The sequence below is a fragment of the Streptococcus suis genome, from assembly GCF_019794555.1.
In the GTDB taxonomy this organism is placed as follows: domain Bacteria; phylum Bacillota; class Bacilli; order Lactobacillales; family Streptococcaceae; genus Streptococcus; species Streptococcus suis_AB.
The window spans coordinates 1-49,122 of record NZ_JAIMEP010000016.1; the positions used below are offsets into that span (position 1 = coordinate 1).

The following is a 49,122-nucleotide window of genomic DNA, read 5'->3' on the forward strand; positions in this document are numbered from 1 at the left end:
TGTTACAATAGTCATAGGTTCTATATCCTTCTAGGTTATTTACGCATTTCCTAGGATATAGGACTTTTTTTGTTTTGAAAACCTGTAAACGTTTTTCCGAGAATTATTTTACACTAACATGGAGTTTGGCATAAGACATTATAGGTTTTCTGCTACTCTGTTCAAGAGGGTTTGGATTGCAGAGGCATCGCTACCTCCTGCCATGGCCATGTCTGGCTTACCACCACCGCGACCTGCTACGATTGGAGCAAGGACTTTGATGAGGTTTCCTGCATGAACATCGTTTGACTTGCTTGCCACAAGGACATTGACCTTGTCACCGATAGCCGCAACAAGTACCAAGACATCAGAGTAGTCTTTCTGCTTCCAGTTGTCAGCGAAGGTACGGAGGGCACCTGCGTCTGATACTTGGACTTGGCTAGCAATAAAGCGCACTCCGTTAGCTTCTTTCACATCTTTGAATACATCACCAGCTGCAGCTGCGGCTGCTTTTTCTTTCAGAGAAGCATTTTCTTTTTGCAATTCACGAACTTGTTCTTGAAGACTTGCAACCTTGTTTGGTACTTCCTTGATTTGTGGGGATTTGATAGTCACCGCTACTTCTTTCAAAGCATCTTCTTGGTCACGATAGGCAAAGAAGGCTTCACGGCCAGTAACTGCGATGATACGGCGAGTACCTGATCCAATACCCTCTTCTTTTAAAATCTTGAAGATACCGATTTCAGACGTATTGCTAACATGTGTACCACCACAAAGTTCGATAGAATAATCACCAATTGTAACAACTCGAACTTCTTTACCATATTTTTCCCCAAAGAGTGCCATAGCTCCCATTTCTTTAGCAGTAACTATATCAGTCTCTACTGTCACAACAGGAATAGCATTCCAGATTTGTTCATTGACTTCTTCTTCAATGCGACGAAGTTCTTCTGCCGTAACTGCTTCAAAGTGAGTGAAGTCAAAGCGTAGGAAGTCTTGCTCATTCAAGGAACCAGCCTGTGTTGCGTGTTCACCAATGATGTTGTGAAGAGCTGCGTGGAGCAAGTGAGTTGCAGTATGGTTCTTCTCTACACCATTGCGACGATTTGTATCAAGCTCAAGTGTATACACCTGACCAAGTGAAATGCTAGCATGAAGCTCAACCTTATGCAATGGTTGCCCGTTTGGTGCTTTTTGAACATCAAGCACAGTCGCAACAATATCGCCAGTGGCATTTTTAACAACACCATGATCGGCTACCTGCCCACCCATCTCTGCATAAAATGGCGTTTGATTGAATACTAATAATGCTTGACCTTCTGAAACTGCTTCTGTACGCTCATTTTCTGCAATGATCACAGATAATGTCGCGTCAAGCTTGGTTTGCCCGTATACAAAAGTTGAAGATTCTGTAATTCCAGCCAATGTTTCATTTTGCATTCCCATTGAACCACCTTTGACAACTGCTGCACGCGCACGATCTTGTTGCTCTTTCATCGCAGCTTTAAAACCTTCGTGGTCAATTTTATATCCTGCATCTTCGGCCAATTCTTCAGTTAACTCCACTGGGAAACCATATGTATCATACAGTTTAAAGATATCCTTACCTTCAAGTGTATCCTTCCCTGCCTCTTTTAACTGAGCCAATAATTGATCTAAGTGACCACTACCAGCATCAATGGTACGGGCAAAAGTCTCTTCCTCGCGTTTCACAATCTTTTCAATAAAGTCACGTTTTTCAAGTACTTCAGGATAGTAGCTCTCCATAATGTGACCCACAATTTCTACCAACTTATATAAAAATGGTCCAGAAATCCCCAAACGTTGACCATGCATTGAAGCACGACGGAGAAGACGACGGAGAACGTAGCCACGTCCCTCATTACCAGGGAGAGCCCCATCTCCAATGGCAAATGAAAGAGCACGAATATGGTCCGCAATTACTTTGAAACTCATGTTATCACCATCTGGATCGTATGTTTTACCAGATAGTTTTTCAACTTCACGAATAATAGGCAAGAAGAGGTCCGTCTCAAAGTTTGTTTTAGCTCCTTGGAAAATAGCTGCTAAACGTTCTAAACCTGCACCCGTATCAATATTTTTATTAGGTAATTCTTTATATTCTGAACGAGGAACTGCTGGATCAGCATTAAATTGTGAAAGTACAATATTCCAAATCTCGATGTAACGGTCGTTTTCAATATCTTCTTCCAAAAGACGAACACCGATATTCTCAGGGTCAAATTCAGTACCACGGTCAAAGAAGATTTCTGTATCTGGACCAGAAGGGCCAGCACCAATTTCCCAGAAATTGTCTTCCAGTGGAATCAAGTGACTTGGTTCCACACCAAGTGCAATCCAACGATTATATGAATCTTTATCGTCTGGATAATATGTCATGTACAATTTTTCTTTAGGGAAACCAAACCATTCTGGGCTAGTTAGCAATTCAAAACCCCATTCAATTGCTTCATCACGGAAATAATCTCCAATAGAGAAATTCCCAAGCATTTCAAACATAGTATGGTGACGAGCAGTTTTACCAACATTTTCGATATCGTTGGTACGAATTGATTTTTGAGCGTTAGTGATACGTGGGTTATCGGGAATCACAGAACCATCAAAATACTTTTTAAGAGTTGCCACACCAGAGTTAATCCAAAGCAAAGTCGGATCATTCACCGGAACAAGATTTGCAGAAGGCTCAACCGCGTGCCCCTTAGATTTCCAGAAATCCAACCACATTTGACGGATTTGAGCAGAAGATAATTGATGCATAATTAAGATACCAAGAGCGTTAAGAAAGCGAGAAGAAAATAGGAGACAAACGCTGTGCTGCAGCGCACTAAGCTGTCTATGATTTCTCGACGCTTTTAGCTCGCGTTCAATTCAGAAAATTATCTAAATTGAACTTTTCCTTTCATTTGTTTTTAGCTTGGCTTTTATTCGAAAATAACCTAACCAAACCATCCCTTTGTTAAAAATTTCAATTTGTTTTCAAAACACATATGGTTCCAGGGAACAGGAACCGACACCAATAGATTGCTTGTTTTTAGAAAAACTTTCAGTGATAAACTATTAAGAACTAGATGCAGCTTCCATCATTTCCACATAGTCAATGGCAACTACTAAAGAAATAACTAAATCAGCATAATCATTATCTACAACCGTTACAGAATAATGGGAAGTTAAATGAAAAAGTTCTTTGGAAATTTCAGCAACTAGTTGACCATCCGGAGTCCTCAAACGAAAATCAAGGTCCCAAATATTGCCTTCTAAAAGCAAACCCAGGTTTTCTACCGTATATTGATCTCTGAAAAATGTCAATTTCTTTTGTAAATAGAAAGAATGACCATCAGCCATGTCAATAGTAAATTGAGGCAGGAAAGAAAATACTTTTTTCGTAATCTGACAAATTTCAATACCTTGGTCATTGGTGACAGTAAATCGTTTCGGAATTTCTAAAAAACTTCCTTTAACTTGATAGGCCAATTGTCCAAAATTATCTTGGATATCAAATTTTTCACCGCCAAATGTAAACCGTTGTTTCACTAGAAATTGTTTCATAATCACCTCAAAAAAATAACAAGAAACCAAACGAAGGGCGAAGAACCGCGGTACCACCTTCATTCAATGACTTGTCATTCTCATTTAAGAACCAGTATTCAGTAGTAAAGCATTTCTTATGAAAGAAAGATTTTCTAAACTGTGAACCCAGGTTCCACTATTCAATTGTAGTATTAAGTAGCAAAATACTTGGCTTAGATGGCTCGCAACAACCGCCAATTTTCTGAACTAAGGTGTCAAGTATTTATTCTTAATCGGTAAGACGTCAATTACTGACCTGATGAACTTGATTCGGTCGTTGATGATGACGATTCAGTTGAAGATTCGGTCGTTGATGATGAAGAATCAGTAGAAGATTCTGATGTTGATGATGAGCTTGAAGACTCTGTAGATGAACTACTTGCATCAGTTGAAATGTATTGTGACAACAAGTTTTGGAACGCTGAATCTTTAACTTTTACATTGGCATTTTGAAGTTCAGTTTTAATGACTCCAGAAATAAATGTCGAATCTGCTTGTTTTTCAGCAAGAATGATTTCTTTCAACTTATCTTTATAATCTTCCCAGTTAGAAGATTTTTCTGTCTTAGATTCTAATTTTACAACGTAATAGCTAGTTGTATAAGTTGTCATGTCAACTACAGATACAACTGAAGCACCAACTTGACCAGCATCTAAGGCAAAGATTGCTGTTTGAACTTCAGTTGGAACAGTGGTTGAAGACGAGTCAAACTTAATTTCACCATCATTATCCTTTGTATCAGTATCAGTAGAATTGTCTTTCGCTAATTGAGCAAAATCTGCGCCCTCTGCTTGTGCAGATGCTAAAACTTCTTTTGCTTTTGCTTCATCATCTAATTTGATGATTCGTGCAGTCACTTCCGGTGTATAGGACTCATAAGCAGTCTTATAGGCATCGTCCGTTAATTCTTTTTCAGCCACTTGTTTCACAGCATATTCCACTAATTTGTTTGTCCGGATTTGTTTTTTATAAGTTTCTTCTGTCAAACCAGCTGATGCTAGAGCAGTCGCAAATGAATCCCCATATTGTTCAGCCATCTTATTATAGGCATCGTCTACTTCTTGGGCAGAAACCTTATCGCCATAAGCTTTTTCAAACACATCACTGATAATCATTGAAAGCAATACCTGCTGTGCTTGAGAATTGTTTTTCACCTCATCATAGAATTCTGAAACAGAGATTGTATTACCTTTCATAGTAATAATGTCTTTGTCAGCACTTGATGAACATGCTGCTAATGTTGCAGCAGCAAATAAAGTTACTGCTCCTGCAAGAAATTTTTTAGTTTTCTTCATTGAAAAACTGTCTCCTTTTATTCAATAACCTCTATATTATAACACAAAAGCTTTAAAATTTCTTAAATTTCTTCTATTTCAAGAGTAATATTAGCACTATTCTTACGAATCATCAGTAATCCATCGCTCATTGAAACCAAACTAGCAGTCAAATCTGGATGATTTAAGGTTGCTTGAAACAAGCGTTGTAGACCCCTGTAGATGGTTCGTTGTCCTCTACGCACTTCTTTAATGTCCTTTGCGATATCACCACCCTGAAAAATATCATCAAGTACAATCAAACCACCAACTTTTACCTTTTTCAATACTTCCGGTAAAAAGACAATGTATTTAGACTTAGCAGAGTCCATGAAGACAAAGTCATAGATATCATCAGGGAGAGTTGGTAACAAATCCATTGCTTCCCCTTCAAGTAAATCAATCTGCTGACGGTGGTCGTATTTTGCAAAGTTCTCCTTAGCAAAACCAATCATTTCTTCATTTCGATCGATGGTTGTAACGTGTGATTTAGGACTGTTCTCAGCCATTAATAGTGCTGAAAAACCAATAGCTGTCCCAATTTCTAATATTTCTTGAGGCTGCAAGGTTTGCATCAAAATCCGAAAGAAAGCAACTGTTTCATGTGGAATAATTGGAATATTTTCTTTTCGTGCAAAATCTTCCAATTCCTTTAAAAACCCAGTGTTTTGCGCCTGGCGTGTTCGCATAAATTCCACAATTTCTTCCTTAACAACAGGACGGCGCATATTGTGGTTTGCGTTTTTTGAGTAAGATTCAACCATAAAGTCAATTATATCATAGACTAGGTCAATTTTGTTCACAAATCAATCAAAAAGCAGGTTTCCCTGCTTTTATGACAATTGTTTCGCTAAGCTAATTTTGTATCCCACATTGTGAGCTAATTCTTGAATGCGTTCAAATTGTGCTCTTTGATTGAAGAATAAATAATAGGAATCCGAATTCATATCCACAGCGCCAAGACAATAACCTTCATTTCCATATTTGCGATCAATCACTGCTGCCCATTCTGGAATAGTTGCCGTTGGTACTAGCCCATCAGAATCTAAAGCTAGGGATATACCTGCTGATCGAACATGTTGAAGCCGGTCAAAATAATGAATAAAATCAGTCAGCTGATCCTTATGATTTCGTACACAAATATACTCTCCATTTTCCAACAAGGTCATCAAAATTAACCAAAGATTTTCTTTTTCCGACTCACCGACCTTAGCAATAAATTGATCAAAGGTTACCGGATCCAAAATGCGTTCCATATCATCGAGGATTTTATTTGGATCAGTCGCAAAAACAACTTCCCTTAATGTAATAAACAGTTCTCGATCTCCATTTGACATCAAATCTGCTAGCTCAAAAATGTCCTGCAACTGTTCTTCTGTTAACATAGTACCTCCACTTTATGAATTTGAAAAGTCCCATTTTATATGCGGCGCCACTTGCTCTACAAAATGGTATATATCATTAAAATCTGCACCATCAAGCTTATTCAAATTGACGACTGCAAGTAGTGCTCCCTTATTTCCTACAATTCGCAAACGTTTCGACTGATAGCCACGATAGACAGGAGAAACCATGTATCGAATCTCCGCAATCTCTTCTAACGAATGGCACTTGCGTTCACTCCAAAAGTGTTCTTGAAATTCTAGGTACTGATTTGTCAAGATAAAAACAGCTTTTTGCTTTCTCAATATATATAAATAAACCAGCAAAGGTTGTAAGAATATCAAATAGACGACACTTCCCATAGATGGCTCAGGTCTGGTCAAACCACCAAGACCCAGCAAGATTAGAACAAGGCTAATCACACTGGGAATGACAATCGAACGTTTATAGGAAATCATTTTAGAGATGTACCCCTTTTTCAACAAGCTCCTCTAACTCAGTTAGGCGTGCTTCAAAAACTTTGAAAGCATCATTAAGATAGTCTTCCTTAGTCATATCTACACCAGCTTTTGCAATGACGTTGAGGGAATAATCTGAGCTACCAGCCTTCAAGTAGTTGAGGTAGTTTTCTTTGTCTTCTGGACTACCATTAACAATCTTGTTTGCGAGAGCTGATGCTGCTGCGAAACCTGTCGCATACTGATAGACATAGAAATTGTAATAGAAGTGTGGAATACGAGCCCACTCAAATTGGATTTCTGGATTTTCTTCAGCAGAAAGTCCGTAGTATTTCTCGTTTGTCTGACCGTATAATTCATTGAGGAAATCAGCCGTCAAGACCTGACCTTCCTGGTCTGCCTTATAGATAGCTTGTTCAAACTCGGCAAATTGGGTCTGGCGGAAGACTGTGCCACGGAAACCATCTAGGTAATGGTTAAGAATCGCAAAGCGTTCCTTGTCATCTTCTACTTCTGCCAAGAGTTTTTCAGTCAGAAGGTTTTCGTTGGTAGTTGACGCAATTTCAGCCAAGAAAAGTGAATAATGGCCATAGACATAGGGTTGAGTCTTACGAGTCAACATAGAGTGAAGAGAATGCCCTGTTTCATGGATAAGGGTGTACATATTATCCAAATTATCCTGCCAGTTGAGAAGCATGAAGGCGTTTGTGTCGTAGGCACCTCCTGAGTATGCTCCTGAGCGTTTTCCTTCATTAACATGGACATCAATCCAGCGATTTTCGAAGGCTTCCTTCACAATAGCCGAATAATCCTCGCCAAAGATTTCCAAGGTTTCTTGGCATTTCTTGAGTGCCTCTTCATAAGAAATCTTAGTACTAAAATCTGACAATGGTGTGTACATATCGTACATTTTCAAATCATCAATACCCAAGAGTTTCTTACGCAAATTAATGTAACGGTGCAAGAGCGGGAGGTGCTTGTTGACTGCCACCACTAATGTATCGTAAACAGATTCTGGAATAAAATTGGCTGCAAGTGATGCGTGACGGGCTGAGTCGTACTTCCGCAAACGTGCTTTCAGGTTATTGACCTTAACATTAGACTGCAGAGTCTTAGCGTAGGTATGCTGGAACTGCTCGTAGGTACCGTACATGGCCTCATATGCTTCTTGACGGACGTCGCGGTTTTTAGACTCCATAAAGTGGATGTAGTTACCGTGAGAAAGTGGTACCAAATGTCCCTCTTCATCCGCAATTTCAGGGAATAGGATACTAGCATTATCCAAAACAGAGAAGGTTTCAGCTGGAGATTCGAAAATCTCACTCGTAGCTGCCAATACTTCTTCAATTTCTTGTGACAAAACGTGGTCCTTAGCTGCTAAGAGTTTTTCAAATTGATGGCTGTACTGCACCAAGGTTGGCTCTTCATCCATGAATGCTTTCAACTGTTCCTCAGTAATAGCCATAAATTCAGGTTCATAGAAGGCAAAAGCTTGTGAAAAGGCCGCATACAAGCCCATGGCTTTAGCTTGAAATTCCTGGTATTTACCTTCACGAGTATCTTGGTCGTTCTTCATAGACGCATAGACATAGAGTTTTTCAATGCGACGCATGAGACCGAGTTGTTTTTCACTAATATCTAAGAGACTTTCAGCCGAATCAAGCAAGTGGCCAGCAAAATCCTTTGCCGTTTCTGTTTCTGCTTGTAATGAAGCTAATTCTTCTTCCCAAGCTTCATCGGTTGGAAAAATAGTGGTCAAATCCCACTGGTATTTTTCTTCAATTTCATGACGTTGTTTAGACATAATAAATCCTCCGTATTCCATATTTTAACATAAAAATGCCCTACTTTCCAACGGGAAGTGAGAACGATTGCATTATTTTTTAAGGTAAAAAACCGGTGGATAAAGGACTTGATTTCTCTTGTCTTTAACCCTAATATAATAGCTATCAAAGTCCTGGTAAACCGAGTTCAAATTTACCTGTATCTGGGCAAAGCCAATGGCAGAGCGGGGCAGTCGGATGTGGGGAAACCAGTCTAATGCTGTCTTGGTCAGTAGATTTTCTCCACGTCCATAAGCCTCTGCTTGCAGGGCGAGCCATTTGGGAGATTTGTAATAAAGCTGCTGAGCAATGTAGCGAGGCAAATCTTCATCCATTGGACAAGTCATGCTAGATAGAATTTGCTTGGCAAAGGGCAGACGCAAGATTTCCAATAATTTTCCCTCGCAAAATGGAAAAACCTTTGTCAGACAGTGGACCTTACCTCGTAAGTCTTCATGAATAAGGTACCGGAGCCGCAATTCTTTTTTCTCGTCATCCAATTCCCAGAGGTGAAACCCCATATTCATACTAAAAGAGAGAAATTGCTTGTGCAAATTGGTCAGTCGTTCCTTGAGCCACAAATCCTTGCCGAGCAACCAAAGAACCTGATAACCAGCCTCACGATAGGCTTGCGTCCTCAGCTGCAAACGAGAAATCGGCAGACTAGAACATTGCACTTCCAAGACTAAACGATCATTGACAAATAAGTCCGCTATCTGACCTAACTCTGGCAGGCATTTTTCAAGTTCAACTCGTTCAGTATTGACTAACCACCTGTACAGACAAGACTTGAGGGACAGGTGCTGGGCAGACTCATTCTCGGAAAAGTAATGGCAGTCCCGCAGGGTGACGTGGGCAAAGTGCGAACGCAGAACTTTTCCGGATTTGTATCGGACTAGGCCTCCACAACCTGGACAAGAATAGCGACCTTGGGGCGCAGGATTTTCCAAGACATTAAAAACTTGCCCTTCTTCATCAATTGCAACTAACATAAAACCTCCTTTCTTTATTAGTTCGCAAAAAAACACCCAGCTACGCTGAGTGTTGTGAATTTACCCAATCTGACTGCCGTTTGGCACAGATGGATCGACTGTTAAGAGTGTTAAATTGTCACCATGTTCGGCTGAGAGGATCATGCCCTGGCTGAGCAAGCCCATCATCTTGCGTGGCTTGAGGTTGGCAACGATTTGGACTTTCTTACCGACCAACTCCTGCTCATTTGGATAGTACTTGGCAATACCAGACAAGATTTGGCGGTCTTGTCCGTCACCTGCGTCCAGACGGAATTGGAGCAACTTGTCAGAACCCTCTACTTTTGCTACTTCCTTGACTTCGGCCACACGGATTTCTACCTTGTCGAAGTCCTCGAACTTGATCGCAGCTTTTTTGTTTTTGAGTTCCACGTCAGCTGGGTTCCACTCTTTTTCTTCCTCTTGGGAAATAGCAGAGCTACCACCCATTTGGGCTTGGATATAGGCGATTTCTTCTTCCATATCCAGACGTGGGAAGATAGGTGTACCTTTTTCTACCACTGTCAAACCAGCTGGAAGACCTGCAAAGTCAAGATTTTCAAGGTCAAATTCTGTTCCCAAACCAAGCTGTTCCATAATAGCATTTGAAGTGGTCATCATAAATGGCTGAATGAGGTGAGCCACCACACGAAGACCAGCTGTCAAGTGAGCCATAACCGCTGCCAACTTGTCTCGGTCCGCTTCGTCCTTAGCCAAGACCCAAGGTGCAGTTTCATCAATGTACTTGTTGGTACGGGAGATGATATTCCAAACAGCTTCCAAAGCGCGTGGATAGTCAACTGCTTCCATATACTTGTGGTAGCTTGCCAAGTTTTCAACTACGACTGCCGCCAAGTCCGCATCAAAGTCCGTCACATTAGCCACAAAAGTTGGTACCTGACCGCCGAAATACTTGTTAATCATAGCAACCGTACGGTTGAGTAAGTTTCCAAGGTCGTTGGCCAATTCGTAGTTGATACGACCAACATAGTCTTCTGGCGTGAAAGTTCCGTCAGAACCGACTGGTAGACTACGCATGAGGTAGTAACGCAGTGGATCCAGGCCGTAACGCTCGACTAACATTTCTGGGTAAACAACATTTCCCTTAGACTTGGACATCTTGCCATCTTTCATAACAAACCAGCCGTGAGCAACCAAGCGATCTGGCAGCTTCATATCCAACATCATAAGCATGATTGGCCAGTAAATGGAGTGGAAGCGAAGAATGTCTTTTCCAACCATGTGGTAAACAGTTCCATTCCAGAACTTGTCATAGTTGGCTGTTTCTTCCTGACCATAGCCCAAGGCTGTCGCATAGTTAAGCAGAGCATCTATCCATACGTAAACAACGTGTTTTGGATTAGACGGAACAGGTACTCCCCATGTAAAGGATGTTCGGGATACTGCCAAATCTTCCAAGCCTGGCTCGATGAAGTTTTTCATGATTTCATTCATTCGACCGTCAGGTTGGATAAAGTCTGGGTGAGCATTGAAGAACTCGACCAATTTATCCTGATACTTGCTGAGGCGGAGGAAGTAGGATTCTTCTGATACCCAAGCAACCTCATGTCCACTTGGAGCAATCCCGCCTGTTACCTTACCATTTTCATCACGGAATACCTCTGCCAATTGGCTTTCAGTGAAGAATTCTTCGTCTGATACAGAGTACCAACCGGAATATTCACCCAAGTAAATATCATCTTGCGCTAGCAATTTTTCAAAAACATCTGCCACCACTTGTTCATGGTAATCGTCTGTTGTGCGAATAAACTTATCATATGAAATATCAAGAAGTTTCCAAAGTTCTTTCACTCCGACCGCCATGCCATCTACATAAGCTTGTGGAGTTAATCCAGCCTCTTTTGCCTTCTCCTCAATCTTTTGACCGTGCTCATCAAGACCTGTTAAATAATAGACATCATGCCCCATAAGGCGTTTGTAACGAGCCAATACATCACAGGCAATGGTCGTGTAAGCTGAACCGATATGAAGTTTTCCAGACGGATAATAAATCGGTGTGGTGATATAAAACGGTGTTCTTGTCATGCTTTTTTTCCTTTCAAATTCAGAGCAAATGAAACCCTGTTATTGACAACATCCTATTTTATCATATTTTCAGCTAAATCTCAAAATGGTTCTCATTGTTATTCTTCTTCCATCTATGCTATACTATACTGTAATCCGAATAGAAAGAGGTATGCTATGTTTACTAAGAAAAATTGTCTTATCCATCTTTTCTTCCTTATTATTGCTGCTGGACTCTATCGCTACGGTATCAAGGCACCTGATTTGACTTGGAATATGTTTTTGGCCTTGGTTTCACTAGATTTTGCTATTCTGACCCATTTTTCTAAAAATGGACTCATTAAATTCATCACCGCTGTCCTTTGGCTTTTCTTTTATCCAAACACATTTTACATGGTGACAGATATTGTTCATATGCACTTTGCCAACACAGTTCTATGGCAACGAGAAAGTATGATTCTATTTATGCTTTATGTCCCAAGTATTTTCTTTGGGGTCATGAGCGGTGTGGAGAGTTTAAGACTTATCTTCTCCGCTTTTGCCATCAAGTCTTATTGGCTTCGCCTAGTCCTAATTGGTGGCTTGTCCTTTCTCTCTAGTTTTGCAATCCATATTGGTCGCTATGCTCGACTAAATTCCTGGGACATTTTTACACGACCAACTGTCGTTGTCAATGAAATGATCAATGTTATTTCATGGGCAGCTCTGCCATTTATTTTAGGATTTACATTTATCCAAATTATGGTTCTGGTCTTTGCGATTGATGAATAAAGAAAAAACGGAAACAGTTTTGAACAGCTGCTTCCGTTTTACTTTATTCGATATGAAGTTGTGGAAAAATATCTTCCAAATCAGAAATTATTTCTTGATGAAAATCTAAATAATAGGTTTTCTGTTCAGAGTCTGGCAGTTTTTCAATATCTGCTAAAATGTCCTGATAGTGTCGTAGAAGGTTCTTACCAGCCACTTTATCTATCTCATCCATTTCACCGATACCTGCTGCTATGTCATCTAAGCTATCATATTTTGCAATTATTCCCTCGGTCCAATCCCGCTTGTCCTTGTTGAGATTGACAATCTTTTCTGTCAGCCATTCTTCATAACTTTCCTCTTCTGTCAAAGACTGGCTATTAGCGGCGGTCTTAGTCACTCGGTCGGATTTACTAGAACGAAGGTAATTCCGATAAAACCAGAAGGCAAAAAGAATAGCTAGAATGATATTGACTGGAAAAACAAAGCTAAGGGTGAACAGTACGGTCAGCCACAAGATCAACTTGAAATTTCTTGCCGCTTTCTCTGCATGTCTGTTCTTCTCCTCCCACTCGTCCAATATAGCCTGGGCTTGTGCAGTATAGGTTTCAACCAATTTTGCCAGTCGTACCTTTTTCTCTGGGTCGTCTTCCAGTTCCATTGCCAGATAGGCTTGGTTCATGCGGGCCTTGGCCGCCTCATAAGTCTGGACAGTCGCTAAGTATTCCGCATTGCTATTCATCTGATTCAGCAAGCGATCCGTCTGTCCATGAATGAAAGACCGATCACTTGATTTTAATTTACGGTAAGGCATTACACTCTCCCTGTATATCTGAAATATACTACCATTTTACGATAGGTTACATTCTTTTGCAATGCTTCAATATCATTATTTCCTTCTGCCAAACAATAGGCTTAAAATGACATAACCACCTGCCAAGGCAACAATAATCACTGGTGAAGCCCAGAGTAAAATCAAAAACCAAATAACAAGTTTGTCCATCTGTCCGTCCTTCTACTTCCTACGAAAAAATGTAAAAGCTATCGCTATTGCGATAATGCCCACCAAATAACAAATCGCAAATGTAAAAAATAGAAATGCACCCATATATTTCTCCCCTGGTTTAGCTGATAATCTGTCATAAATTTAGTTGCTTAAAAAGCTCATTTATTTTTTGTTCAATCTGTTCTAATTCTACCACAAACCACTCAGTAACAGAAACTTTTTTACCGGTTGGAGAAATAGTCTCCAGTTGGACGCGCTTGTCGCTAAAAGCGTCGTGTAAATATTTTTCTAACTTGTTAGCAGAAACATTCTGGATCTCATAACTGGCTACCAGATAGACTGGAGCATATAGGTAAGTCGCTTCGTTTTGACTATTGGAAAGCCTTTTTTTGATATCTGTAGCTACCCCTATCTTGTAGAGGTTATCCAATTCTAAAAATCGAGTATCTGTTCCAGCATATTTGATAACATAAATGTAGCCTGTTGTGTGATATTGGGCGGTTTCTTCTCCTAGCATAGAAATAATATCTAAGGGTTCAGTTACCAATCTGCCCGAACGCTTTTTATCGTACAATGAAGAAATTAAACTCAAGAGCCAAACATGATTCTCCGTTCCATTTTCATATACAATATGCACCTTGTACTTACGATCTGTTGACTGGTTGACTTCCACACCTGTCTTAGGATCATAAATTTTGGCAACATACAGCATGACACCATTATCAACATAAAAATTCCCCTGTTTAATGGGATTTTTTCGACTGATACGGTTTCCTTGACTGGTTTCCTCGATGGATTTTATCTGACGTTTACCACAAGCAATATCAGCATGAACCTGTGTAAACAATTTCCGATAGGTGTCAAAGCCAGTTTGAACACGTGTACGACTACTAGATTTACTCCTAGCTCTAACTGTTCCCTGATAGCGTTTAGTGCTAAATAAGGTCCTATCTGTTTCGAAATTTTCAAACAAGGAATCATCATTTAAAATATCATCTAAGTCATCTATCATGTCTATCTCCTAACAAATCCAGTTCATCATAGGCGCTAACTAGAGCTCTTCTCCCCTCATCCGCACGAATCGCCTTCAAGCGACTGAATAATTGTCGTTCTTTGATTTGAGTACTTCTTTGTGGCTCTCGTCCATGTTTCTTAACCCATTGACAGATTTCCATAAATTTCTCTATTTCTGGGTGTAATCTTTCAACTTTGACAACACGAATCCCAGCAACCAAGCTTTCAAAGGCTTCATCCGCAAAAATATCTTCTAAGGTTGCAAAATTTTCTATCATTGATTATCCCTTTCACGACGGAGTTCATCAAGCTTAGCTAAGGCAAAGTAAAGTCGGTCTTCCTCTAAATCTGAGGAATTTCGTCTTGGTGAACGTCCATGTTCACCCTGAAAAGCCTTAATCTGTGGATAAAGCATGCGCAATTCGTCAGTTGTAAACTCTACTTTTTTAGCATCAAACACTCGTGCAATTAGGCTCAAGGTACGACTATCCACATCTCTAGACAATACCTCATAAGCACTTTGGAATGGGTTGACACTATCAATCAAATCTATACTTAAGTCGTCAATATTGATAAATTTATCCGCCATTTTTAAAAGCTTATTATTTTCGCTGTCTTTTTTAGCATTGGATAAGGTCAAATCAGCGACTAAATGCTGACGAACCTCTTCAACTTCTGTCTGTGTCAAATCTGGATAACGTGTGGCAATCACTCTTGGAATCAACTGTTTTGTGATGACCTTGCTCTCTGCACCTGCAGAAATAGCTGCCTGTACCACATCATCTTGCAAGACAGAGGCTTTTAAGTCTGTAATATCCTGCTCAATGATTTTTTGGGTACGTTCCGTTGATGGCTTGGCTAGACCCTTGATAAAAATCTCAGCTCCGTTAGCTTTCTGGCTGTCATTTTCCTTACGCTTAAACTTGAATGAAGGTGATAAAACATTTTCCATCAGCAAGCTGGCAGTAATGGCTTTCATGATGTTATTTACAGAGAATTGGACCTCCTCATCTTCGGCATCTGGTTCTGCGATTAGATTGGTGAATTGAGCTCTGGTCTTGTTTGAGCTATCCCTTGTGACCCGTCCGATAATCTGGACAATCTCTGTCAGCGAAGAACGGTAGCCGATAGTCAGGGCATATTCTGCAAATGGCCAGTCAAAACCTTCCTTGGCCATCCCAAGCGCAATAATCATGTCTAGCTCATCTTCACTGTCCATTTTCGCTAAATAGGTACTGACTAGGTCACGACCATCTTCTGTTACCAAGTCTGCAATCTTCAAGATCTTACCTGTCTTAGAACGCAGATGAATAATCCCATGTTCATCTTTATGCAGATAGTCCCCTAGACAATCTAAAATCTCATCCACTTCTCCATATTTATCCTTCGAAGACTCGCCAGAATTGACGTTTGGAATGTGAATGATGGTCTTCTTGTCAATAAACTCTGGCAATAAATCTGGAAAGGCATCCGTGTAGCGACCACGGTAAAACTTGTAGTTCATGACAAAGGATTTGAGGTATTTGTATCCCTCCAACTGCTCGTAATAAGTATAGGTTACACGCTCAAAACGCGCCTCATCTGCCGGATCCAAGATAGGCACACTATCTCCACGGAAATAGGAACCTGTCATGGCAAAGACATGGGCAGTTGATTTCTGCAAGACTTCCCGCAGGGCATTACCCAAGACAGAATTATCATCCTGGGAGACATGATGAAATTCATCAATAGCAAGCAAACAACCATCAAAATCGCTGGCATCCAGTTGCTCAGAAGCAAAGCGGAGCGTGGCATGGGTTGCGATCAAGACATCATCCGATTCATCTGTAGACTTGATGAAGTTGATGAATTTTTCTACCTTACTTTTGGCGGTACCTGATGTGGTTAAGTTGTTCTCATCTTTGACGATCCAATCCCAGTAATAGCCAAAGTCCGAAAGTTTGGTCGAACGAAATGACTTGCCGATGGACTTTTCTGGTACGGCTATGATAGCTTTTTTCAAGCCTTGGCGTTTCAACTTATCCAAGGCTACAAACATCAGTGCCCTTGACTTACCGGATGCTGGCGGGGCCTTGACCAAGAGGTAGGGGCTGTTTCTCTTTTCATAGACACGCGCCTGCATCTCACGCATGCCCAATTCATTGGTATTGACGCTGGTTTTCTTCTGACCATAGGTCACTTCAAAAAGCTGGCTCATGATTGCTCCTTCATTTCTTTATAGCGTTTTAAAAGGTGGCTGAGGCGTTCTTCATCGCTGGTAAATGGTGTTTCCTTGTAGGCACGCTCCACAATGCCATCTAGTACCCGATGGGCTTCTCGGAGTGCTTGTGGCATGGTATCACGATGATAAAGCTCTGCTAAAGTACCACCCAATTCCTCTCGTAAGTCCAGGATTTCAAAGACTTGTTCTTCGATTTGATTCTTTCGCTTGGTTGATAATTCTGGCACGGGGAAGGTGTTGTAAACCAATCCAGCAGAATAACGATAATCTGTTTTTAACTTCCCACCGATGGCTCGTAGCCAGGTCATGTGGAGTCGTGACATGAGAAGACCAAGAAGGTAGACAGGGGAGTTGTAAATAGTGATTACTGCATCAGAAACTATTGTATCCCCTCCACTAATAAAATCCATTGGGACGTACTTCCGTGCTTCAGAAGACACTCTAGGTATTAAAATAGCTTGTTCAGAAAAGTCCTTGATTTCACCGAATCTCCATGGTATTTCAGCCAATTTATTTGTTGCTTCAGATTTTGCTGATAATCTAAAATTTTTGACTTGGTTTAATCTTTGGGAAATAATAGGATTTTTTTGCAACTTAAAATAATCATCTTGATTCAGCCATAGAGCATATCTATATGTTCCCTTAATAAACTCTTCTCCACTTTTGAATTTCTTGAAGATTGAAGCCAAGTCTGGATAGTTTTTTAAAAATTCTTGATACTCAGATATAGAAAACAACAGACCACCGCCATCATATGGACCGTTTCCTCTTGACATCTTAGGTAAACCATTTAGCGCTTTGCTACTTGTAGAAACAATAATATCGTCGCCTTCAGTCAAATAAGGAGTAATGTGTTTTGCTGTTTGTCTAATTAAGTTCTCATCATAAATATGACGTTCCTCATTTACATTACTTCGATTCGATATTCCTACAATAGCCACCGTTACACCTGCATTATTGGATGCGCTGTTCCCCCATTTAAAAGAGGTATACGCAAACTCAACTTCCATTCTATCTAACAATGTTGGCCAAATGATTGCTACCTGTTCCCCTTGAAAAATAGAGTTTGTCGTTACAAAAGCTAATTTAGCATCTGCTGTATTGATGAAAGAAACTCCCTTATAAAACCAACCAGCCACATAATCCATTTTTGAAGCCTTACGATTCCCAAGGCTAACAGCTTTTATATCTTCCTTCTGTTCTTTGGATTGTAAACTACTACCAATATATGGCGGATTTCCTATCAGGTAGATTTCATCGGTCGGTGTGTGTGGTACAACCCTATCCCAGTCAAGTCTCAGGGCATTCCCTTGAGTGATATTTCCTGCATCGCGAAGAGGGAGGAAGGCTTGTTTTATTGAGATTTCTTTTTCCGTTTCCACATTCATTTGGTGCTCAGCTATCCAGAGGGAAAGACGAGCCACCTCATGAGCAAAGTCATCTAGCTCGATGCCATAGAATTGATTGAGGCTGATGTTAGAAAAAAGAGCAAATGAGTCATTTTGACTTAATTCACGAAGTGATTTTAGTATTTTAATCTCTAAACGTCGGATTTCTTTATAAGTGATGATAAGAAAGTTTCCTGAACCACAAGCTGGATCAAGGAATTTGATATGAGAGATTCTATTCAAAAGGCTTTCAAGTTCCCGAATGAACGTATTACGATTTTCACGTCTCGTTTTTTCAGTAACATCCTTGTCTTCATTTTCATTGATTTTATCCACGATAGTCTGATAATTGGCTGTCAGTTCATCAAGAAAGAGCGGTTTGATAACTTTCATGATGTTTTCAACAGAAGTATAGTGCATACCTGAGCTTGAACGGTGTTCACTACTAGCAACCGTCTGAATCATAGCCCCTAAAATATCTGGATTGATGTCAGTCCAGTTGAGGAGCTCGCCAGCTTCCAAGATTAACTTTCTCGTTTTTTTGTCAAATACTAAATTTGTCGAAGCATCAGTAAAGAGTTTTCCATTAACATAAGGAAATTCCTGTAACCAGCTTTCTTGGCTGAAACGATTGGCAATATCCAGACTAGCAAATATCTGATTGAAAAGAGCATTCAAATCACTGCCATCTTCTCGCGAGCGTGTTTTGATGGCATTGGTAAAGATACCCTTTTTCATGATTTCTGTATCTTCGGCAAATAAAAGAAAAAGCAAGCGAATCAAAAACAGGTTAAACTCTTTTTCCTCTTGACTACGGTCATCAAAGTGATTGATTTTCTTTAATTCATCATACAAACGTGTGAAGCGTTCCGCAGCCTTAATATCCGCAGGATTTTCCTTTGCATAATCCACCTTCTCTACACCATTCCAAGCCAAGAAAAAATCGGCATAAGTTGGCAAGTCCTTAAAAGGAATCTGTAAGGTATCGAAAGTCTTAGTATCCTTGGCCGCAAAGTCCACAAAATTGGTCACAATGATGTAGCGGGGTTGTGACTTTTTATCTTTGATTGCCTCTTCAATCTCAGCAACACTTGCCACGACCGACTTCTCCGTGGGAACAGTCTTGAAATAGAGCTTATTCTTTATTTCACCACTTTGGTCTTTACGAATGCGCGTGATTGTCGCCTTGGGAATATCATAAAAAGACAAGAATTCATAGATAAAAGAAGCTTGGTCAAAACCATCCTCCAGTAACTGCTGAATCTTGTCTTCAATTGTAATAATATCAAACTTTGCCATAAGATCTCCTGTTTTTCCTAACACATTTGTATTAGTACAAAAGGAGCGTTCGTTGAAAAAATAACCCACGTTATTATACTAAACACACCATTCAGTTTCCTAATCTGATTTTGTGATAGGACTGTTGTTGTTAGGGTTTGACTGAAAGTCAAACCCATGGTATACGTAGTATATCATGGGCATATTTATATTAGTTATCACATTATTTCTGCCATTATCATATTATTAATAATTTAACACCTCATTGGAAGTTCTAGCTCGTTACAAAACCAGAAACTATACTGTAACAAAAAAATTGTCAAACAATTTTAGTTTGTGATATAATAGTTTTGAAAAAGGGATTGAGCGCCAACCCAATCCCAGTAGAACCGTTTTAAAGACGGGACGAATGAAGATTACAGTCAACCTGCTAGTTCACTCTGTCAAAGTTTCATAGCGGTTGGCTGTCTTTTATTTTTTACGATTGTTAAAAATAAATGTCAGTAGCACGATTAGTAACGTGCCAAACTGAAACATTAGCCCGAGGGCCTCTGCGACAGACATTGCGGCAAACCTTTCTAGTTCGGTACTGCATAGGCACCACCTCCCAAAATAGATTTCCGCCCCGCTTTTGGAACTTTTCTACTGTACTATTATACCATATTTTTCACAGGTTTTACATAGATTTCGATGCTTGCTCGAATTTCATATAGCATTTGTCAAACGAATTTAGTTTGTGATATAATAGTTTTGAAAAAGGGATTGAGCGCCAACTCAATCCCAGTAGAACCGCTTTAAGACGGTGGTTCGTGTTAAGCTAATTTAGAAATAGCCGTCACTCCCCAAAGTTTTGACGGCTATTTCTTTTTGTCATCTTTGAAGATTTTATAGCACAAACCTACTAAGGCGATGGTGAAACCACCAAAACTCAATAAAGTTTGTACCACTTCAAACACTGATCCCCCGCCTCCGACTTTCAATTTTTGAAACGATATTTTTCAAAAATTGAACTAGTGCGAACCTTAGACAAATCGCTTAGGATTTGTCGTTACTTGATGAGCAAGTTTACTTGCCATCAAGTTTAGGTTAGCCTCTCACTTAGAAAGTAACCACCGTCTTTCTCCTACATCTATTCATGGATATAGGAGCACTTTTCTACTGTTCAATTATACCATATTTTTCACAGGTTTTTCTGTGGATTTTTTTTGAATTTTACCATTCTCCGTGTATTATTTTGAAACTTTCAATCTTTTACATAAAAATAAGCCTAGAATTTTCTAAATTAATATGGTAAAATAGTAAACTAGTAAAGCATTTGCGAGGTGGACCGTATATGAAAACAGAATTTATCAAAGAAAAAGCTAAATCAGCGTTTAACCTTAATGCGCTTACTTCCCCATTAATGGGGATAGTTTTGTTAATTGTAGGGGAAATGCTAGGATTAATTGTGTATGCTCCGATAATTTCATTTATTCCGTATGATAACAATCCATTTCTCTCGCTTAGCTTAGATTTATTTGCTTTTATATTTATTAGTTTAGTTGTGATTCTTTGGTCTCGCTGTGTTGAAAAAAGCCCGTGGTTAGGACTTGGGTTTACTAAAAAAGGGGCTGGAAAAGATTTTCTACTCGGTTGGGGTATCGGAGCGACAATGCTAACCACTTGTGCACTCATCATGTGGGGATTGGGTGCGATTGAATTTACTAGCATCCAGTTCTCTATAAAATTACTCGGAGAATTCTTTGTACTAATCCTAGCTTGGTCAATCCAAGGTACAACAGAAGAGATATTATCAAGAGGATGGATGTTTTCATCACTTTCAGCCAAACACACTATTCCTGTTGGTATCCTTATTTCCTCGCTCTTTTTCACATTTCTTCATTTAGGAAATCATGCTATCTCACTCATACCGCTTTTGGATCTCACATTGTTTGGTGTTTTAACCTGTTTGTTGATGCTCAAAACAGGTAATATTTGGACAATTGGTGGCTTGCATGCTGCCTGGAATTGTTTCCAAGGAAATGTCTTTGCATTTCCAGTTAGCGGTACAAAAGCTGGCCAGGCCTTTATACAAGTTGGTATCACAGGACCTGAATGGCTATCTGGCGGTGATTTCGGAGTCGAAGGTTCTGTAATTAGCTTGTTTGTTCAAAGTGGAATGATTGCTTGGCTTGTCTATGACCTCTATTATAAACATAAAAGGAAAACCTTATAAACAACAAAAGACTGTTGACGATTCACTCGCTAACAGTCTTTATTTTTTCTTTTATGGATTCGTAAAAAATTGTCCTAGCTATATGGTAATATGGTTGAACAAAAAAAGACAACAAATGTAAAGTTACCAATTCACCGACAAACCAGCCTAGAAATGATAGATCTAGACGAATTCGTTGCCAATAGTTTCCTTTCATTAAGAGGCGACTTTCTTTTAATACATTCAGTGGGTTGGTGTAACTTGCATTATCTAAATGATCAAACAGGACAAAAACAGTCTGAGAATAGGCATAGTAAACAAGAAAATACAAGACGATGCCAACTATAAAAAGAATCGCTCCTCTAGCCATCAATTGATCAGGCTGATGAGAAACCAGCTCTGCCATTGCCCCAGGAGAAAGCACCATCAAGCTCCTCATAGTAAGACCAGTAAGCCATAAGGCGGAACCTATCGTGGCGGGTAAACCTGCTACCATGAGAATCAAATACTGAAAGAGTAAGGTCATGCAAATAGGTTTTGCCCAATCCGTTTTGAGTAGTGAAATGCAATCTTTCAGAGTGACTTCCTGTCTTTCACCTCTGACTAATTCCAGCAGATGAAAACAAGCAAGCCCGATCAAAAGCTGTAAAAAAAGATTGATTCCTTCACGAGAAAGATAAGCTATTGTAACAGATGGAACTAAGCGACTCTCTACCAATGCACTATCTTGTCGTAGACTCAGAAAAGTGAATAGACGAAAAATAGTCGTTGATAAGGCATAGCATATAGCTAGCAAAATGGATGGTAAGAACAGGATTGTTGTCCCCTTGGTTCGCTCACGAATAGCCATCGCTCTAGATACGATATTGTTCGTCGTCATTTCCATCTTCCTTCCATTTTCGTTCTTTATGCATCTGTTTTCATATTGGAAATCATCGTTCTATACACTACTACAGTATTTGATAAACACGCACTTTTAACTATAGTATATAACTTTTTTCATCTGTTTTCCATTAATTTCTATCGAAATATGCTAAAATCCCTTCGATTTGAAGGGATTCGCCACAATTTATCGATTAAAGTGCTTGTGACACTCACAACTTAAGCAGGGGTTGAGGTAACGAGTGTTTTTTCATCGGAAAAAACCAAAGGATTCTTAGCTATTAAATCTTCATAAAACAGCGCTTGACAGGTCCAGTAATAAGGGAATACATAGAGCCCTAGGAGCCCTAACGTCAAGATAACGCCAATAAACCAGCCAATAAAAGAAAGATCTAACAAGAATCGACGCCATTTATTCCCACTCATCAATTGCCAACTTTGTTTAAATATCTTGAAGGGCGATGTGTACAAATCCTTGTCCAAATAGTCATATAGCAAAAAGGAGACCTGACTGAGCCCATAATTAATATATAAATTCAAAACAATCCCAACTAGCATAAGTATGAGACCTAAATACAAATTTGTCGAATTGAAAAGGCTCGAAAAATCTGGAGAATATCCAACAGGCGCTTCAACAATAAAAATTGAATTATAAAATGAAAGTAATATCAATGCAACTCCGACTGTAGTTGGAAATGCAGCAACATAGAGAAAAATTTGTTTCAATAAAATTGTCACTACAATCGGTAAAAAATTTTTACCATCAAGCAGAGAAAAGCAATCTTTGAACGAAACGATACTTTTCTCATTACGGACCACCCTAATCAATTGAAAACAAGCTGTTACAAGCAAGCATTGTACTAAGAAATCAAAAAGGGATGACGGACCAAGTGAAATATAATGAATAGTGCGTGTCACACCATTTTTCACAAAAGTGTTTCCCCATAAAACAATACCTGCCTGTCCCCACATCCGATCTAAAACATCTGATAGGACCATAATGAGAACAGGTGCTAAAAATAAGGTCATCATCCCATCCGTACTTTCACGAATGGCTGTTGCTTTAGCACGAATATCTCGATTTGACATCGCACTTCTCCTTTCATATTTGTGTCTCTCTTTAATATATTATACTATCTTATTTTTTAATTTTCCAGTATTTCTATAAAAAAATTGTAGAAAAAATCCCTTCAAATAAAGAAGAGATAAACATTATTTTGCTTCAGAATGACCATAGCCATAGAAGAAATAAATGAACATACCAATTACTAAGGCAATTCCAAAAGCTAACCAAGTATCAAGACTGTATTGGAACATAAAGGAAAGACAAATCAGAATTGATAAAATAGGCAATAAGGGTACCAGCGGTGTTTTAAACTGACCTTCTTTTGGCAACCCATCTATTTGTCTAAGACGAATGATACCGACTGCTAACATCATCAAATAGGCTAAAGTACAAATATTCAGAAAGGAAGCAATGGTTGCTAAAGGAAAAATACCCGCACAGATCACCGCAAATATTCCAACCAGTATCGTCGCATTCTTAGGAACCTTACTGGTTTTGGTCAATTGACTCAAGGATTTCGGCAATAATCCATCGCGACTAATCGAATACACCATCCGTGAGAGTGCATAAGTCATCGAGATGCATACTGTAATCAAGGTCAGAATGGCCACAACAGAAATATAACTTGCTGCCCAGCCTAAACCAACCTCCCGCAACGCAAAAGCAACCGCATCTGCCACATTCAACTTAGAATAATGCACCATCCCTGTTAAGACTAATGTCACTATAATGTACAATATTGTGACAATGAAGAGGGATAAGACGATTCCCTTTGGCACATTCTTTTCAGGTGTTTTTACCTCATCTATAGCTAGCGAAATGGATTCAAAGCCAAGAAAGGCAAAGAACATGAGAGAAGCTCCTGCCATTATACCTGCTTGACCACCGTAAATCGCTCCAAACCCAAAGGGCGCAAAATCAGCCCAATTGGACGGTTTAATAAAGAACATACCAGCAATCACAAACAAGGCCAAGGCAGAGAATTTTAAGATAACTAAGGCTGAATTAAAACGAAGTGCCGCCTTAGAATTTAGTAAAACAACCCCTATTACGAAAACCAAGACCAGAACTGGTAAGAGGTCTACATAAGTACCCGCAGCAGGGTTGAAGGTACCATTCAATGCAGTTGGCATAGAAATACCAAAATGAGCTAAGAGTCCTTTCAAATATGCACCCCATCCCGATGCAACACTCGAAACTGCTGTCAAGAACTCCATAATGGTCAGCCAACCAGCAATCCAAGCAGGAAATTCTCCGAAAACCGTGTACAGATACCCATAAGCTCCGCCGTTCGAAGGTATGCGTGAGGCAAATTCAGCATAGAATAATGCTGTCAAACCAACTGAAATTGCTGCTATGACGATAGAAATAATTAAGGCAGGACCAGCATATTGGGCAGCAGCCAACCCCGTCACTGTAAAAATACCTGTCCCCACCATTGAACCAATCCCTAAAAAGATCAAATCAACCAAACCCAAGTGGCGCCGCATTTGACTACTGCGCTCCCCTACCTGTTTTTTCCTCAACAGATTCATAAACAACTCCTAAACCATAGATTGTTGATAAGTTATCATCCTAGATAAACGCTCTCATATTCTTTGAAAATCACTAGAAAAAATCACAACGCTCCATTATACAATAAAAACCAGCATTTCGCACGAAAATAAAAAAAGTGAAAGATCGTCTGACATCATCAGACAAACTTCCACTTCTTCTTATTCAGGATTGATGACAACCTGTTGCAAGTAATTCTTTTTATCCAATTGACCAGTAAACTGATCGCCTACCTTAATAAATGGCAACTGGTCTGTACTGTCTTCAGTAGCCTTAACCTTATAAATCTTGCCTTCCGATTGGATATAATATACCGTTGACCCACCAATCATTTGGCTGGCAACTGCCTCCACCTTGCCCGTTACCACTTCAGTAGGTTGACTCGAATCTCCATTTGTCGTAGTTGCAAGTCCAGCTAGACTAGATGCATCCCTACCAGTAACTTGTGAAATTAAGCTGGCCACATCATTGTTTACTGTGACTTGTTGGTAATCTTCTGCATCTACCAATGCGTAAGATTTAACCAAACCAGCATCATCTTTTAGGGATACCAAATAGTAAGCTGTATCCGCTAATTTGACTAAACTTGGAGCAGTTGCTTTGTAGCCTTTCTCCTGCACTTCCCCTTCTGCTGACTCTTGAGCAGCTGACTCTGTTGCCGAAGCCAATTTGTAGTTAGTAATTTCACGAGTACGCATATTGACAAGGATAAAACCAAGATTTGATGAATCCGCTGTCGCTGAGGTAATACCGGTATAGAGATAAATATCTGAACCGATGGAAATATAATTATAACTATCCGTAGTATTTTTCACACCTGTTTGGCTGAAAATGGTATTCCAAAAACCATTCTGGTAGGTGTAATGATCATCAACACGACTGATGACATTTTCAGCAGAATAAACACGGTCCACCCATTCAGGAATCTCTTCTAGACGATACTTCTTACTTTCTCCTGTAACCGCATCTAACACAATAGCACCAATTGGATCATGTGATGACAGTCCAAATTTTGGCTCGTATATCGTTGCAATATAGTAGGGATTCCCTTTGTCATCCACTTCAAACGAAGGCTTACCAAAAATAGTTGATGGGTACTGGAGACGAAGATGTCGCAAAGTATCATTAAGTAAAAACTCAGAATCAGAGTAATGCATGGCTTCGTTCAGCTTGGCAAGTTCTGCCTTACCTGTCGTCTGATTAACTTTTACATAGTAGCCAATACCATCTTGGTGATTGCTCAGCCATTTCCAAAAACTCTTATACTCTAATGGAGACACACGAAACGGTTGCTGTCCGATTGTAATTTGGCGGTAATCATTCGAAATACCAAACTGTGAAACCTTATCGATGGTACCCAGATAGGTATCACCAATCTTTTCAGCCGACGCACGATCTAAAAGTGCCAATTTTGAAATATCTGTCTCAGGAAAATCTGTCTTAAAATCCGCTTCTTCCACAGTCACTACTGAAGCATAATCTTTCGCACGAAAAATATGAGAATTGATGACCCCTAGAACTATAATCAGCAAAACAAATACAACCCAAACACGGCCCAACCAACTGAGATAAGTCGGCAATTTCCCCGACGAAAATTGGTAAGACTCCACTTGACGATTACGACCTGAAATCTTGGTAACTTTCCGAATCGGACTAGTTTTGCTAGTGATTGCGAGTACAATCCACAACAAGCCAAAAGACTGAAGTATGAAAAACCAAAATTCTAGACTCAGAAAATTGAAAGCTGGTAGCTGAAACCAATAGTAAACTAGGATTTCCAAAATGAGAGCAAGCCAGACAAAACCAATCAATATTCTTTTCATATATACCTCCACAAACATTAATTTATTAGTTATATTATAACATAGTTTTGGTAATTGCATACAAGTAACTAAAACATATTTCCAAACTCCCTATTCGCTCGGAATCAGTATTTTTGATATAATATTAGTCAGAACAAACTAGAAAAGGAACCATATGAAACTTATTTCTTGGAACATTGATTCCCTAAATGCCGCTCTTACAGCTGAATCTCCTCGTGCATTGCTGTCACGCGCCGTCATCGAAACTCTTGTAGCAGAGGACGCTGACATCATTGCAATTCAGGAAACCAAGCTATCTGATAAGGGACCTACTAAGAAGCATCTCGAAATATTAGAATCCTATTTCCCTGACTATTTCAATACTTGGCGCTCATCAGTGGAGCCCGCTCGCAAAGGGTATGCAGGAACACTCTTTCTCTATAAGAACCACCTCACTCCTACAATAACATTCCCTGAGATTGGGGCACCAACCACCATGGATGCCGAGGGGCGCATCATCACGCTTGAGTTTGATGAATTTTTTGTTACACAGGTCTATACACCAAATGCAGGCGATGGTTTGAAGAGATTGGCTGACCGCCAAATCTGGGACCTCCAATATGCTGCCTACCTTTCACAACTAGATCGCCAAAAACCTGTTCTCGCAACAGGCGATTACAACGTTGCGCATAAGGAAATCGACCTTGCAAATCCAGCAAGCAATCGTCAGTCCCCAGGTTTTACAGATGAAGAACGTCAAGGCTTTACAAATCTATTAGCCCATGGTTTTACAGATACCTTCCGTCATTTACATGGTGATGTTCTTAACGCCTATACTTGGTGGGCACAACGTAGCCGCACCAGTAAAATCAACAATACTGGCTGGAGAATTGATTACTGGCTAGTTAGTGACCGAGTGGCTGATAAGGTTACCAAATCGGACATGATTGATTCTGGTGCTCGTCAAGACCATACACCAATTGTGATGGAAATTAACGTCTAATCCCCTTACAAACCTAGCAAAAGCTAGGTTTTTAAAATCAACAGATTTGTAAACGATTGCAAAATGTGGTATAATATATATATAAACTAGTAAAGGAGGAGTCATGAATCATAAAAAAATCGAAAGAAAATCTCTTATCGTGTCCTCAATCGTAAATGGATTGAGCGGAACAGCGGGTCTGGCTGTGTACATTATGACAGGATTAAACGCACTGCTCTTAGATGGTGTCTTTTCACTCATTGCTTTTGTTTCCTCAATGGTAGCCTTTTATATTTCAAAAAATAGCCATCGGAAAACAACTACTTTTCCACAGGGACTCTATTTTTTAGAACCTCTATATGCCATCATGAAATCACTCGCAACCCTACTATTATTACTATTTGCAGTATTAGAAACAAGTGCTACTGCTTTTGCCTATTTCGTCAACGGGATAGGTCATACAATGACCACTGGCCCAGTTGTTCCCTACACAATAACCATGTTCCTTGTTTGTATGGGACTCTATTTCTATAATCGCCACATGAGTGCAAGATTAAACCACATGTCCATCATTATCCAAGCAGAGTCTAAGGGAAATTTAGTTGATGGTCTTATTTCAGGAGCCATCGGTTTGGCTGTCATTCTCCTTCACTTTATCCCAATCAGTAGTCCATTCGGTTTTTTACATTACACAGGGGACTTTTTCCTAACTGTGGTACTAGCTCTCATTTCCTTTAAAGAACCATGGGATGGGCTGGTTGCTTCCTTTAAAGAATTAGCAAACGGGACCATTCAAGCACCCGAAATTCACGATTCCATTTATGAAATTTTAGAAACCTATTTAGATGACCATGCGGGCAATATTGAAATACATATTTTCAAGCAGGGAATGAATATACGAGTAAAGATCAACCTGCACAATGTTCAGCATGAAATTGTTAGAAAACTGCTGGAAGATAAGCAGCAAATGCTCTATTTACTAAAGAAGAAACACGAATACATTTCCGTCGAATACGCATTATGAAAAAAATCTCGATCTTTCAAAGGTCGAGATTTTCATATTTGGTTCGGTAACCAATCTGTAGAATTTTACCGTCTTTGATCAACAAAGGGCGTTTGATAAGCATACCATCATTTGCTAGTAAACCAAGTGCATCTTCTAAAGTCAGACTGTCAAATTTATCCTTCAAACCTAACTCGCGATAGCTATTTCCGGAGGTATTGAAGTATTTTTTCAATTCAAATCCTGTCGCCTCCATCCAGTCTTTTAATTGACTTGCACTTGGTGGGGTCGTTTTGATATCAATCGCTTCAAATTCCACACCTAATTTGATTAACTCAGACTTAGCTGCACGACAAGTAGAACATTTTGGATATTCATAAAATAAAATCATTTCTTTACCTCAAATCCTGGAATTTCATGTTGCAAGAGCCAGATTTTCTTGTCTAGACCGCCAGCATAACCTGTCAATTTTCCATCCCCACTTAATACTCTATGGCATGGAATAATAATGGATAGGGGGTTACGACCTACCGCGCCACCAATAGCCTGACCTGATTGAATACCAAGTTCTTTGGCAATTTGCCCATAAGTAGTCGTTTGACCCGCAGGAATTTCTTGCAATATCTTCCAAACTTTTAACTGAAATGCTGTCCCTCTTAGATCAAGTGGCAGGGGACTAAAATCTGGATTTTCCCCAGAAAAATAGCTTATTAACAAGTCACATGCTTGCTCTAAGACATGATGAGAAGTGACAGATACCTCTTCCGTCACTCCTTTTTCATAATACTTCTGTCCCTCAAACCAAGCGCCCATCAAGCCTTTATCACTAGCTATAAGGGAGATTGAGCCTAAGGGACTCTTATAGATTTGTTTATATAGCATTATTTATGTTTAATTACTCGCACTTTTGTAATCGCATCTGCCGCCTTGAATTTTTCGACCAAATTCGCGATTTTGGTTTCATCAGATTCATCTAAATCCAACAATGTATAGGCGTAATCACCTTTAGATCGGTTAATGATGTTATCGATGTTAATCCCTAATTCAGATACAGCCGTTGTAATACTTGCAACAATATTTGGCACATTTTTATTGATCAAGGTAATACGGTACGGTGCATCCAAGAACTGTTTCACATTCGGGAAGTTAACTGAATTAATGATTTCACCAGTTTCCATAAAACGACGAATGGTCTGACCAGCAGCAATAGCACAATTCAGTTCAGCCTCTTCTGTTGATCCACCAACGTGTGGAAAGACGATAATGTTTTCTTTGTTGAGAACTTCCTCGGTACCGAAGTCGGTAATATAGTTCTTAATCACTCCCGCTTCGATTGCCTCGAAAAGGTCTGCATTGACAACCAATTCGCCACGAGCAAAATTAATGAGGGTTGTTCCTTTTTTCATCTGTCCAAAACTATCTGAATTGAAAAGTCCGCGAGTCTTATCTGTCAATGGTACATGAACAGTAATGTAATCGGCGTTGGTGAAAATTTCCTTTAAGTCATCCACACGTTTGACATGGCTTGAAATCGTCCAAGCTGTTTCAACAGACACATAGGGATCATAACCAAGAACATTCATTCCCAAACGACGTGCATCATTCGCAATACGGGCACCAATTGCACCCAAGCCGATGACACCCAAGGTTTTTCCTGAAATCTCTGTTCCTGCAAATTGTTTCTTACCTGCTTCAACTTGCTTTGGCACATCATCTCCTGAAAGGGTGTTAGCCCATGCAGTCGCTCCGATATAGTCACGTGCTGACAAGAGGATGGAAGCAATAACTGCTTCTTTTACCGCATTGGCATTGGCACCAGGAGTGTTGAAAACCACAATTCCCTTCTCAGTCGCTTCTTCAATTGGAATATTGTTGGTTCCAGCACCTGCACGAGCAATCGCTTTAAGATTTTCAGGAAAATCAAATCCATGCAAGTTTTCAGAACGAATAATAAAGGCATCAGGATTATTTGCATGATCTCCATCAATCTGGAATTTATTGCCCAATTCTTTCAGGCCAACTTGGTTGATATTATTAAAAGTACGTACGCTAAATACCATTTATTTTTACCTAAAAAGGCGGAATAGCTACCGCCTTTACTTTCTATAATTCATTAATTATTTCCGAGTAACCAACGGTCGTCTTCATCAATCTCTTGATAAAGACTACGTTCGTTCTTGTGTTTGATTTTTTGATAGGCTAACCGTTCTCCATCTATTGGAACCTTTCCACAATAGACATAGCCCAGTTTTTGTAATATATGTTGCATTGCCTTATTTTGCTCATGAGTATCGCAGCGGAAATCTGGTCCTTTTTGCCCCTCAATTAAGCCTTGCAAAAAAGTTTGAATAACTCCCTGACCACGAAACTCATTGGAAGTTGCCACTCTATGGAAAGTCGTATAGACAGGATTGTTATGGTGCCATTTTCCATCGTAAATTGCCTCATACTCTTCTTCCTGACCACGGTTAACCGCTGCATAAGCAGCCACTTTTCCGTCCACTAAGCCAACATACCCACGTCCAGAAAGGATATCGTCAAAGACATTGTCTTTATTGGGATACTCTCCCTGCCATTGATGAATACCAGAAGATGCTAGAAAAGCCCTAGCTTCTTCAAGAATATTGACAATAGCCTCTATCTCGTTTGGATGCGCTAATCTAATTTCCATTAAGCATTCTCCGCAGCAAATTTCTTCATGAATTCGATTAAATCAACCACACCTTGACGTGGGAAGGCATTGTATAATGATGCCCGCATTCCGCCAACTGAACGGTGACCTTTGATATTCTTAAATCCAGCTGCAGTCGCTTCTTTGACAAATTTTGCATCCAATTCTTCACTTGGTGAAACAAAAGGAATGTTGGCTACTGAACGCTCTTCTTTTTTGCGAACAGGATTTGTGTAGAAATCAGACTGGTCGATATAGTCATAAAGCAAACCAGATTTTTCACGGTTGATTTTTTCCATCTCATCAACACCACCAATTTCTTTCACCCAATCAAAGACGAGTTTAGAAATATAGATAGAGTATGCTGGTGGTGTATTATACAGGGACTCATTTTCTGCTTGAATACGGTAGTCCAACATGCTTGAAAGCATTGGCTGATCATTGAGGAAATCCTCACGAACAATCACCACCGTCACACCTGCAGGGCCAATATTCTTTTGGGCCCCAGCATAAATCATGGCAAAATCTTCAACATTATAACGAGCTGCTAAAATATTTGAAGACATATCAGCAATCACTGGCACACCATTAGTGTCAGGAATATCATATACAGCTGTTCCTTCAATAGTGTTATTTGTTGTCAAATGCACATAGGCTGCACTTGGATCAATATCATTTTTATCGAAAGTTGGCAATTCTGCATAGGTAATATCTTCTGTTGAACCAAGCAAAATTGGTTCAAAGGCAATAGTTTTAGACAACTTCACTGCCTCAGTATAGGCTTTTTTGCCCCATGAACCACCTACAAGATAGTAAGCTTTTTTGCCTTGAGCGAAGTTGAGCGGAATCATTGTAAATTCTAATGATGCTCCGCCTTGCAAGAAAATAACTTTATAGTTATCAGGAATCGCCATCAATTCACGAAGTGTTGCCTCAGCGCTCTTTATAATATCATCAAAGTCCTTGGAGCGATGCGACATCTCCAAAACACTCATTCCCGAACCATTGTAGTCCAAGAATTCAGCTTGGGCGCGTTCAAGTACTGGTTTTGGCAATACTGCAGGACCTGCAGAAAAGTTGTAGATTGTCATAAAATCCCTCCAATATGTTAGTCTGTTCATTATATCACAAATATTCAGACAATTCCATAAAATGTTTTAATTTCATAAAAAAATTCGGTTTTGGGTTTGATATACATACAAAACTAGACTATTTATCCCGATTTCGATGTTGTTTCTTTTATATTCTCCCACATAGTTCATAATAAATGCAAATTTATACACCATACATTAACAAATAATGAGAAAATTCAACTTTGAAGTATGAAAAAAATGACTAGCACTGCTAATCATTTTAGATGACTGGGTCAATATTTAATTCTGGTATGATTCTTGTTAAAAATTACTTGGTTCGTTCTTCTTTCGGTCGAGCGAAAAATTGTTTGGGCTCGCCCTCTTCGATAATATGGCCACCTTCCATAAAGATGACGTGATTGGCGACATCTCTAGCAAAACTCATTTCATGCGTAACCACTACCATCGTAATCCCTTCCTGTGCCAATTCCTTCATGACCGACAAGACATCACCAATTAACTCTGGGTCTAAAGCAGAAGTTGGCTCATCAAACAGGATGACATCTGGTTTTACCGCAATAGCACGCGCAATACCTATCCGTTGCTGCTGCCCACCTGAAAGCTGACTCGGATAGGCATCTCGTTTGTCCGATAAACCAACTTTCGCTAGGGCTTTTTCCGCAATTTCTAAGGCTTCACCTTTTGGAATTTTCCTTGCAATCACTAATCCTTCTAAGATATTTTCAATAGCTGTTTTATTGGCAAATAGATTATAATTTTGAAAAACAAAGGCTGTTTTTTGACGAATTTCTAATACTTCTTTTCGGCTGATTTTGGCCAAATCATAGTCTTTTCCATCCAGAGTCAATTGCCCTGCGTCAGCCTTCTCCAAATAATTAAGGGTCCTCAAGAAAGTTGTCTTTCCAGAACCAGATGGACCGAGAATGACAACGACATCTCCCTGATCAACCCTTAAACTAACACCGTCCAAAACCTTTTTATCACCAAAGGATTTCTCAATATTTTTAACTTCTAACATATCTTCTCCTATACAAGTTTTACATAATTTTCAAGTTTTTTAAAACAATTGTTAGGAAAATTAAAGGAGGCTGCTTTCTAAAAAGTTTGAATTAAAGATTAACTCAGTTTCTTTTTTTACTTTAATTAAATACTGTATAGTTTCATCTTCGAAAGGTTTAGGAATTACACAAGCAGGTGCTAATATTAAACCTTTCCCGTGAGTTCTAAAAATTGTACGATAAATCTGATGATGTAGTTCATTATAATTTGAATCACTCACATCGTGTCGATTTATTCCACCCATTATAACCTTTTTAGAATAGATTTGACCTTCTCGAGGAGATGGATAACTTTCTCCTATATGCCAATTAATTGCTTGCACAGGATAATCTTTTACAATATCAAACATAATCCTATTACCGTGCAAATGAACTGTATTAAACCAGCCATCCTCTGCTTTTTCTAAAACTTGTAAATCATATGGTCGACCATATTCAATATATTGTTTCTGATTTAATCTATCGAAAGTACTTAGTTGACTCGCGAAATATATTCCATCAGCCCCAATTTTTATTGCTTCTTCAACAAACTCTCGAGTAATTTCTGTAATTTTTTCAAGTGCCTCTTTTAATAATAATCCACCAGCTTCATCTTCTTCAATCATTTCTTGAATGTGTCCATCACAAATTTTATCCGCAATTGTTAACGGGCTAAATACTGTGATTACAACAGGAACCTCACCGTCAACCTTTTCAAGCAACAACTTAAGATATTTTAATTCTCGTTGCAACGCAGGTGATGATTTCAGACTTAGTTGTTTAAGAGATTTCCAATCTGAGTAACTATTTATTGGAGTTGAATGGATTTGGGCAACCCCACCAAATTCAATTTTAGAATAATCAATAATACAGCCGAAATCCTCGGTTGCATACATTCCATTATTCATTGTCTTGATGAAATCTAAGTTATATTTTTTATAAAGTTTATAACTTTCTTCAGCAATTAATTCTGGCTCTCTATCTACCTCTGGAAAATGTGACCAAAATGAAAATGGAATATCTTCTACGAATTCACCATTAAGAACTTTTTTTATTTTATTATTTTTTGTCATTAAATACTCCTCAACTTTTATGGAATAGTGTAATATCTATGGAATACTGAAATCAAAAATTGGAAAAATAAGCAAATAATCCAATAAATAATTCCAGCCACAAAGAAAGAAAAAATATATTCTGAAGAAAGTGCTGCCTCATATCTTGCCTCTGCCATTATATCCACAAAGCCAATTAGAAAAGCTACAGAAAGTGATTTTACAATTTTTAACAATGAATTTAGTACAATTGGAAATGCTGTTGGTAATAACTGTGGAATCACAATTCTTCGTAGTATCTGATTTGTTGTTAGTCCAATTGAATAACCAGCCTCAAATTGTGCGATATCTATTGCTTGATAAATTCCTCTTAAATTTTCCGATTCTAAGACAATTTGATATGATCCATAACATATTAATACCATCAATAAAATCGGGAAATTTTGCGGCTGATAGTCTTTCCCTATTAGTTTACATAATGTTTCAATTACCTTGGGCAATATAGCTTGTCCGATTAATAATTGAACAACAATTGGTACTCCACGAGTAAAAGAAACATATAAATTTAAGATACTAGATATAAATACATAATCTTTAGAACGAATAAATGCAACAATGGTACCACCAAATAGACCGATAAGTAATATTAATAATGCAATTAGTAAGGTATATGGTACAACTAAGATTATATTATTTATAATATTCATTTTATCCACCCTGTTTTCCTCAATTCATTAAAAATCTATTTGTGTATCTTTCTAGTTTTATAAAGATTCTTCCAATAAACCAACAAAAGAACCAATAGATTAATGCAACCGTAAAGTATATTTCAATTTGATATATACCAAATGAATTCGCTGATAATATCTTTGCTTGACCCATTATATCGGCTACACCAATGATGAACAATAACGAAGTGTCTAAAAATAAGTCAATACAAGTGTTACAGATACTTGGTAAAATGATTGGAAACATTTGAGGAATGATTATCCTAATTACTGTTTGTATCGAAGTCATCCCAATACTAATTCCAGCTTCAAACTGAGTTTTAGGAATTGCTTCAAATGCTGGTCTTATTATTTCTGAAATTATCGAACCATGATAGATACAAAGTGCTAGGATGGAAAAATAAACTTTATTCCAACTATTAATATCAATATTGAACTTCAGTAATATGCTGGGCAATCCATAAAATACGAGAAATAAATGTACTAGTCCAGGAACGCTCCTAGAGAATGAGATAAAAATTTTAACAATTGTATTAATAATCGGAATTTCAATTTTTCTAATTAGCACAATCGCTATTGCTAATATTAGGGCTGTGATGAATGATAGAATAAAAACTATAAACACAACCGGTATTTTGGAAACTAAACTAGGTAATATTTCAATAATATACTCGATCTTCATCTTCAGCCCATCACCTCATCCTACTGTTCAGTTATTTCATACTGAAACATATCTTCTCCAAACCATTTTTTTGAAAGCTCTGATAAAGTGCCATCATCTTTTAATTTCTTAATTGCTTTATCAAATGCATCTTTAAATTCTTTCTGATCTTTAGAAATAATAAAGTATGTACCATTAACTTGTACTGGTTCATCGGCAGTAACAATATCCAAACCTAATTGTTCAATAATATTATCAGCACCAAAATTTGATGGCATAACAACAGCATCATATTTTCCATCGGCTAGACCTTGATACCGTTGGGCCAACTCCCCACTTTCACCTAATGGAATCGTAATCTGATTATCTTTATTTTTATTGTTATAAGTTGTTAACAAATTGAATATTCCACCATTTGCTGTAACAGGACTAATTTTTCTTCCAACCAAATCATCTAATGTCTGAATATCTTCATCCTCAGCTCGTTTATATATTTCAATTGTACTGACGCCTGTATTCTCTGTCGGAAAAAGATATTTTTCCTCTCGAGCTTCAGTTTTAAATAGACCTCCCCCAACTAGATCATACTTTCCACTTTCAATACCGACTTCTGCTGCTTCAGCTGATACAGACTCAATCGCTATTTCGTATCCTTCTATTACCTTATTTACATTTTCAATAATATCAACTTCATAACCAACCAATTCACCTTTATCATTTGTATAACTTAAAGGTTGTGTATTTTGTTCTAAAGCTACCGTAACTTTATTCGAATCTGAACTAACATCCTTTGTAGAAGCACTATTTTTAAAAATAAAAAAGAAAGCTAGAAAAACCACAACGACAATATAAAAATATTTTTTCATAAAATGTCTCCTTAAATTTTTTCTCTATCTTACCATCGCAATTTATACTTGCAAAATCTATATTTTTTATCGTTAGCTATAAGAAAAATTTATTATAAAAGCCAACTATCCATTGCTATAGTTTTTAATAATAGCATTTAGCATAATACCGTCATTTTTGATGAATTTTATCTATTTAAGTACGATTTGCATGAGCATTATTCGAGAAAATACATTTTTGAGATAAAAAATGTAGTATTTTCATCGATTTTCTTTTTCCCCATAGATAAAGACTATCGCGTCATAGTTTATTTGTATTGGAGTTTTACCGAAAATATAGGGTTGGTTTTGCTATAATAACACTAGAAATGGTAAAGGAGGTGCTACATGAATTTACAACAATGTCGGTATGTTGAAGCTGTTGCACGAGCAGGTTCTTTTAGCCAAGCAGCAAAAGAACTGTTTGTGACTCAGCCAAATCTGTCAAGCTCTATCAAAGATTTAGAGAGTCAACTTGGGGCTCAACTATTTTTGAGGTCCAATAAAGGAGTTCGCCTCACTGAGGAGGGACATGATTTTCTAAAGTATGCTAAAAGGATTCTAGGTGAGCTCAGCCTACTTGAACACCGCTATAATAGTACTTTTAAGAAGAGTTTTACCGTTGCATCTCATCATTATGATTTTTTATCCATCCCCTTGGCCAGAATGGCAGAGCAGTATAAAGAGGACTATCAAGATTTTCAATTAATTGAAACTACTACAAAACGTATCATAGAGAGTGTTGCAAATTTCGAATCAGATGTAGGAATTATCTTTATCAATCAAGAGAATAAAGATATTCTAGAGCGGTCCATCCAAAATCAAGATTTAGAATTTACATCATTAGGAGATTTTCCTACACGTGTGTTTTTAGGGAAACAGCACCCGCTAGCTCAACTATCTGAAATATCTGAGGAAGATTTAGTTGGCTATCAGCAAGTACGATTCCGACAGGATAAATCGGGCATCACTTTTGATGAGGATCCTCTTGAAATCCATAAAAACCAAACAATCATTTATAGTAATGACAGAGGTACTGTCATGAATCTACTTTGTGCAAGCAATGCCTATGCCTCGGGTCTCGGAATTGTAAATAGTTTTATCAAAGAACAAATTGTTCTCATTCCCTTAAAAGATAGTCCAACCCATACTTTGGGTTACGTGACAAATAAAAAGAAGAATATCACAGATATTACTTCCTCTTTTATTGATGAAATCAAGCTGAGTTTGACACCACATACAACTGCATAAACAGCCTAGAATTCATTTTAAAAATGGTTTCTAGGCTGTTTTTTATGCTTAAAAAACGCATTGTTGAATGAAGAGCTTTCAGACAAGGAAATGAGATACAGCTTACTAGAATGGTCTAAGTTGGGAATATGACAAGCTGAAAGTGACGATGTATCAAAGCGAATTCAAATGTCTATTCAATATAAAAAACTAGGCATCAGCCTAGTCCATGATAGATATCGTATACTTCTTGTTTTTTTAGTTGGTAACGTTTGGCTACTTCTTTGATGGCCTGATTGGGTTTCCGACCACCTGCAATTTCCTTTTCTACCTCAGCTTTTAAATCCACTTCTTCAGCTGATGGGTGATCTTCTTCACCAGCTCCTGCTACAATTATCAGGCATTCTCCCTTAAGCGGGTTTTCTTCAAGATAGGCGAGGAGTTCTGAGATTGAACCTCTTTGGTATTCTTCAAACAGCTTGGTTAACTCCCGAACAATCGTAGCCTGACGATCACCATAAACCGATAACATATTTTCCAAGGTATCAGCCACACGGTAAGGCGATTCATAGAAAATCTGAGTCTCTGGATAGGCTCTTTTTTCTTGAAAAAATTCCTTTTGTTGTCCTGCTTTCCTCGGTAAAAAACCATAGAAAATATGTGGTTGTGGGGCTAATCCAGATGCGATGAGAGCTGTAATCCCTGCAGAAGCACCTGGAAGGGAAATTACAGGAATATTTTCTTCAATTGCTGCACGCACTAAATCGTGACCAGGGTCTGATATGGAAGGCAAACCAGCGTCAGATACTTGAGCAATTGATTGACCAGATTTGAGCCAATCAAGCAAGACAGGAATTTTATCATGAGCATTGTGTTCATGAAAGGAGGTCTGCTTGGTATCAATCTCAAAATGTTTGAGAAGCAAACCTGTGTTCCTGGTATCTTCCGATGCAATGACATCAACTTCTTTCAAGGTCTGAATGGCTCTAAAGGTCATATCCTGCAAGTTTCCAATCGGAGTGGGGACCAGATAGAGGCTCCCGAAGGGCGACTGACCCTTAAATGATTTTTGTAGTTTCATTCTAATCTCGATTCAATAATTCAATACAGAACATACACGGTTCATCATTATCTCTACGTTTGCCGTATTCATACGTACAGATATGGAAACCATCCTCATAGATATTCTCCAAATTCTCCTTACCAAAGTTTGAAGGCTTGTGTCCTATCTTATCTTCTTTCTCCAAACGCTCACGCAACTTAGAATTTTCCAAGCGTAATCGTGTATTTTCATCAATAACACTTTGAAGATGTTTTTTAATGGCGTCCACATCAGCCAAGGTTGTCAATAAATTTTGTGAAAAATCATCAAGTGCATCAAATAGTTCTTTTTTATCCATTCCTGTCCTTTCAATGATTCGTTTTACATGGTAAGGTATTCTAAACAGTTTTGCAGACTGACATTTGCCTGCCACATTTTCTTGGCTTTCAGGACTGCGTCCATTTTTTCACGAGCTATCATCTCTGTTAATCTTTCTGCAAGTAACAAGCTCAACACATCAAACAAGCGCCCCTGCTCTGCTTTTTCCACCGCTAAAGAAACCAGCACCCCTACTTGTAAATAAGCGCGGTTAGTATCAGTTAAAAGCAATTCTGTAAACTTTTTCGCTTGACCCAGCAAGTCAATAAACGATTTGTTTGTAGCTAGCCTTTTCGCCTCTTCTTGACTAGAAACCAGTCGTGCGATAAGACTCGCTTGTGTTTTCAATAAGCCTTCTTCCTCTAGAATTCTCTCTAAATATGGAAGATTTTGGGGAAATGGGATAATTTGGGTACGACTCTTTATGGTTGGTAAAACAGCTTCTTCTTGATTGGTCAAAAGAAAAATATGGATCGTCGACTGAGGCTCTTCAATAACTTTGAGCAGAGAATTTGCGGCATTCACATGCATTTTCTCAGCATCACGTATGATAAATACTTGCTGGCTAGATTCAAAACCAGACTGAGAGAAGTTCTTGACTAACTCCCGTATCGTATCTGTTTTAATGAAATTACCTTGGGGCGCCACAATGGTCACATCCGAAAAGTCATTTGATTCAATCAACCGACAAGAGCGACACTTTCCACAAGGAAGAACACCAACTTTTTCTTGGCAAAACAAAGCTTGACTTAGAAAAAGGGCCATTTCAAAGCTCGCAAAATCACCTGAAAATAGATAAGCATGTGCCAAACGACCTTGTTCTAGAATCGTGACAAATTGCTGATAGACCAGTGGTTGAAGATCTTTTAGTTCCTGAATATTCATACTCTTTCCGAAAACCGTTTCTTAATGACCGCCAGAGCATCCGCAACGACTGCTTCCAACGGTTGACTGGCATCAATTTTAACAAATCGCTCAGGCTCTTGTTCCAATAAGCTGAGATAGCCTTGACGTACCCGACGGTGCATATCTGCCTTTTCCATATCTAAGCGGTCCACATCACGATCCGCATTGCGGGCAATTCGTGCCAATCCTTCTTCTGTATCAATATCAAAATAAAGGGTCAAGTCAGGTTTTAATCCATCAGTCGCAAACTGATTGAGCCAGTTGATATCAGCCACATTGAGACCACGACCAAAACCTTGATATGCAATTGAAGAATCGATAAAACGGTCAATCAATAGTAGTTTTCCTTGAGCCAATGGTGGCAATATCTTCTCTGTTAAATGCTGACGTCGAGCAGCAATAAACAATAACAGCTCCGTTTTGTCATCCATTTCGGTATTTGCAGGATTGAGAATTATATTACGAATCTCCTCTGCAATGGCTACACCTCCTGGCTCTCTCGTTGTCACCACTTCAGGTCCCAGCTCTTGTAAAGCTGGTAATAATTCCCGTAATACCGTAGTCTTACCAGCTCCATCCGGACCTTCAAATGTAATAAACATTCCTTGTTTCACTGTCTCTACCTTTCGATTTGCTCATTCATAGTTCTTTTTATTTTACCAAAATCTAGCCAAAAAAGCACTTGAAAATTGACTTGTATTTCTTCACCAAATACCGTACAATGTCAATATAGATTTCTAAGGAGAGTGAAAAAGTATGCTACGTTTCAGAAATATTCTGTTGATTGTATTCGGTGCTGGTTTATTTGCCTTTGGTTTGAACTATCTGATCATGCCAAACCATTTATTTGAAGGCGGTGCGACAGGATTAAGTTTGATTGTTTACTATCTTTTTAAGGTACAGCCTTGGGTAATGAACATTGTTATCAATATTCCCTTATTCATCATTGGTTGGAAAATTCTGGGACGAAAAACACTCTATCTGAGCATTCTTGGAACCCTTAGTGTAACCGTTTGGTTAGCCTTATTTGAAAAGGTTCCATTTGCCATTGATTTACATGAAGACCTAATCCTTGTAAGCATCCTTGGGGGATTACTCATTGGACTTGGTCTGGGTATTATTTTCCGCTCTGGTGGGACAACTGGTGGTAGTGATATTGTTGCACGTATTGGTCACAAATACCTCCCCTATTCTATTGGCCAAATTATTTTCGCAATTGATACCATTGTTTTAACGCTGATCGTCCTTGTTTTCCAAGATATTCGTCTGGTATTATACACACTAATGATGGTTGGTATCGCTTCTAAAATAATAGACTTGGTAGCAGATGGTGGATATGGTAGCAAGGGTGTTATGATTGTTTCTGAGAAATCAGAAGAGCTTGCGCAAGCGATTGACCAAAAAATCGAACGTGGTATCACCTTCATAAAGGCGCAAGGCTTTTATAGCAAAACCAATATCAATATGATTTATTCTGTAATCTATAAAAGTCAGTTACAAGAAATGAAAGAGCTGATTCATCAAATAGATCCGCATGCCTTTATCACCATTACTGACGCACATGAGGTAATTGGCGAAGGGTTTACTTTAGATAAGAATAAACAACCTTTGCAACATGATTAATAAAACAACATAAGTAAAAAATTGTTAATATAAAAAAACACATAAAATCAATGCTTGTAGCAACAAAGATTTTATGTGTTTTTTACTAGCTTTATGCTAAGACTTCTCTATAAAATAAATATACTGTGGCTCTTCTTAACCACCGAGCGATTGGGCAATAAGTGCAATATTCATTTTCATCTATCCTTACTTACTTCTCTTTTCAGATATTTTAGTGACGATTAAGAAAAAGATATAAGATATAATTACAATGTAAGACAGAGGTCTCAAATATTCTTTATCGTAAGATAGGTGTGAGTCAAGGAACAAGATAATCGCTAAAGCAGAGCAACTGATCGCTAGACAAATATTGAAGAAATCAGATTTCATAGGATAACCTCCTGGTAAAATAAGTCAATTATTAAAAATGATGGATTAATAAATGTAATGTAAGTGAATCCTGAATGCAACTTTATAATTTTATAATAGCAAACATGTATATCTAAGTCAATCAAAAAGAGGTAACTTTTGTCAACATTTGGTCACAATATCATTCTTTCCAGTTATTTTACTACAAATAAAAACACACGGCACTACAATATCATGCTATGTGTTTAATAGTATCTAGATAATCTTCATTTTGGTGAATAAAAGTTGGGTCATCACACAAACGATATTTGGTTCTTATTGTGGGTTTTCCAACGGTTGCTCTGCTTCTGTTTGTGCTTCTTTTCCTTGGTCTAACAAGGCTGCAATAATTTTTTGGTCGCGTAATTTCACTGAGTCATTGATGGTCTCAGCAGAACGTACGATAGCTGCCTCCAACTCACGACGTTTCTGACGTCCTTCATCAATAGCTGCAATAATACCATTATTTTGAGCAACCAAACTTTCTGCTAATTTGGTAACAGATGCTACTGAAAGGGTCGGATTTTGGGCTGTCCGTTCCATCATTGGAATAGCTTCTTTTGATGTATCCGCAAGCATTTGAAGTGCAGCATTATTAGCATTGACAATCGCATCTGCCGTCTGACTTGACTTGATTGACTGTTGCAAGATGCCCAACTGTGCAATGGACAGTTTCATTGTTGGAATGGTATTGCGACGCAACATTCCCAAGCGCTGTTTCATATCTGACGATACTTTTACTAGGTTACGCATTTGGGGAGTCGTTGTCCAAGCAACATACAAACGGCTCATATATTCAGAATGCTGCTGTTCAAGGATATTTGCCACTTCGGTCACGCGCGCCAATTTCTCAGAAGCAACTTGATACTCAACAGTAGTCGGTGCCAAGTTCGCAATCTGTTCTTGTGCTTGTTTCGCTCGTTCAGCCGCTTCCTGACCAGTCGCTTCAATAAAGGCGATAACTCCGACTAAATTCTCTATCGACTTGGTATTATTTTCAATCAAAAGCTCAGCAGAGACAATATTACGTGCCAACACTTCTTCCTGCTTGACCACACTGGCTGCCATGCTATCCATTTTCTTTTCAATGGTCTGAGAATCAAAGTAGAATTCTTGCAAATCATTCTTTGCTTGTTTGAACAAGCGTTGGAAGAATCCAGGTTTCTTTTCCAATTCCACCGATGTGGAAATATCTTTATATTTCGCTACAAATCCATTCAATTCACGATTGGTATTGGCCAACAGTTCATCTACCTGTGGAATTTCAATCTTTTTCTGTTCTGACAAAATGTGATTGACCGTCGCGTTGACTTCTTCTACCGCTTCCTTACCAAAATCCAAGAGCGCATTTTGATTAGCCAAGAAATTATCAACCAACTGAGGTGCTTTTGCACGAATACCCGTCTGTTGCTCTGGCGTTAATTGAGCCAAAAACGATACTTTTTGACTATCTCCTGCTGGCGTAGCTTGGATGATTTCTGTCGTCTTGTCTTTTACATTCAAACTATTGCTTGCAATCTGATCAATATCAAAATTAAATCCTGACATCTTCTTTACTCCTCTTCCCTTTTCATCATACGTAGACTGACTTCAAAGTCTTTCATATCAGCTTCATTGAATTGCTTAATGGTATCGTCCAAATCCTTATCGAAACTTTCCATGGCCAATTTTGCCTGTGTCAAGCGTTCTTCAGCGTTGAAATAATCTTTTGGCGATTTCTTTATTTTTACATATCCTTGTAGAATATCGTTAAACCGTTGCATATTGGCCTCATGAATAGCTGTCAACTCTTCCTTTTTATCGCTTGTATTTTCTAGCTTTTCAAGAATAACAAGATTGTCTCTTTGGATATTGCAATAGGTTTCTAAAATCTCTGGCGCAATTTCTGCAATCATTGCTTGTTCATCCATTACCTTACCACCACTAGGTGAAACCTGTTCACTCGTTTCTTTTTCTACCTTAGTTTCTGGTAATTTCAATTGGTATTTCAGCTGCAAAGTATCGACAGCTTCTTTGCTTGCATAAGCGTCAAGGTATTTTCCAACCTTTTGATACAGTTGATCCAGTTCGAACAATTGACCTAGCAGGCGTTTACGCAACTGCAGGACTGACTGATTCTCTCCCTGTTCTGCTAGCAACTCTTGGTGTTTTTCATAGCCAGAACGAATGGAAAAAATCAAGGTTTGGATTCGTTTTATTTGGTCACTATTCAAGAATCGGTGAATGGCATCTCGTTTATATACATAGCCAATCAAGAGTCCAAGTGGCAGTAATATATACCAAAAACTCATGATAAAACTGATAGCAAGTAAGACCAATAATATCGTAATGCCCGAATTCTTCTTCCCATTTCTATGGTAATTTCTATATTTGTGCCCCATAGAGCCTCCTCATACATGATATACATTATTATATCACATTCCTCTAAAATACTAGAAAAATACAAAAAGAAAAAGCCAAGAAAAATCTTGACTTTTAGATAGTCTTCATATCGTTATTACCAAACAGGGATACCATGACTTTAATAATTTAAGTTATTATTTTTTATTATCGTGTGAATTATTTATACATTTATTTTTTTATTCTTGGAGGAGAAAAATCAGCTAATATATAATAATTCAGTCAGTTGTTCACGAAGTCTAGGTTCTAAACGATTTAATGAAGCTATCTTATGCAGTATATTTTGACTATTTTCCAATTCTCGAACTACAATGTGCTTTGTATCATAGTCAATTTCCAAATCTTGTAAACAAGCGTAAACTCTGTCAATAAATGTACTATTTTTTTCAAGTGGTGTAGCATCAAATGGTACCCTAGTATCCCCATTCTCCACTATCACGTCTTCCTGTCTTATTGCATGAAAAATGAGACGATGTTTCCGTTTGGCCGGAATAATAGTAGCATCACCTGAATAGGAAATGTGAACCTCCCCTTCCTCCCATCGTAGCTCACAACTAGTAATTAACCGTTTCCCATTAAGGTCTTCAACTAAGTCAAATGAATTCGATGTTCCTGGGAAAATATGCCATTCAATTATTTCCGGCAATCTCACACCTGTCTTTGCTGGTTTTGCATCCAAGGGGATTATTGCCCCTTCTTTAGCGAACACTGGAATCTCTTCTTTTTTTCTATAAATAGGAAGTTTGATTGGTCCAACATATTCGTCATCCGTGAAAAAATTATACCATTTACCCTCAGGGAACCAGACTTCAACACGTCCTTTTTTATCTGAAGGGTTTGATTTTTCAGTAACAGGAGCCACCATTAATTCTGAACCAAAAAAATACTGATTCGGAACTGAATAACTTTCATCGCTATAAGGATAATTATAGTACATAGGGGTAATTAGTGGCATACCATTTTCGTGGGTCCGCACATTCATTGTATAAAGGTATGGTATAAATTTATGTCGAAGTCGAAGATATACTTTCATACTCTCAGCAATTTCTAAACTGTAGCCCCAAGGCTCCTTACTTTGAAATGGACTATTTGAACTATGAAGGCGGTTTATAGGACTAAAGACACCAAATTGTAACCAGCGCAAAGCAAGTTCTTCATCATGATAACCGAGCATATGGCCTCCAATATCATGACTCCACCAAGTATAGCCAATATTTGACGCTGTACTGGTAAAGTAAGGTTGAAATGCTAAAGATACCCATGTTGTCACTGTATCTCCTGAAAAACCAATGGGAAATCTATGACTTCCAGGACCTGCATATCGAGATAAAATGACACTGTTATTTCCCTCTCGCGTAATATCTTTAAAATGATAATAATTCAATAACCATAGGGGATCTATCTGTCCCTCAGTCCCTTGTTGCCAGTCAATCCACCAAAAATCAACACCTTGTTTTTCTAATGGATGATGGACTTCTTCAAAATATGCCTTTCTAAAATCCTCATTTGACATGTCAAATAGCGCAGGTTCTTCAATTGTAGTATTGAGAGAAAGTCGTTTCGCTACCGCCGGATATGCATCCTCAAAGGCACGTATTCCATCAGCTGGATGTACATTTAAAGTTGTCTTCAAACCACGTTTATGCAACTCATTCAAAAATCTCTCTGGATCAGGGAATAATTTTTTATTCCATGAATAACCTGTCCATCCGCTACCAAATCTTTCTGGTACATCATTTGTTAAATGCCAATCCATATCAATTACACTTACCGAAAGAGGCACATTCTCAGCTTCAAACTTATCCATAAGACTAAGGTATCCTTCTTCTGAATAAGCCCAATATCTACTCCACCAATTTCCAAGTGCAAAACGAGGTAGCAAAGGTGTCGAACCTGTTAGGTGATAATAATCTTTTAGAGCTGTATAGTAATCTCGTCCATAACCAAAAAAGTATATATCAATAACATTCTCTGGCCTTTCTACAGGGTTGCACATTTTATCAAAAACAAAACTGCTCGAATCATCTAATATTGCAAAACCATTTTTGCTCATTATTCCATCTTCGAGTTCTATTGAGCCATCAACGAAATCCAACGTTCGATTAGTCCCGCCCAAGTTTGAATATTGGTTCCCAAAATACCAACGATTCCCATAAGCGGATAGATTGTTTTTTACATCAATAAATAATCCACTATTACTAAAAAGACTTTTATCATAGTGTAGGTGTAAAGAATCTGTAATAATTTCCAATCGATTTTCATCTTCTATTACATTAAGAGATAACTCAGAAGTAAACAATCTATTTTGAACGACTCTGGTCAATCTGTCTTCAAAATAGCCATTCTCTGAATACTCCAATCGAATTAACTGATTAGTTAAAACTGATATTCTATATTTTTTTCCTTCAAAAACTGTTTGCATAACCTCTCCTATTTTGCAATACTCAAAATGTGTTTCGTCAACCAAGCATTTAAACCTGCAAGAGCAGATATTCCACCAAATGTAAACACATATAGAGCTGTAAAAATGCCAACGATATTACTAATTGAAAAATAAACGACAAAAATATTCAGCCAGATTAAGAAAATACTATAAAATGGCTTTTTTACTATTAACAAAAAGCTATTTTTTATTGCTCGAAAAATTCCATCTTCATACAGACAAATATACGTTAGACTCACCAATAATATTATAAACCAAATTACAAAAAATCAGTGTAATATTAGATCAAAAAGGAATCTCTGCCCATAAACTATTTCAGACTAAAATGCATGATTATTATCAAGAACGGTGTTTTAACAGCATTGAAGATTGGCTGAAATACATTGAGTTTTATAGTAATACAGCTGGTGATTATATTAAACTACTTGAATCACAACAAACATTTTCACAAATTATTATCGACTATATAGACCATCACTACTCCGAAGAATTAAATCGTAAAGTGCTTGCCGATTTAGTTTTCATTAGCCCAGATCATCTTGCAAGATTATTTAAACATGAAACAGGTAAAACTCTTATAAATTATATAACAGATAAGCGAATTGAAGAAGCTAAAAAACTTTTATTAAATAGCAATGCAACAGTATATATTATTGCAGATCAAGTAGGATATGATAATTATTCATATTTTTCTAAAACATTTAAAAAAATACCGGTTTTTCACCGATTGAATTCCGACAACACCATTCTGTAGATATCTAGCAAGACATTCAATATTGACTACTCCTACCATCTTAAATTGTGAATCATTGAATGGAGATGAATTCTATTAAATTAGTACTCATCTCCATTCTTTTTTTAGCTATCTATCTCAACAATCAATCTCATAATATAGTGCCTCAAAGCTACTGATCATTCGGATATCAATAATTAATCCATTGATTTTATATCGTTGACCAAAAGAAAAAGCCAAGAAAAATCTTGACCTTTAGATATTTTTTGCGACTGTTGGAACGAGGCTGTCAACTTCAATTCCTGCATCTTCAAAGAGTGACCGAACTTCTTCTAGATCAACCTTCCCTTCAATTTGTACTTCAATGACTACTTTTCCTGATTTAGTAGCAATTTGTACAGTTGAGACGATATTATATTCTTTGTCCGAAACCAGACGAATAATTTTTTCCAATTCCCCAGCTTTATTGTCGACGATAAAACGAGCACGAACTCCTTCTTCACCGTAACCAGAGACTTGTAAAAATGCAGCAAATATATCGCGATCGGTAATCACACCATATAATTGGTCATTGTCAACGACAGGAAGAATACCCACTTTATTTTTGTACATCAAATAGGTAGCATCTTCAAGACTGGCATAACCTGAAACAGTGATCACATCCTTGATCATGACATCCTTGACCTTGGTTTTATTGAGTAGATAGTTCATCTCATAGATAGATAAACTAGTAGCTTTAGAAGGACTTGCCTCTGCAATAGTTCCCTCAGTCACCAAGCCGACCAATTTATCATTTTCAATGACAGGCAGACGGTGCAAATCCTGTTCACGCATGAGATCAGCAGCATGAGCAATCGTTGTATCTGGAGAAATGTAAACAACCTTTCGAGTCATAAAATCTTTAACAGACATGAGATACCTCCTTAGTTTCTTATGGATTCATTATAACACAAAAACGAAAACGATTTCAATGTTTTGTAAAAATAATTGAAAATACTTCGTGTTTTCTTTTCTCTGAAAGTTCTATAATGAAGTTAGCCACTTTACCTTAATCAAAATCAGCTGCTTTACTATAAATGAGTTGGCGATTGATTTCATTTGATAACAGGCTTGAAGCTGTTAGGCTAAGTTGCC

At 38.3% G+C, this 49,122-nt stretch carries 45 protein-coding genes; 7 read left to right on the forward strand and 38 right to left on the reverse strand.

Translation table 11 applies throughout. The features are described from left to right. Positions 1-138: 138 nt before the first annotated feature. The 9 genes from alaS to metG all read right to left on the reverse strand — a co-directional run bounded on the left by alaS (position 139) and on the right by metG (position 11,600). Positions 139-2,757 (reverse strand): alanine--tRNA ligase, encoded by a 2,619-nt coding sequence (gene alaS / locus K6V48_RS07415; RefSeq protein ID WP_105126201.1) that lies wholly within the window; start codon positions 2,755-2,757, stop codon positions 139-141. Positions 2,758-3,057: 300 nt separating this feature from the next. Further along, positions 3,058-3,546, reverse strand: a complete 489-nt coding sequence (locus K6V48_RS07420) for an LURP-one-related family protein (protein WP_222368820.1) — start codon at positions 3,544-3,546, stop codon at positions 3,058-3,060. Between the two features lie 269 nt (positions 3,547-3,815). Then, positions 3,816-4,862 carry a peptidylprolyl isomerase PrsA gene (prsA, locus tag K6V48_RS07425; RefSeq protein ID WP_222368821.1) on the reverse strand — a complete coding sequence of 349 codons (1,047 nt, stop codon included), beginning with the start codon at positions 4,860-4,862 and terminating at the stop codon, positions 3,816-3,818. Positions 4,863-4,924: 62 nt separating this feature from the next. After that, positions 4,925-5,644: an O-methyltransferase gene (locus K6V48_RS07430; protein WP_172006099.1), complete on the reverse strand. Its 720-nt coding sequence runs from the start codon at positions 5,642-5,644 to the stop codon at positions 4,925-4,927. Between the two features lie 69 nt (positions 5,645-5,713). Further along, complete coding sequence (locus tag K6V48_RS07435) at positions 5,714-6,265, reverse strand: DUF6630 family protein (protein WP_172006098.1); 552 nt, start codon at positions 6,263-6,265, stop codon at positions 5,714-5,716. A 12-nt stretch (positions 6,266-6,277) separates the two neighbouring features. After that, positions 6,278-6,721: a hypothetical protein gene (locus K6V48_RS07440; protein ID WP_222368822.1), complete on the reverse strand. Its 444-nt coding sequence runs from the start codon at positions 6,719-6,721 to the stop codon at positions 6,278-6,280. A 1-nt stretch (position 6,722) separates the two neighbouring features. Continuing rightward, a complete protein-coding gene (pepF, locus tag K6V48_RS07445) occupies positions 6,723-8,525 on the reverse strand; it encodes an oligoendopeptidase F (RefSeq protein WP_222368823.1) in 1,803 nt (600 codons plus the stop codon). A gap of 72 nt (positions 8,526-8,597) precedes the next feature. Beyond that, positions 8,598-9,536 (reverse strand): competence protein CoiA, encoded by a 939-nt coding sequence (locus K6V48_RS07450; protein ID WP_222368824.1) that lies wholly within the window; start codon positions 9,534-9,536, stop codon positions 8,598-8,600. A 60-nt stretch (positions 9,537-9,596) separates the two neighbouring features. Next, positions 9,597-11,600, reverse strand: a complete 2,004-nt coding sequence (gene metG, locus K6V48_RS07455; protein WP_222368825.1) for a methionine--tRNA ligase — start codon at positions 11,598-11,600, stop codon at positions 9,597-9,599. Positions 11,601-11,756: 156 nt separating this feature from the next. On the opposite strand from metG, the gene K6V48_RS07460 reads away from it, so the two are divergent. Further along, entirely contained in the window at positions 11,757-12,350 is a 594-nt protein-coding gene (locus tag K6V48_RS07460) for a DUF1361 domain-containing protein (RefSeq protein WP_222368826.1), read from the forward strand. Positions 12,351-12,393: 43 nt separating this feature from the next. Here K6V48_RS07460 and K6V48_RS07465 read toward each other — a convergent pair whose 3' ends face one another. The 7 genes from K6V48_RS07465 to K6V48_RS07495 all read right to left on the reverse strand — a co-directional run bounded on the left by K6V48_RS07465 (position 12,394) and on the right by K6V48_RS07495 (position 20,192). Further along, complete coding sequence (locus tag K6V48_RS07465) at positions 12,394-13,143, reverse strand: hypothetical protein (protein ID WP_172038580.1); 750 nt, start codon at positions 13,141-13,143, stop codon at positions 12,394-12,396. 325 nt (positions 13,144-13,468) lie between these two features. Beyond that, a complete protein-coding gene (locus tag K6V48_RS07470; RefSeq protein WP_222368827.1) occupies positions 13,469-14,347 on the reverse strand; it encodes a GIY-YIG nuclease family protein in 879 nt (292 codons plus the stop codon). Further along, positions 14,337-14,627 (reverse strand): hypothetical protein, encoded by a 291-nt coding sequence (locus K6V48_RS07475; RefSeq protein WP_222368828.1) that lies wholly within the window; start codon positions 14,625-14,627, stop codon positions 14,337-14,339. Before K6V48_RS07475 ends, K6V48_RS07470 begins: the two co-directional genes overlap by 11 nt. Continuing rightward, on the reverse strand, positions 14,624-16,546 hold the full coding sequence (locus K6V48_RS07480) for a DEAD/DEAH box helicase (RefSeq protein WP_222368831.1): 1,923 nt from the start codon (positions 16,544-16,546) through the stop codon (positions 14,624-14,626). Before K6V48_RS07480 ends, K6V48_RS07475 begins: the two co-directional genes overlap by 4 nt. Next, positions 16,543-19,257 carry a DNA methyltransferase gene (locus K6V48_RS07485; RefSeq protein WP_222368834.1) on the reverse strand — a complete coding sequence of 905 codons (2,715 nt, stop codon included), beginning with the start codon at positions 19,255-19,257 and terminating at the stop codon, positions 16,543-16,545. The genes K6V48_RS07480 and K6V48_RS07485 overlap by 4 nt, the downstream gene beginning before the upstream one ends. 450 nt (positions 19,258-19,707) lie before the next feature. Continuing rightward, the gene (locus tag K6V48_RS12110; protein ID WP_221622108.1) at positions 19,708-19,800 is read right to left on the reverse strand and encodes a putative holin-like toxin; all 93 of its coding nucleotides are present in this window, start codon (positions 19,798-19,800) and stop codon (positions 19,708-19,710) included. A gap of 293 nt (positions 19,801-20,093) precedes the next feature. Further along, complete coding sequence (locus tag K6V48_RS07495) at positions 20,094-20,192, reverse strand: putative holin-like toxin (protein WP_404830141.1); 99 nt, start codon at positions 20,190-20,192, stop codon at positions 20,094-20,096. Positions 20,193-20,569: 377 nt separating this feature from the next. Here K6V48_RS07495 and K6V48_RS07500 point away from each other — a divergent pair, with 377 nt between their 5' ends. Then, positions 20,570-21,451, forward strand: a complete 882-nt coding sequence (locus K6V48_RS07500) for a CPBP family intramembrane glutamic endopeptidase (protein ID WP_222368836.1) — start codon at positions 20,570-20,572, stop codon at positions 21,449-21,451. A 22-nt stretch (positions 21,452-21,473) separates the two neighbouring features. On the opposite strand, the gene K6V48_RS07505 is transcribed toward K6V48_RS07500, so the two are convergent. From K6V48_RS07505 to K6V48_RS07520, 4 genes are all read right to left on the reverse strand, one after another. After that, on the reverse strand, positions 21,474-22,310 hold the full coding sequence (locus tag K6V48_RS07505; RefSeq protein WP_222368839.1) for a DUF975 family protein: 837 nt from the start codon (positions 22,308-22,310) through the stop codon (positions 21,474-21,476). 221 nt (positions 22,311-22,531) lie between these two features. Further along, entirely contained in the window at positions 22,532-23,401 is an 870-nt protein-coding gene (locus K6V48_RS07510; protein ID WP_024391880.1) for a DUF975 family protein, read from the reverse strand. A 123-nt stretch (positions 23,402-23,524) separates the two neighbouring features. Continuing rightward, positions 23,525-24,913, reverse strand: a complete 1,389-nt coding sequence (locus K6V48_RS07515) for an amino acid permease (RefSeq protein WP_222368842.1) — start codon at positions 24,911-24,913, stop codon at positions 23,525-23,527. A 180-nt stretch (positions 24,914-25,093) separates the two neighbouring features. Further along, on the reverse strand, positions 25,094-26,755 hold the full coding sequence (locus K6V48_RS07520; protein ID WP_222368846.1) for a hypothetical protein: 1,662 nt from the start codon (positions 26,753-26,755) through the stop codon (positions 25,094-25,096). Positions 26,756-26,909: 154 nt separating this feature from the next. On the opposite strand from K6V48_RS07520, the gene K6V48_RS07525 reads away from it, so the two are divergent. Together K6V48_RS07525 and K6V48_RS07530 are read left to right on the forward strand one after the other, a co-directional pair. Then, the gene (locus K6V48_RS07525) at positions 26,910-27,737 is read left to right on the forward strand and encodes an exodeoxyribonuclease III (RefSeq protein ID WP_024404907.1); all 828 of its coding nucleotides are present in this window, start codon (positions 26,910-26,912) and stop codon (positions 27,735-27,737) included. Between the two features lie 103 nt (positions 27,738-27,840). Beyond that, positions 27,841-28,740 carry a cation transporter gene (locus K6V48_RS07530; RefSeq protein ID WP_222368848.1) on the forward strand — a complete coding sequence of 300 codons (900 nt, stop codon included), beginning with the start codon at positions 27,841-27,843 and terminating at the stop codon, positions 28,738-28,740. 16 nt (positions 28,741-28,756) lie between these two features. Here K6V48_RS07530 and K6V48_RS07535 read toward each other — a convergent pair whose 3' ends face one another. The 10 genes from K6V48_RS07535 to K6V48_RS07580 all read right to left on the reverse strand — a co-directional run bounded on the left by K6V48_RS07535 (position 28,757) and on the right by K6V48_RS07580 (position 36,828). Then, complete coding sequence (locus tag K6V48_RS07535) at positions 28,757-29,110, reverse strand: arsenate reductase family protein (protein WP_172006078.1); 354 nt, start codon at positions 29,108-29,110, stop codon at positions 28,757-28,759. Next, entirely contained in the window at positions 29,107-29,604 is a 498-nt protein-coding gene (locus K6V48_RS07540; RefSeq protein WP_404830142.1) for a methylated-DNA--[protein]-cysteine S-methyltransferase, read from the reverse strand. Before K6V48_RS07540 ends, K6V48_RS07535 begins: the two co-directional genes overlap by 4 nt. Beyond that, complete coding sequence (locus K6V48_RS07545; RefSeq protein WP_024404903.1) at positions 29,601-30,779, reverse strand: 3-phosphoglycerate dehydrogenase family protein; 1,179 nt, start codon at positions 30,777-30,779, stop codon at positions 29,601-29,603. The genes K6V48_RS07540 and K6V48_RS07545 overlap by 4 nt, the downstream gene beginning before the upstream one ends. 53 nt (positions 30,780-30,832) lie before the next feature. Then, positions 30,833-31,390, reverse strand: coding sequence for a GNAT family N-acetyltransferase (locus tag K6V48_RS07550; protein WP_024404902.1), 558 nt, complete (start codon positions 31,388-31,390; stop codon positions 30,833-30,835). Then, the gene (gene serC / locus K6V48_RS07555) at positions 31,390-32,481 is read right to left on the reverse strand and encodes a 3-phosphoserine/phosphohydroxythreonine transaminase (RefSeq protein ID WP_024397372.1); all 1,092 of its coding nucleotides are present in this window, start codon (positions 32,479-32,481) and stop codon (positions 31,390-31,392) included. Before serC ends, K6V48_RS07550 begins: the two co-directional genes overlap by 1 nt. Positions 32,482-32,791: 310 nt before the next feature. Beyond that, positions 32,792-33,502 (reverse strand): amino acid ABC transporter ATP-binding protein, encoded by a 711-nt coding sequence (locus K6V48_RS07560; protein ID WP_222368851.1) that lies wholly within the window; start codon positions 33,500-33,502, stop codon positions 32,792-32,794. A 60-nt stretch (positions 33,503-33,562) separates the two neighbouring features. After that, on the reverse strand, positions 33,563-34,594 hold the full coding sequence (locus K6V48_RS07565) for a uroporphyrinogen decarboxylase family protein (RefSeq protein ID WP_172016317.1): 1,032 nt from the start codon (positions 34,592-34,594) through the stop codon (positions 33,563-33,565). A gap of 17 nt (positions 34,595-34,611) precedes the next feature. Then, complete coding sequence (locus K6V48_RS07570; RefSeq protein WP_222368854.1) at positions 34,612-35,280, reverse strand: ABC transporter permease subunit; 669 nt, start codon at positions 35,278-35,280, stop codon at positions 34,612-34,614. A 19-nt stretch (positions 35,281-35,299) separates the two neighbouring features. After that, entirely contained in the window at positions 35,300-35,983 is a 684-nt protein-coding gene (locus K6V48_RS07575) for an amino acid ABC transporter permease (protein WP_024404898.1), read from the reverse strand. A 20-nt stretch (positions 35,984-36,003) separates the two neighbouring features. Further along, positions 36,004-36,828, reverse strand: a complete 825-nt coding sequence (locus K6V48_RS07580; protein ID WP_024404897.1) for a transporter substrate-binding domain-containing protein — start codon at positions 36,826-36,828, stop codon at positions 36,004-36,006. A gap of 366 nt (positions 36,829-37,194) precedes the next feature. Between K6V48_RS07580 and K6V48_RS07585 the strand changes: the two genes are divergently transcribed. Next, positions 37,195-38,097 carry a LysR family transcriptional regulator gene (locus K6V48_RS07585; RefSeq protein WP_172016314.1) on the forward strand — a complete coding sequence of 301 codons (903 nt, stop codon included), beginning with the start codon at positions 37,195-37,197 and terminating at the stop codon, positions 38,095-38,097. Between the two features lie 196 nt (positions 38,098-38,293). Here the strand turns inward: K6V48_RS07585 and rsmI are convergent, their stop codons facing one another. The 4 genes from rsmI to tmk are packed head-to-tail and all read right to left on the reverse strand — an operon-like array spanning position 38,294 to position 41,016. Further along, positions 38,294-39,157 (reverse strand): 16S rRNA (cytidine(1402)-2'-O)-methyltransferase, encoded by an 864-nt coding sequence (rsmI, locus tag K6V48_RS07590; protein ID WP_024391896.1) that lies wholly within the window; start codon positions 39,155-39,157, stop codon positions 38,294-38,296. A 1-nt stretch (position 39,158) separates the two neighbouring features. Further along, the gene (gene yabA / locus K6V48_RS07595) at positions 39,159-39,476 is read right to left on the reverse strand and encodes a DNA replication initiation control protein YabA (protein WP_024391897.1); all 318 of its coding nucleotides are present in this window, start codon (positions 39,474-39,476) and stop codon (positions 39,159-39,161) included. A gap of 23 nt (positions 39,477-39,499) precedes the next feature. Then, positions 39,500-40,381, reverse strand: coding sequence for a DNA polymerase III subunit delta' (locus K6V48_RS07600; RefSeq protein WP_024391898.1), 882 nt, complete (start codon positions 40,379-40,381; stop codon positions 39,500-39,502). After that, complete coding sequence (gene tmk / locus K6V48_RS07605; RefSeq protein WP_172038564.1) at positions 40,378-41,016, reverse strand: dTMP kinase; 639 nt, start codon at positions 41,014-41,016, stop codon at positions 40,378-40,380. The genes K6V48_RS07600 and tmk overlap by 4 nt, the downstream gene beginning before the upstream one ends. A 142-nt stretch (positions 41,017-41,158) precedes the next feature. On the opposite strand from tmk, the gene K6V48_RS07610 reads away from it, so the two are divergent. Then, positions 41,159-42,025, forward strand: coding sequence for a YitT family protein (locus K6V48_RS07610; RefSeq protein ID WP_172065642.1), 867 nt, complete (start codon positions 41,159-41,161; stop codon positions 42,023-42,025). A gap of 663 nt (positions 42,026-42,688) precedes the next feature. On the opposite strand, the gene K6V48_RS07615 is transcribed toward K6V48_RS07610, so the two are convergent. The 3 genes from K6V48_RS07615 to K6V48_RS07625 all read right to left on the reverse strand — a co-directional run bounded on the left by K6V48_RS07615 (position 42,689) and on the right by K6V48_RS07625 (position 47,234). Next, complete coding sequence (locus K6V48_RS07615) at positions 42,689-43,960, reverse strand: toxic anion resistance protein (RefSeq protein WP_160863839.1); 1,272 nt, start codon at positions 43,958-43,960, stop codon at positions 42,689-42,691. Between the two features lie 5 nt (positions 43,961-43,965). After that, the gene (locus tag K6V48_RS07620) at positions 43,966-44,793 is read right to left on the reverse strand and encodes a hypothetical protein (RefSeq protein WP_222368857.1); all 828 of its coding nucleotides are present in this window, start codon (positions 44,791-44,793) and stop codon (positions 43,966-43,968) included. 218 nt (positions 44,794-45,011) lie between these two features. Beyond that, a complete protein-coding gene (locus K6V48_RS07625; protein WP_222368860.1) occupies positions 45,012-47,234 on the reverse strand; it encodes a glycoside hydrolase family 31 protein in 2,223 nt (740 codons plus the stop codon). A gap of 346 nt (positions 47,235-47,580) precedes the next feature. Here K6V48_RS07625 and K6V48_RS07630 point away from each other — a divergent pair, with 346 nt between their 5' ends. Then, complete coding sequence (locus K6V48_RS07630) at positions 47,581-48,009, forward strand: helix-turn-helix transcriptional regulator (RefSeq protein WP_222368863.1); 429 nt, start codon at positions 47,581-47,583, stop codon at positions 48,007-48,009. Between the two features lie 234 nt (positions 48,010-48,243). On the opposite strand, the gene K6V48_RS07635 is transcribed toward K6V48_RS07630, so the two are convergent. Further along, positions 48,244-48,900 carry a CBS domain-containing protein gene (locus K6V48_RS07635; protein WP_024391904.1) on the reverse strand — a complete coding sequence of 219 codons (657 nt, stop codon included), beginning with the start codon at positions 48,898-48,900 and terminating at the stop codon, positions 48,244-48,246. Positions 48,901-49,122: the final 222 nt, after the last annotated feature.

What these genes read in the sequence shown, in the direction of transcription:
- alaS (WP_105126201.1), bottom strand. Translation starts at nt 2,757, where the DNA reads ATGCATCAATTATCTTCTGCTCAAATCCGTCAAATGTGGTTGGATTTC.
- K6V48_RS07420 (WP_222368820.1), bottom strand. Translation starts at nt 3,546, where the DNA reads ATGAAACAATTTCTAGTGAAACAACGGTTTACATTTGGCGGTGAAAAA.
- prsA (WP_222368821.1), bottom strand. Translation starts at nt 4,862, where the DNA reads ATGAAGAAAACTAAAAAATTTCTTGCAGGAGCAGTAACTTTATTTGCT.
- K6V48_RS07430 (WP_172006099.1), bottom strand. Translation starts at nt 5,644, where the DNA reads ATGGTTGAATCTTACTCAAAAAACGCAAACCACAATATGCGCCGTCCT.
- K6V48_RS07435 (WP_172006098.1), bottom strand. Translation starts at nt 6,265, where the DNA reads ATGTTAACAGAAGAACAGTTGCAGGACATTTTTGAGCTAGCAGATTTG.
- K6V48_RS07440 (WP_222368822.1), bottom strand. Translation starts at nt 6,721, where the DNA reads ATGATTTCCTATAAACGTTCGATTGTCATTCCCAGTGTGATTAGCCTT.
- pepF (WP_222368823.1), bottom strand. Translation starts at nt 8,525, where the DNA reads ATGTCTAAACAACGTCATGAAATTGAAGAAAAATACCAGTGGGATTTG.
- K6V48_RS07450 (WP_222368824.1), bottom strand. Translation starts at nt 9,536, where the DNA reads ATGTTAGTTGCAATTGATGAAGAAGGGCAAGTTTTTAATGTCTTGGAA.
- metG (WP_222368825.1), bottom strand. Translation starts at nt 11,600, where the DNA reads ATGACAAGAACACCGTTTTATATCACCACACCGATTTATTATCCGTCT.
- K6V48_RS07460 (WP_222368826.1), top strand. Translation starts at nt 11,757, where the DNA reads ATGTTTACTAAGAAAAATTGTCTTATCCATCTTTTCTTCCTTATTATT.
- K6V48_RS07465 (WP_172038580.1), bottom strand. Translation starts at nt 13,143, where the DNA reads ATGCCTTACCGTAAATTAAAATCAAGTGATCGGTCTTTCATTCATGGA.
- K6V48_RS07470 (WP_222368827.1), bottom strand. Translation starts at nt 14,347, where the DNA reads ATGATAGATGACTTAGATGATATTTTAAATGATGATTCCTTGTTTGAA.
- K6V48_RS07475 (WP_222368828.1), bottom strand. Translation starts at nt 14,627, where the DNA reads ATGATAGAAAATTTTGCAACCTTAGAAGATATTTTTGCGGATGAAGCC.
- K6V48_RS07480 (WP_222368831.1), bottom strand. Translation starts at nt 16,546, where the DNA reads ATGAGCCAGCTTTTTGAAGTGACCTATGGTCAGAAGAAAACCAGCGTC.
- K6V48_RS07485 (WP_222368834.1), bottom strand. Translation starts at nt 19,257, where the DNA reads ATGGCAAAGTTTGATATTATTACAATTGAAGACAAGATTCAGCAGTTA.
- K6V48_RS12110 (WP_221622108.1), bottom strand. Translation starts at nt 19,800, where the DNA reads ATGTCTGTCGCAGAGGCCCTCGGGCTAATGTTTCAGTTTGGCACGTTA.
- K6V48_RS07500 (WP_222368836.1), top strand. Translation starts at nt 20,570, where the DNA reads ATGAAAACAGAATTTATCAAAGAAAAAGCTAAATCAGCGTTTAACCTT.
- K6V48_RS07505 (WP_222368839.1), bottom strand. Translation starts at nt 22,310, where the DNA reads ATGACGACGAACAATATCGTATCTAGAGCGATGGCTATTCGTGAGCGA.
- K6V48_RS07510 (WP_024391880.1), bottom strand. Translation starts at nt 23,401, where the DNA reads ATGTCAAATCGAGATATTCGTGCTAAAGCAACAGCCATTCGTGAAAGT.
- K6V48_RS07515 (WP_222368842.1), bottom strand. Translation starts at nt 24,913, where the DNA reads ATGAATCTGTTGAGGAAAAAACAGGTAGGGGAGCGCAGTAGTCAAATG.
- K6V48_RS07520 (WP_222368846.1), bottom strand. Translation starts at nt 26,755, where the DNA reads ATGAAAAGAATATTGATTGGTTTTGTCTGGCTTGCTCTCATTTTGGAA.
- K6V48_RS07525 (WP_024404907.1), top strand. Translation starts at nt 26,910, where the DNA reads ATGAAACTTATTTCTTGGAACATTGATTCCCTAAATGCCGCTCTTACA.
- K6V48_RS07530 (WP_222368848.1), top strand. Translation starts at nt 27,841, where the DNA reads ATGAATCATAAAAAAATCGAAAGAAAATCTCTTATCGTGTCCTCAATC.
- K6V48_RS07535 (WP_172006078.1), bottom strand. Translation starts at nt 29,110, where the DNA reads ATGATTTTATTTTATGAATATCCAAAATGTTCTACTTGTCGTGCAGCT.
- K6V48_RS07545 (WP_024404903.1), bottom strand. Translation starts at nt 30,779, where the DNA reads ATGGTATTTAGCGTACGTACTTTTAATAATATCAACCAAGTTGGCCTG.
- K6V48_RS07550 (WP_024404902.1), bottom strand. Translation starts at nt 31,390, where the DNA reads ATGGAAATTAGATTAGCGCATCCAAACGAGATAGAGGCTATTGTCAAT.
- serC (WP_024397372.1), bottom strand. Translation starts at nt 32,481, where the DNA reads ATGACAATCTACAACTTTTCTGCAGGTCCTGCAGTATTGCCAAAACCA.
- K6V48_RS07560 (WP_222368851.1), bottom strand. Translation starts at nt 33,502, where the DNA reads ATGTTAGAAGTTAAAAATATTGAGAAATCCTTTGGTGATAAAAAGGTT.
- K6V48_RS07565 (WP_172016317.1), bottom strand. Translation starts at nt 34,594, where the DNA reads ATGACAAAAAATAATAAAATAAAAAAAGTTCTTAATGGTGAATTCGTA.
- K6V48_RS07570 (WP_222368854.1), bottom strand. Translation starts at nt 35,280, where the DNA reads ATGAATATTATAAATAATATAATCTTAGTTGTACCATATACCTTACTA.
- K6V48_RS07575 (WP_024404898.1), bottom strand. Translation starts at nt 35,983, where the DNA reads ATGAAGATCGAGTATATTATTGAAATATTACCTAGTTTAGTTTCCAAA.
- K6V48_RS07580 (WP_024404897.1), bottom strand. Translation starts at nt 36,828, where the DNA reads ATGAAAAAATATTTTTATATTGTCGTTGTGGTTTTTCTAGCTTTCTTT.
- K6V48_RS07585 (WP_172016314.1), top strand. Translation starts at nt 37,195, where the DNA reads ATGAATTTACAACAATGTCGGTATGTTGAAGCTGTTGCACGAGCAGGT.
- rsmI (WP_024391896.1), bottom strand. Translation starts at nt 39,157, where the DNA reads ATGAAACTACAAAAATCATTTAAGGGTCAGTCGCCCTTCGGGAGCCTC.
- yabA (WP_024391897.1), bottom strand. Translation starts at nt 39,476, where the DNA reads ATGGATAAAAAAGAACTATTTGATGCACTTGATGATTTTTCACAAAAT.
- K6V48_RS07600 (WP_024391898.1), bottom strand. Translation starts at nt 40,381, where the DNA reads ATGAATATTCAGGAACTAAAAGATCTTCAACCACTGGTCTATCAGCAA.
- K6V48_RS07610 (WP_172065642.1), top strand. Translation starts at nt 41,159, where the DNA reads ATGCTACGTTTCAGAAATATTCTGTTGATTGTATTCGGTGCTGGTTTA.
- K6V48_RS07615 (WP_160863839.1), bottom strand. Translation starts at nt 43,960, where the DNA reads ATGTCAGGATTTAATTTTGATATTGATCAGATTGCAAGCAATAGTTTG.
- K6V48_RS07620 (WP_222368857.1), bottom strand. Translation starts at nt 44,793, where the DNA reads ATGGGGCACAAATATAGAAATTACCATAGAAATGGGAAGAAGAATTCG.
- K6V48_RS07625 (WP_222368860.1), bottom strand. Translation starts at nt 47,234, where the DNA reads ATGCAAACAGTTTTTGAAGGAAAAAAATATAGAATATCAGTTTTAACT.
- K6V48_RS07630 (WP_222368863.1), top strand. Translation starts at nt 47,581, where the DNA reads ATGCATGATTATTATCAAGAACGGTGTTTTAACAGCATTGAAGATTGG.
- K6V48_RS07635 (WP_024391904.1), bottom strand. Translation starts at nt 48,900, where the DNA reads ATGTCTGTTAAAGATTTTATGACTCGAAAGGTTGTTTACATTTCTCCA.